The sequence below is a fragment of the Nocardia sp. bgisy118 genome (assembly GCF_057708605.1).
Window position 1 is genome coordinate 56,695 of record NZ_JBYISM010000025.1, and the last position, 55,595, is coordinate 112,289.

56 protein-coding genes (2 of these 56 only partly in view) are annotated in these 55,595 nt (G+C 70.3%); 28 read left to right on the top strand and 28 right to left on the bottom strand.

Annotation, left to right across the window (positions count from 1 at the left end):
* Positions 1 to 985, bottom strand: partial view of a DEAD/DEAH box helicase gene (locus tag AC3EO7_RS26935; protein WP_435592766.1) — the 5' portion only. 689 nt of this gene lie to the left of the window's left edge; the window shows 985 of its 1,674 coding nt (coding positions 1-985); it begins with the start codon at positions 983 to 985; its stop codon lies off the left edge, out of view.
* Between the two features lie 325 nt (positions 986 to 1,310).
* Here AC3EO7_RS26935 and AC3EO7_RS26940 point away from each other — a divergent pair, with 325 nt between their 5' ends.
* The gene (locus tag AC3EO7_RS26940; protein WP_435592728.1) at positions 1,311 to 2,066 is read left to right on the top strand and encodes a TetR/AcrR family transcriptional regulator; all 756 of its coding nucleotides are present in this window, start codon (positions 1,311 to 1,313) and stop codon (positions 2,064 to 2,066) included.
* 130 nt (positions 2,067 to 2,196) lie between these two features.
* Here AC3EO7_RS26940 and AC3EO7_RS26945 read toward each other — a convergent pair whose 3' ends face one another.
* Positions 2,197 to 2,391 (bottom strand): DUF7455 domain-containing protein, encoded by a 195-nt coding sequence (locus tag AC3EO7_RS26945; protein WP_029903635.1) that lies wholly within the window; start codon positions 2,389 to 2,391, stop codon positions 2,197 to 2,199.
* 275 nt (positions 2,392 to 2,666) lie between these two features.
* On the opposite strand from AC3EO7_RS26945, the gene AC3EO7_RS26950 reads away from it, so the two are divergent.
* On the top strand, positions 2,667 to 3,026 hold the full coding sequence (locus AC3EO7_RS26950; protein ID WP_431970881.1) for a DUF952 domain-containing protein: 360 nt from the start codon (positions 2,667 to 2,669) through the stop codon (positions 3,024 to 3,026).
* A gap of 9 nt (positions 3,027 to 3,035) precedes the next feature.
* On the opposite strand, the gene AC3EO7_RS26955 is transcribed toward AC3EO7_RS26950, so the two are convergent.
* Together AC3EO7_RS26955 and AC3EO7_RS26960 are read right to left on the bottom strand one after the other, a co-directional pair.
* Positions 3,036 to 3,683 carry a response regulator gene (locus tag AC3EO7_RS26955; protein WP_431970882.1) on the bottom strand — a complete coding sequence of 216 codons (648 nt, stop codon included), beginning with the start codon at positions 3,681 to 3,683 and terminating at the stop codon, positions 3,036 to 3,038.
* Positions 3,684 to 3,856: 173 nt separating this feature from the next.
* Positions 3,857 to 5,098 (bottom strand): sensor histidine kinase, encoded by a 1,242-nt coding sequence (locus tag AC3EO7_RS26960; protein WP_435592729.1) that lies wholly within the window; start codon positions 5,096 to 5,098, stop codon positions 3,857 to 3,859.
* A 47-nt stretch (positions 5,099 to 5,145) separates the two neighbouring features.
* Between AC3EO7_RS26960 and AC3EO7_RS26965 the strand changes: the two genes are divergently transcribed.
* Genes AC3EO7_RS26965 through AC3EO7_RS26975 form a run of 3 tightly spaced genes read left to right on the top strand, consistent with a single transcriptional unit; the run spans position 5,146 to position 7,090 of the window.
* Positions 5,146 to 5,397: a hypothetical protein gene (locus tag AC3EO7_RS26965; protein WP_435592730.1), complete on the top strand. Its 252-nt coding sequence runs from the start codon at positions 5,146 to 5,148 to the stop codon at positions 5,395 to 5,397.
* Positions 5,398 to 5,422: 25 nt separating this feature from the next.
* Positions 5,423 to 5,905 carry a cation:proton antiporter regulatory subunit gene (locus tag AC3EO7_RS26970; protein ID WP_431970885.1) on the top strand — a complete coding sequence of 161 codons (483 nt, stop codon included), beginning with the start codon at positions 5,423 to 5,425 and terminating at the stop codon, positions 5,903 to 5,905.
* Between the two features lie 3 nt (positions 5,906 to 5,908).
* Entirely contained in the window at positions 5,909 to 7,090 is a 1,182-nt protein-coding gene (locus AC3EO7_RS26975; RefSeq protein WP_431970886.1) for a cation:proton antiporter, read from the top strand.
* Here AC3EO7_RS26975 and AC3EO7_RS26980 read toward each other — a convergent pair.
* The 4 genes from AC3EO7_RS26980 to ppgK all read right to left on the bottom strand — a co-directional run bounded on the left by AC3EO7_RS26980 (position 7,087) and on the right by ppgK (position 11,785).
* The gene (locus AC3EO7_RS26980) at positions 7,087 to 7,836 is read right to left on the bottom strand and encodes a rhomboid-like protein (protein WP_431970887.1); all 750 of its coding nucleotides are present in this window, start codon (positions 7,834 to 7,836) and stop codon (positions 7,087 to 7,089) included. The genes AC3EO7_RS26975 and AC3EO7_RS26980 overlap by 4 nt on opposite strands.
* 206 nt (positions 7,837 to 8,042) lie before the next feature.
* The gene (locus tag AC3EO7_RS26985) at positions 8,043 to 9,170 is read right to left on the bottom strand and encodes an MHYT domain-containing protein (RefSeq protein ID WP_435592731.1); all 1,128 of its coding nucleotides are present in this window, start codon (positions 9,168 to 9,170) and stop codon (positions 8,043 to 8,045) included.
* Positions 9,171 to 9,421: 251 nt separating this feature from the next.
* The gene (locus tag AC3EO7_RS26990; protein WP_431970889.1) at positions 9,422 to 10,804 is read right to left on the bottom strand and encodes an RNA polymerase sigma factor; all 1,383 of its coding nucleotides are present in this window, start codon (positions 10,802 to 10,804) and stop codon (positions 9,422 to 9,424) included.
* 222 nt (positions 10,805 to 11,026) lie between these two features.
* Complete coding sequence (ppgK, locus tag AC3EO7_RS26995) at positions 11,027 to 11,785, bottom strand: polyphosphate--glucose phosphotransferase (RefSeq protein ID WP_435592732.1); 759 nt, start codon at positions 11,783 to 11,785, stop codon at positions 11,027 to 11,029.
* 169 nt (positions 11,786 to 11,954) lie between these two features.
* Between ppgK and AC3EO7_RS27000 the strand changes: the two genes are divergently transcribed.
* Complete coding sequence (locus AC3EO7_RS27000) at positions 11,955 to 12,869, top strand: inositol monophosphatase family protein (protein ID WP_431970891.1); 915 nt, start codon at positions 11,955 to 11,957, stop codon at positions 12,867 to 12,869.
* Between the two features lie 86 nt (positions 12,870 to 12,955).
* Here AC3EO7_RS27000 and cei read toward each other — a convergent pair whose 3' ends face one another.
* Positions 12,956 to 13,639, bottom strand: a complete 684-nt coding sequence (gene cei / locus AC3EO7_RS27005) for an envelope integrity protein Cei (RefSeq protein ID WP_431970892.1) — start codon at positions 13,637 to 13,639, stop codon at positions 12,956 to 12,958.
* Between the two features lie 376 nt (positions 13,640 to 14,015).
* Here cei and AC3EO7_RS27010 point away from each other — a divergent pair, with 376 nt between their 5' ends.
* A complete protein-coding gene (locus AC3EO7_RS27010; protein ID WP_067779587.1) occupies positions 14,016 to 14,318 on the top strand; it encodes a DUF4193 domain-containing protein in 303 nt (100 codons plus the stop codon).
* A gap of 55 nt (positions 14,319 to 14,373) precedes the next feature.
* On the opposite strand, the gene AC3EO7_RS27015 is transcribed toward AC3EO7_RS27010, so the two are convergent.
* On the bottom strand, positions 14,374 to 14,886 hold the full coding sequence (locus AC3EO7_RS27015) for a DUF3093 domain-containing protein (RefSeq protein ID WP_435592733.1): 513 nt from the start codon (positions 14,884 to 14,886) through the stop codon (positions 14,374 to 14,376).
* A 62-nt stretch (positions 14,887 to 14,948) separates the two neighbouring features.
* Here AC3EO7_RS27015 and dut point away from each other — a divergent pair, with 62 nt between their 5' ends.
* The gene (dut, locus tag AC3EO7_RS27020; protein ID WP_431970894.1) at positions 14,949 to 15,449 is read left to right on the top strand and encodes a dUTP diphosphatase; all 501 of its coding nucleotides are present in this window, start codon (positions 14,949 to 14,951) and stop codon (positions 15,447 to 15,449) included.
* Between the two features lie 4 nt (positions 15,450 to 15,453).
* Positions 15,454 to 16,302: a DUF3710 domain-containing protein gene (locus AC3EO7_RS27025; RefSeq protein WP_435592734.1), complete on the top strand. Its 849-nt coding sequence runs from the start codon at positions 15,454 to 15,456 to the stop codon at positions 16,300 to 16,302.
* A gap of 376 nt (positions 16,303 to 16,678) precedes the next feature.
* On the opposite strand, the gene AC3EO7_RS27030 is transcribed toward AC3EO7_RS27025, so the two are convergent.
* Positions 16,679 to 17,443, bottom strand: coding sequence for an alpha/beta fold hydrolase (locus tag AC3EO7_RS27030; RefSeq protein WP_431970896.1), 765 nt, complete (start codon positions 17,441 to 17,443; stop codon positions 16,679 to 16,681).
* 101 nt (positions 17,444 to 17,544) lie between these two features.
* Here AC3EO7_RS27030 and AC3EO7_RS27035 point away from each other — a divergent pair, with 101 nt between their 5' ends.
* From AC3EO7_RS27035 to AC3EO7_RS27045, 3 genes are all read left to right on the top strand, one after another.
* Positions 17,545 to 17,922: an OB-fold nucleic acid binding domain-containing protein gene (locus tag AC3EO7_RS27035; RefSeq protein WP_067849155.1), complete on the top strand. Its 378-nt coding sequence runs from the start codon at positions 17,545 to 17,547 to the stop codon at positions 17,920 to 17,922.
* A 5-nt stretch (positions 17,923 to 17,927) separates the two neighbouring features.
* A complete protein-coding gene (locus AC3EO7_RS27040) occupies positions 17,928 to 18,665 on the top strand; it encodes a DUF3159 domain-containing protein (RefSeq protein WP_435592735.1) in 738 nt (245 codons plus the stop codon).
* Between the two features lie 153 nt (positions 18,666 to 18,818).
* Positions 18,819 to 19,436 (top strand): sigma-70 family RNA polymerase sigma factor, encoded by a 618-nt coding sequence (locus AC3EO7_RS27045; RefSeq protein ID WP_435592767.1) that lies wholly within the window; start codon positions 18,819 to 18,821, stop codon positions 19,434 to 19,436.
* A gap of 33 nt (positions 19,437 to 19,469) precedes the next feature.
* On the opposite strand, the gene AC3EO7_RS27050 is transcribed toward AC3EO7_RS27045, so the two are convergent.
* Both AC3EO7_RS27050 and AC3EO7_RS27055 read right to left on the bottom strand, forming a co-directional pair.
* Positions 19,470 to 20,141, bottom strand: a complete 672-nt coding sequence (locus AC3EO7_RS27050) for a potassium channel family protein (protein ID WP_431970899.1) — start codon at positions 20,139 to 20,141, stop codon at positions 19,470 to 19,472.
* 2 nt (positions 20,142 to 20,143) lie between these two features.
* Positions 20,144 to 20,809, bottom strand: a complete 666-nt coding sequence (locus AC3EO7_RS27055) for a potassium channel family protein (RefSeq protein WP_435592736.1) — start codon at positions 20,807 to 20,809, stop codon at positions 20,144 to 20,146.
* Positions 20,810 to 21,002: 193 nt separating this feature from the next.
* Here AC3EO7_RS27055 and AC3EO7_RS27060 point away from each other — a divergent pair, with 193 nt between their 5' ends.
* From AC3EO7_RS27060 to AC3EO7_RS27075, 4 genes are all read left to right on the top strand, one after another.
* On the top strand, positions 21,003 to 22,994 hold the full coding sequence (locus AC3EO7_RS27060) for an APC family permease (RefSeq protein ID WP_431970901.1): 1,992 nt from the start codon (positions 21,003 to 21,005) through the stop codon (positions 22,992 to 22,994).
* Between the two features lie 37 nt (positions 22,995 to 23,031).
* On the top strand, positions 23,032 to 24,435 hold the full coding sequence (locus AC3EO7_RS27065; RefSeq protein WP_435592737.1) for a class I SAM-dependent RNA methyltransferase: 1,404 nt from the start codon (positions 23,032 to 23,034) through the stop codon (positions 24,433 to 24,435).
* A gap of 126 nt (positions 24,436 to 24,561) precedes the next feature.
* Positions 24,562 to 24,864 (top strand): DUF1330 domain-containing protein, encoded by a 303-nt coding sequence (locus AC3EO7_RS27070; RefSeq protein ID WP_435592738.1) that lies wholly within the window; start codon positions 24,562 to 24,564, stop codon positions 24,862 to 24,864.
* Positions 24,865 to 24,938: 74 nt separating this feature from the next.
* The gene (locus AC3EO7_RS27075) at positions 24,939 to 25,217 is read left to right on the top strand and encodes a VOC family protein (protein ID WP_435592739.1); all 279 of its coding nucleotides are present in this window, start codon (positions 24,939 to 24,941) and stop codon (positions 25,215 to 25,217) included.
* 16 nt (positions 25,218 to 25,233) lie between these two features.
* Here the strand turns inward: AC3EO7_RS27075 and AC3EO7_RS27080 are convergent, their stop codons facing one another.
* From AC3EO7_RS27080 to glsA, 3 genes are all read right to left on the bottom strand, one after another.
* Positions 25,234 to 26,037, bottom strand: a complete 804-nt coding sequence (locus tag AC3EO7_RS27080; protein WP_431970905.1) for an enoyl-CoA hydratase — start codon at positions 26,035 to 26,037, stop codon at positions 25,234 to 25,236.
* Between the two features lie 88 nt (positions 26,038 to 26,125).
* A complete protein-coding gene (locus tag AC3EO7_RS27085) occupies positions 26,126 to 26,809 on the bottom strand; it encodes an SIMPL domain-containing protein (RefSeq protein ID WP_431970906.1) in 684 nt (227 codons plus the stop codon).
* Positions 26,810 to 26,870: 61 nt separating this feature from the next.
* Positions 26,871 to 28,733 (bottom strand): glutaminase A, encoded by a 1,863-nt coding sequence (gene glsA, locus AC3EO7_RS27090; RefSeq protein WP_431970907.1) that lies wholly within the window; start codon positions 28,731 to 28,733, stop codon positions 26,871 to 26,873.
* Positions 28,734 to 28,977: 244 nt separating this feature from the next.
* On the opposite strand from glsA, the gene dxs reads away from it, so the two are divergent.
* Complete coding sequence (gene dxs, locus AC3EO7_RS27095) at positions 28,978 to 30,876, top strand: 1-deoxy-D-xylulose-5-phosphate synthase (RefSeq protein WP_431970908.1); 1,899 nt, start codon at positions 28,978 to 28,980, stop codon at positions 30,874 to 30,876.
* 105 nt (positions 30,877 to 30,981) lie between these two features.
* On the opposite strand, the gene AC3EO7_RS27100 is transcribed toward dxs, so the two are convergent.
* Positions 30,982 to 32,250 carry an HRDC domain-containing protein gene (locus AC3EO7_RS27100; protein WP_431970909.1) on the bottom strand — a complete coding sequence of 423 codons (1,269 nt, stop codon included), beginning with the start codon at positions 32,248 to 32,250 and terminating at the stop codon, positions 30,982 to 30,984.
* 22 nt (positions 32,251 to 32,272) lie between these two features.
* The gene (locus tag AC3EO7_RS27105) at positions 32,273 to 32,824 is read right to left on the bottom strand and encodes a DUF3000 domain-containing protein (protein WP_431970987.1); all 552 of its coding nucleotides are present in this window, start codon (positions 32,822 to 32,824) and stop codon (positions 32,273 to 32,275) included.
* 225 nt (positions 32,825 to 33,049) lie between these two features.
* Here AC3EO7_RS27105 and hemE point away from each other — a divergent pair, with 225 nt between their 5' ends.
* The 3 genes from hemE (at position 33,050) to hemQ (ending at position 36,334) form a co-directional block, all read left to right on the top strand.
* Positions 33,050 to 34,105: a uroporphyrinogen decarboxylase gene (hemE, locus tag AC3EO7_RS27110; protein ID WP_435592740.1), complete on the top strand. Its 1,056-nt coding sequence runs from the start codon at positions 33,050 to 33,052 to the stop codon at positions 34,103 to 34,105.
* Positions 34,106 to 34,226: 121 nt separating this feature from the next.
* Complete coding sequence (locus AC3EO7_RS27115) at positions 34,227 to 35,588, top strand: protoporphyrinogen oxidase (protein ID WP_435592741.1); 1,362 nt, start codon at positions 34,227 to 34,229, stop codon at positions 35,586 to 35,588.
* 50 nt (positions 35,589 to 35,638) lie between these two features.
* Positions 35,639 to 36,334 carry a hydrogen peroxide-dependent heme synthase gene (gene hemQ, locus AC3EO7_RS27120; protein WP_431970912.1) on the top strand — a complete coding sequence of 232 codons (696 nt, stop codon included), beginning with the start codon at positions 35,639 to 35,641 and terminating at the stop codon, positions 36,332 to 36,334.
* A 102-nt stretch (positions 36,335 to 36,436) separates the two neighbouring features.
* Here hemQ and msrB read toward each other — a convergent pair whose 3' ends face one another.
* From msrB to AC3EO7_RS27140, 4 genes are all read right to left on the bottom strand, one after another.
* Complete coding sequence (gene msrB / locus AC3EO7_RS27125) at positions 36,437 to 36,880, bottom strand: peptide-methionine (R)-S-oxide reductase MsrB (RefSeq protein ID WP_357400618.1); 444 nt, start codon at positions 36,878 to 36,880, stop codon at positions 36,437 to 36,439.
* Complete coding sequence (locus AC3EO7_RS27130) at positions 36,877 to 38,211, bottom strand: glycosyltransferase family 87 protein (RefSeq protein WP_435592742.1); 1,335 nt, start codon at positions 38,209 to 38,211, stop codon at positions 36,877 to 36,879. Before AC3EO7_RS27130 ends, msrB begins: the two co-directional genes overlap by 4 nt.
* 95 nt (positions 38,212 to 38,306) lie before the next feature.
* On the bottom strand, positions 38,307 to 39,863 hold the full coding sequence (locus AC3EO7_RS27135) for an alpha/beta hydrolase (RefSeq protein ID WP_435592743.1): 1,557 nt from the start codon (positions 39,861 to 39,863) through the stop codon (positions 38,307 to 38,309).
* Between the two features lie 32 nt (positions 39,864 to 39,895).
* A complete protein-coding gene (locus AC3EO7_RS27140; RefSeq protein WP_431970916.1) occupies positions 39,896 to 40,657 on the bottom strand; it encodes a pyrimidine reductase family protein in 762 nt (253 codons plus the stop codon).
* A 35-nt stretch (positions 40,658 to 40,692) separates the two neighbouring features.
* Between AC3EO7_RS27140 and zapE the strand changes: the two genes are divergently transcribed.
* Entirely contained in the window at positions 40,693 to 41,712 is a 1,020-nt protein-coding gene (zapE, locus tag AC3EO7_RS27145) for a cell division protein ZapE (protein ID WP_431970917.1), read from the top strand.
* Positions 41,713 to 41,771: 59 nt separating this feature from the next.
* Positions 41,772 to 42,569 (top strand): tyrosine-protein phosphatase, encoded by a 798-nt coding sequence (locus tag AC3EO7_RS27150; RefSeq protein ID WP_435592744.1) that lies wholly within the window; start codon positions 41,772 to 41,774, stop codon positions 42,567 to 42,569.
* Between the two features lie 21 nt (positions 42,570 to 42,590).
* Here the strand turns inward: AC3EO7_RS27150 and AC3EO7_RS27155 are convergent, their stop codons facing one another.
* The 3 genes from AC3EO7_RS27155 to AC3EO7_RS27165 form a co-directional block, all read right to left on the bottom strand.
* Positions 42,591 to 43,079, bottom strand: coding sequence for a GbsR/MarR family transcriptional regulator (locus AC3EO7_RS27155; RefSeq protein WP_431970919.1), 489 nt, complete (start codon positions 43,077 to 43,079; stop codon positions 42,591 to 42,593).
* Between the two features lie 75 nt (positions 43,080 to 43,154).
* Positions 43,155 to 43,934, bottom strand: coding sequence for a DUF2705 family protein (locus AC3EO7_RS27160; RefSeq protein WP_435592745.1), 780 nt, complete (start codon positions 43,932 to 43,934; stop codon positions 43,155 to 43,157).
* Between the two features lie 42 nt (positions 43,935 to 43,976).
* Positions 43,977 to 44,861 (bottom strand): ABC transporter ATP-binding protein, encoded by an 885-nt coding sequence (locus AC3EO7_RS27165; RefSeq protein ID WP_431970921.1) that lies wholly within the window; start codon positions 44,859 to 44,861, stop codon positions 43,977 to 43,979.
* 115 nt (positions 44,862 to 44,976) lie between these two features.
* On the opposite strand from AC3EO7_RS27165, the gene AC3EO7_RS27170 reads away from it, so the two are divergent.
* Entirely contained in the window at positions 44,977 to 45,729 is a 753-nt protein-coding gene (locus AC3EO7_RS27170; protein WP_431970922.1) for an alpha/beta fold hydrolase, read from the top strand.
* A gap of 16 nt (positions 45,730 to 45,745) precedes the next feature.
* Here the strand turns inward: AC3EO7_RS27170 and AC3EO7_RS27175 are convergent, their stop codons facing one another.
* Positions 45,746 to 46,285 carry a GNAT family N-acetyltransferase gene (locus tag AC3EO7_RS27175; protein ID WP_431970923.1) on the bottom strand — a complete coding sequence of 180 codons (540 nt, stop codon included), beginning with the start codon at positions 46,283 to 46,285 and terminating at the stop codon, positions 45,746 to 45,748.
* Between the two features lie 231 nt (positions 46,286 to 46,516).
* On the opposite strand from AC3EO7_RS27175, the gene AC3EO7_RS27180 reads away from it, so the two are divergent.
* The 4 genes from AC3EO7_RS27180 to AC3EO7_RS27195 all read left to right on the top strand — a co-directional run bounded on the left by AC3EO7_RS27180 (position 46,517) and on the right by AC3EO7_RS27195 (position 52,041).
* A complete protein-coding gene (locus tag AC3EO7_RS27180) occupies positions 46,517 to 47,743 on the top strand; it encodes a cytochrome P450 family protein (RefSeq protein ID WP_431970924.1) in 1,227 nt (408 codons plus the stop codon).
* Positions 47,744 to 47,884: 141 nt separating this feature from the next.
* Complete coding sequence (locus tag AC3EO7_RS27185) at positions 47,885 to 49,201, top strand: cytochrome P450 (protein ID WP_435592746.1); 1,317 nt, start codon at positions 47,885 to 47,887, stop codon at positions 49,199 to 49,201.
* Between the two features lie 52 nt (positions 49,202 to 49,253).
* Positions 49,254 to 51,056, top strand: coding sequence for a flavin-containing monooxygenase (locus AC3EO7_RS27190; protein ID WP_435592747.1), 1,803 nt, complete (start codon positions 49,254 to 49,256; stop codon positions 51,054 to 51,056).
* Positions 51,057 to 51,126: 70 nt separating this feature from the next.
* On the top strand, positions 51,127 to 52,041 hold the full coding sequence (locus AC3EO7_RS27195; protein WP_431970927.1) for a LysR family transcriptional regulator: 915 nt from the start codon (positions 51,127 to 51,129) through the stop codon (positions 52,039 to 52,041).
* Here the strand turns inward: AC3EO7_RS27195 and AC3EO7_RS27200 are convergent, their stop codons facing one another.
* Entirely contained in the window at positions 52,042 to 53,196 is a 1,155-nt protein-coding gene (locus AC3EO7_RS27200) for a hypothetical protein (protein ID WP_435592748.1), read from the bottom strand.
* A gap of 367 nt (positions 53,197 to 53,563) precedes the next feature.
* Here AC3EO7_RS27200 and AC3EO7_RS27205 point away from each other — a divergent pair, with 367 nt between their 5' ends.
* Entirely contained in the window at positions 53,564 to 54,520 is a 957-nt protein-coding gene (locus AC3EO7_RS27205) for a hypothetical protein (RefSeq protein WP_431970929.1), read from the top strand.
* Between the two features lie 5 nt (positions 54,521 to 54,525).
* On the opposite strand, the gene AC3EO7_RS27210 is transcribed toward AC3EO7_RS27205, so the two are convergent.
* Positions 54,526 to 55,595, bottom strand: the 3' portion of a protein-coding gene (locus AC3EO7_RS27210) for a sigma-70 family RNA polymerase sigma factor (RefSeq protein WP_431970930.1). Its footprint extends 88 nt past the window's final position; the window shows 1,070 of its 1,158 coding nt (coding positions 89-1,158); its start codon lies beyond the right edge, outside the window; it ends in the stop codon at positions 54,526 to 54,528.

A 55,595-nucleotide genomic window follows, 5' to 3' on the forward strand; every position in this document is an offset into this window, starting at 1 on the left:
CCTGTTCGGGCGTCAGGTCACAGAGCAGATCGGTGTGGATCTTGGCGGGCAGCGCCGCCGCGACCTGGAACTTCTTGCGCGCCAGCACGACCGGTTCGATGGTGTCGCGCAGCCGGGCCGCGGCCACGGCCGAACCCTCCTGGATAGGCCGGACGAAGCGGCGGCGGAACTGCCCGCGATGGGCGAACAGGCGCGGCGCGATCAGATGCAGCAGCGCCCACAGTTCTTCGAGGTGGTTCTCCACCGGTGTGCCGGTCAGCGCGACTTTCGCGGGACTGGCGAGCGCACGGGCGGCCTTGGCGAGCTGAGTGCGCGGATTCTTCAACGCCTGCGCCTCGTCGAACACCGTGCTCGCCCAGTCGCGTTCGGCGAGCACGTCTCCGTGCAGCCGCAGGATCGGGTAACCGGCCACGACGACGTCACCGGGGCCCGCGGCCGGCTCGCCGCCGCGCCAGGCGATCGGGCGCAGATCCGGTGCGAAGCGAATGATCTCGTGCGCCCAGTTCCCGACCAGCGACGTCGGGCAGACCACGAGTTGCGCGCCCTCGGTCGCGCGTCCGAGCAGAAAACCGATGGCCTGCACGGTTTTCCCGAGACCCATCTCGTCGGCGAGCACCGCGCCGCCGAAGGCCGCGGTGGTCTCGGTCAACCAGCCGACCCCGCGCGCCTGATAGGGGCGCAGATCGGCGCGCAGCGTGGTCGCCAGGTTCGCGGCCATCGCCTCGGTGTCGAGCAGCGTGCGCAGCGCGCGGGCCTCGGACACGATCGCGGTGCCCGCGGCGTCCGGGACCGCGTGGGCCGCGGCGGGCAGCGTGCTGCCGGGTTCGCCGCCGCGCAGCACGGTGTGCCAAGCCCGCAGCGACGCGCCCGCGTCGGGCAGCCGGGGCGCGGTGAGCGCCTCCGTCGGAATCGCCCCCGAGCGGCCCGGTTCGGTCACGGGCCGCGTCGAGGTCGTCGCGGCGAATGCGACGCCGGATGCGCCCATGGTTCCCGGTGTGATCCCCACGATCGACACCGCACCCAGGTCGAGTGCGGCGAGTTCCGCGGGTGGGATCAGCGCGCAGTCGACCTCGGTGATCTCGATCGCTCCGCGCGCGCCGGTGGGCACCGCCAGCGCGAGCGTCTCGCGATCACCGAGACCGGTGGGCGCGCGACCGGTGCCGTGGCCCGTCCAGATCCACAGCGCGAAGAGATGGCGGTCGGGCAGGTAGGTGGCCTGTGTGCTGGGCAGAGCGAACCCCTAGATCATCGTATGGCGTACGGAGTATCGTGACAACGTACACCGTACCGGGTTTGTTCCGAGGAGTCCCTTGTCCCAGGAGAGCGACGACGATCAGGCGAAACAGCTGCTGCACTTGCTCTGGCGCCAGGCGCTGCCGCCGCGCGCGGGCGGGCGCGGGCCGAAGCAGACGGTGAGCGTCGACGCCGTTGTCGCGGCAGCCGTCGCGCTGGCCGATCGCGACGGGTACGAGAAGGTGTCGATCCGCGCGGTCGCGGCCGAACTGGGCCTGCGGCCGATGAGCCTGTACACCTACGTGCCGAGCAAAGAGGCGCTGACCGTGCTGATGGTCGACGCCGTCGCCGCCGAGGACGCGCCCATCCCCGCCGAGCTGCCGGTGCGGGAGCGGATCGCCGCGATCGCGCGGCAGGTGCGCGCCGAGGTGCTCGCGCATCCGTGGCTGCTGGAGGTGTCGCCCTGGCGCGCCGTGCTCGGGCCCGGACGGATGCGGCGTTACGAACGTCAGCTGGCTGCCCTGGAGGGGGTCGGTCTGACGGATCTGGCGATGGACCGGGCGATCGCGGTGCTGACCGAGTTCGCCACCGGGAACGCGCGGATGGCGGTGGCCGCGGCCCGTGGCGCCGCGGAGCTGAGCGACGCGCAGTGGTGGGAGCGTTACGGTCCGGAGCTGTCGCGGGTCATGCCGGTCGAGGAGTTTCCCCTCGCGGCGCGGGTCGGCGCGGCGGTGGGGGAGCGGTATCAGGCGCCCGCGGATCCGGACGGCGCTTTCGAGTTCGGGGTGGGCCGCCTGCTGGACGGCATTCTCGCCGACCTCGACGCGAAGTGATGTGACCCAGAACACTGTGATGTGCAACACATGTGGGTCGAACATGCCGCAGCAGGCGACGATTCGTCGCCCGCTGCGGGTAGGCCATGTTCTGTTGTTCGATGCTGTTGTGTCGGGAAGCGAAAACCGGTCAGAGGGCGGGAGCCGACTCCGTGTCGATCACGGCCTCGAGCTCACGCAGCCGATCCATGTGTTCGTTCGCGTGATGCTGGCAGAAGAGCAACTCTCCACCTGCGGGCAGAACGGCACGCACTCGGGCAGCCGCCCCGCAACGGTCGCAACGATCGACCGCGGTCAGTGGGGTGCTTGTCAGGGTTCCTGGCATGACTCCTCCGTCCTGGCTCCCGGCACTACAGTCCGTTCACCTGGTGTGGGGCCCGTGGTCACTCACCACGAGCTCGCTACCGCTACTTCCCAGCAGTGGTATGACTACTCTGTCAGACGTTCGGGACGGGGGCATTGTTCCCGCAAGTGATTCTGTGTGTTTTCTCTAACACGACCTGGTATTTCGCTCATGGCGAACATTCCAGGTCGGGGACCGAACCGCACTCGATCACCCCACGAACACGCCTATCCAGTTGGTCTGTTGGGAGATTACCCGTGACCTACGACACTCACACGCTGGTTCACCTGTGTACTTTGCCGGAGTGGCGCAACGCTCGGCAAACCGGCGAGCGCAGGCCACCGTCGTTGGCCGAGGTCGGCTTCGTTCACCTTTCCACTACGCGGCAGGTGCACCTGCCCGCCAACCGGCTCTTCGCCGGTCGGCGCGATCTGGTGCTGTTGCGCATCGACGCGAATCTGCTCGTGGATCCGGTGAAATGGGAGCCCGGCGTGCCGACGGACCCGGAGTCGATGCTGTTCCCGCATCTGTACGGGCCGCTCCCTGTCAGCGTCGTCACATCGGTGGAGGAGTATCTGCCGGGCCCGGACGGAGCCTTCGCACCGCTGGTGGAGTGAGCCCGCCGGTCAGCGCTCGCGCGCCTGCCGCGCGAGGATGGCGGCCTGAACACGGGACCGCACACCGAGTTTGGTGAGCACGCGCGAGACGTGGGTCTTCACGGTGGTCTCCCCGATGAACAGCCGCGCCGCGATCTGCGCGTTCGACAGGCCGTCGCCGAGGCAGTCCAGCACCTCGCGTTCGCGTTCGGTGAGATCGGCGAAGCCGTCCGGTGCGGCGGGTCCGGCGTCGGCGACGGAGGACGCGAACGCGGCGATCACGGCCCGGGTGACCTCCGGCGCCAGCACCCCGTCGCCCGCGTCGACCGCGCGCACCGCGTCGACGAGTGCTTGTCCCGACGTGGATTTCAGCACGAACCCGGACGCGCCCGCGCGCAAGGCGCGAAAGACGTACTCGTCCAAGTCGAACGTGGTGAGGATGAGCACGCGCGCCAACGCGTCGGCGGTGATGCGTTCGGTGGCGGTGATGCCATCCACGCCGGGCATCCGCACATCCATCAGCACCACATCGGGCCGCAGCGCCTTGGCCTGCGCCACCGCGATGTCACCGTCGGCGGCCTCGCCGATCACCTCGATGCCGTCGGCGCCGTTCAGGATCATCCGCAACCCCGCGCGAATCGCGCCGTGATCGTCGGCGATCAGCACGCGAATCGTCATGCCACCTCCGCTGTTCGGGTCATGCCTGCGCCTCGCTGACGCTCGGCTCCGGCATGCCCCGGAGGGGCTGCCACACGATTCGCTCACTGCGTTCGCTCATGCCTGCGCCTCGCTGACGCTCGGCTCCGGCATGCCCCGGAGGGGCTGCCACACGATTCGCTCACTGCGTTCGCTCATGCCTGCGCCTCGCCGACGCTCGGCTCCGGCATGCCCGCACCTTGCTCCGGCATGCCGAGTGGCAGACGGGCGCGTACCGTCCAGTCTGCGGCTTCCGGTCCGGCGGTGAAGCTGCCGCCCAGTGCGGCGGCGCGTTCGCGCATGTTCATCAGGCCGCGATGCGCCGCCGCGGAATTCGCGGGCTCGGACGAAACCACCGCGGCGCGTGCCGCATTGCGCACCGTGACGTCGAGGGCCGCCGGATCGGCGCGCACCGCGATGTCGACCCGCTGCCCCGGCGCGTGCTTCATCGCATTCGTCAAGGCTTCCTGGATGATGCGGTAGGCGGCCTGGTCCACCGCGCTGGGCAGCGGCGTGCCGTCGAGCGAATCGGCAACGCGCACCGATGTTCCCGCCGACCGGGCGGCGTCCACCAGGATCGGCAGCTGGGCCAGCGTGCGCGGGGCGACGGTCTCGTCCTCCGCACCGTCGTCGCGGCGCAGCAGACCGATCATGATGCGCATCTCCTGGAGCGCGTTGACGCTGTTGGCACGGATCGAGCCGAGGATCCCGGCCATCGCGGGGTCGGAATCCCGGCGGGTCAGCTCGCCGAGCGCCGCCTCGGATTGGATCGCGATGGCCGAGAGGTGTCCCGCGATGACATCGTGCAGATCGCGCGCCATCGTCTTGCGCTCGTCGGCGATGGCCGCGCGCCGGTCCAGTTCGGCCACCAACGCCATCGCCTGCACCCGCGCGCGTTCGGCCGCGGCGATCTCCTTGTGTGTCCGCACCGACAGCCCCCACCAGATCGGCGTGCCGACGAAGGCCGCCGCCGCGGCGACCGCGAGCACCAGCGCCCGCCAGTCGCCGGTCGTTACGAACACCGCCACCGTGATCACTGTCGTCAGCGCGGCGCAGCCGATCGCCACCCAGCGCGACACCGCGCGCGTGCCGTACAGGACGGCCGCGTAGATCAGATCCGAGTACAGGAGCCACACCGGCACCGTCGCGCCGAGCGCCAGATCGATCCCGAGCGGGACCAAGCCCGCGAGCAGCGCCGCCAGCGGCGCCCGCCGCCGCAGCAGCGCCACCGCGCACAGCAGCGCGAGCACACCGAATCGGACGCCGAGCGACGTGTCGGTGCCGCCGCCGGCCATCGGGTACAGCCCGGACAGGTACAGGAACGCGCCGAAGGCGAACGCGAAGGCCGCGACCAGCGCGTCCTGCGCGGTCGCCGACAACGCGTGCCACTGCTTCACCGCCTCATCACAGCACACGGGCGAGCGCGCGCGGGTCCGCCGAAGTAATGAGTTCGCCGTCCGGTGACGCGCCGATCGGAGGTTCGGTCGCGCTGCCGGCCGGGTACTGCCTTGTGATGGTGGTACCCGCGCTGGCGCTCATCGCGGGGAGGTCGCTGCTGCACATCAGGATCGAACCGCTGCCGGCTCGGCTGGACGCCTTCCTGTCCCGGCACGCCGACAGCGCGACCGGGTGGGCGCCGGCCATCGCGGGCATCGTTCTGGTCCGCGGCGCCATCGGCGGCCTTGCCGCTGGTTAGCCCCCCAGAGAGTTAGGCTGAACAAGTGAACGTCGACGTCACCGCACTACCCGGGATCGGGGTACGCAAAGACTTCGAGGCCAGGTCGGGCCGCCGGATCGGCGTGGTCGACCACCGCGACGGAGGCATCGATCTGATCGTCTCCAAGCTCGACGACCCGGACGCGTGTGCCGCGCAGGTGCCGCTGACGAGCGACGAGGCGGCGGTGCTCGCCAACCTGCTCGGCGCTCCGCAACTGGTGGCCTCGCTCCGTGAGGACCATCGCGACCTGCCGGGCATCACCACCCGGCAGCTGCCGATCGCCGACGAGTCGCCCTACGAGGGCCGCACCCTCGGCGAGACGGCGATGCGCACTCGAACCAAGGTCTCGATCGTCGCGGTGATGCGCGCCGGTCAGCTGCACCCCTCGCCCGGGCCCGATTTCACCTTCGCCGCAGACGATCTGCTCGTAGTGGTAGGCACCCCCGACGGCTTGGACGCCGCCGCGAAGATCCTCTCGCACGGTTGACCCGTGAGCGCGACCGCACTCGCTTTCCTCGAGCTCGGAGCGGTGTTCTTCGCTCTAGGCATGTTGGGGCGGGTGGCGGGACGATTCGGCATGTCGCCGATCCCGCTCTATCTGCTGGGGGGATTGGCGTTCGGGTCGGGCGGGTTCATCGACCTCGCCGAGGCCAACGAATTCGGTCATGTCGCGGGCGAGATCGGCGTGGTGCTGCTGCTCCTGTTGCTCGGCCTGGAATACACCGCCGCCGAGCTGATGACCGGTCTGCGGCGGTCCTGGCCCGCTGGCTTGGTCGACATCGTCGTCAACGCGATCCCCGGCGTGGTGGTGGCGCTGCTGCTCGGCTGGGGCGCCGTCGGCGCGATCACCATGGGCGGCGTCACCTATATCTCCTCCTCGGGCATCGTCGCCAAGGTTCTCAACGATCTAGGGCGGCTCGGTAACCGCGAAACCCCGGTCGTGCTCTCGATTCTGGTGTTCGAGGACCTGGCCATGGCGGTGTACCTTCCGATCCTCACCACCATCCTCGCGGGGCTGAGCTTCCTGAGCGGACTGCGGTCGCTCGCCCTCGCGATGGTGACGGTCACCCTGGTGCTGCTGGTGGCGCTGCGGTTCGGCCGCCACGTGTCGTCGATCGTGGACAGCTCCGACAACGAGGTGTTCCTGCTCAAATTGCTGGGCGCGACGCTGCTGGTGGCGGGCGCCGCCTCGGCGCTGAACGTCTCGGCAGTGGTCGGCGCGTTCCTGCTCGGCATCGCGATCTCCGGATCGACGGCGCACCAGGCCGCGAAACTGCTGGAGCCGCTGCGGGATCTGTTCGCGGCCATCTTCTTCGTGGCCTTCGGGTTGAGCACCGACCCGCGCGCGATCCCGCCGGTGCTCGGCTGGGCGGTGCTGCTGGCCGTGGTGACCACGGTGACCAAGGTCGCGACCGGGTGGTGGGCCGCGGGCAGGCAAGGCATCAGGCGGATGGGCAGGGCAAGGGCGGGGGCGACGCTGGTGGCGCGCGGTGAATTCTCGATCGTCATCGCGGGATTGGCGGTGAGCGTGGGCGCGGTCGCGAGCGAGCTGGCCCCGCTGGCCTCGGCCTATGTGTTGCTGATGGCGGTGCTCGGCCCGGTCGCGGCGCGGGTGGTGGAGCCGCTGGTGCACTTGGTGCGACCCGAACCCGGCCCCGCGGTCGCCGCCTAGTCGGCCTCGGCGTTCGATGCCGCGGCGCGGCGGCGCTCGACGCGAGTCCAGAACGCGGTGGCGATTCCGCCGACCGCGAGGCCGATCAGGGCCGCGCACAGGTGGCCGTAATCGGTGAAGGTCGGCCCGATCCAGATCGCCGCGACGAGCACACCGACGAGCACCGCCGCCCAGACCAGCCGGACGGGCCCGCGGAACCGGAACGCCATCGCGGCCAGCACCGCCGTGAACCCGTAGCTGGCGCCGACATCAGGGGCGATGGCCACGCGCACCGGAATGAGGCGGCGATCGATGGCGTAGGCGATGCCGGTGACGGTGAGCAGCGTGGCGCCGATGTGCCCGGTGGCGAACAACAGGATCCAGCGGCCGGTGCCGAGCCAGCGCTCGGCGGCCGCCATCACCACGAGGAACTCGAGGATGGTCAGCCACGGGAAATCGCCCTCGGTCCAGAACGCCGACGCCACCAGCACCTGCACCGGATCGCGCCGCATATTGGCGAGATTTGTGGACGCGGACAGGATCAGCCGATGCTCGACCGCCTCGCCGACGCCGCGCAGTGTCCACCAGGTGACGAAGAGGGTGAAGGCGTACGCGGTACTCGCGGGCGCGGCCCCCAGATGCCGCCGGATCGCCGGGATCACGCGGCGCGGCAGGTGCGGGCGACGCAGTCCTTCGATGCCCTTCCGCAGCTCGTCGCCGAGGTCGACGGTCCGGACCCACGGCGCGCTGATCGGAGTGGCTGCCACACAAGCAGTCTGCCGGGTGCCCGGCCGTCGGATGCGCAGGACGCGCGCCGTCGAGCCCGCGTGTGGCCACGGTGGGCGACGGCCGTGCGTGCGTCGGCGACAGCTGTTGTGCTTCCGCCCGTGCCGGTGCGCGTTCTGGCCGCCGGGCCCGATGTGCGCTGCGCGCCTGTCGCGACCGGGGTTGGTATGCGGCTCGACCCTGGCGGTTATTGCCCCCGGCGCGGAACGTCGCGGGTCGTCGGCCAGTACGGTGTCCCGTTGATCGGTGCGACGGAGGCGGGAGCCGATTCCGGTCGCGGTTCCGGGCGGGGCGGCGGCGTCGGCGCGACGTTCTCCGCGGTGACCGTGCCCAGCGGGGGCGACGCCGCGAGGTTCTGGGCGAAGGGGCGCACCGTGGCCGGCGGTATCGAGGCGAGGTTCTCGGTGGCAGGACGCTCGATGGTCGGCGGCGGTGTGGGTGCGAGGTTCTCGGCCGCGGGGCGCACGGCGACCGACGGTGTGGGGGCGAGGTTCTCGGTGACGGCTCGCGTGGGGGCACGGCGCGCGGGCGGCGTCGGCGCGACGTCTTCGGCGGCCGGACGGATGGCGGCCGCGCGTAGCGGCGGCAGGTCGATGTCGTGCTCGATCGAGGTGAGACTCACCGCGATCAGCAGCAGCATCGTCACGATGCTGATGCCGACGATCAACGGCGCGAGCAACTGCATCGCCCCCGTGCCCGCGACCGGCCCGCCGTGGCCTGCGCTGTGCGCGTGCATCGAGGCCATGCCGATGTAATGCATACCGCACACGGCCAGACCCATGATCCCGGCCGCGCCGGTGGTCGCCAGAAAACCGTTGACCCGCAACGTGAACCACAGCGCCACCGTCGCCGCGATCACCGCGATCGCCACCGAGAGCACCACCATCGGCAGGTTGTAGCTGATGGTCGCGCTCGACTTCATCGCGAACATGCCGATGTAGTGCATGGCCGCCACGCCGAGGCCGGTGACGGCGCCGCCCGCGAGCAGCGCGATCAGCGTCGGCCGCGGGGTGACCACGACGAACAGACCGATGCCGACCACGACGATCGCGGTCGCCGCGCTGAGCAAAGTGAGCGGCACGTCGTAGCGGATCTCCGCGCCGCGGATCGAAAAGCCAAGCATCGCAATGAAATGCATGACCCAGATCCCGGTGCCGCCGATGGCGAACGCGGCCAGTACCAGCCAGCCTGCTCTGCCCTCGGCAGCCCGGGCCCGCGCGGCGCACTGCAAGCCGAGCAGCGACCCGGTGAAGGACATGATGTAGGCCAGCAGCGGCGTCAACCACCCGTAACTGAAGTGGTGAATGTCGAGCACGTGAATCCCCATGGCTGGGCCGAGACCGCCCGGCGTTGAAAAACTTGTGCGTCAGACTGTACGGCAGCCGGGCTCGCGAAGCCGTGTTCCTGTCAGTGTTTTGGATCACTTTCAGGTTTGATTCCATTTGGAAAGTGGTAGGAGGCACGGACTCTCGCGAAACGCCCGGAACGACAACGGGCCCGCATCCCCGTTCCGCCGCCGAAAGGCAAGCGGCACAAGGGATGCGGGCCCGAAGGTCCGTGCGGTGATCAGTCCAGGTAGTCGCGCAGCACCTGGGAGCGGCTGGGGTGGCGCAGCTTGCTCATGGTCTTGGACTCGATCTGACGGATGCGCTCACGGGTGACCCCGTACACCTGACCGATCTCGTCGAGGGTGCGCGGCTGGCCGTCGGTGAGGCCGAAGCGCAGCCGGACCACGCCCGCCTCGCGCTCGGACAGCGTCTCCAGCACCGACTGCAGCTGATCCTGTAGCAGGGTGAAGCTCACCGCGTCGACCGCGACGACGGCCTCGGAGTCCTCGATGAAGTCGCCGAGCTGGCTGTCGCCCTCGTCGCCGATGGTCTGGTCCAGCGAGATGGGTTCACGCGCGTACTGCTGGATCTCCAGCACCTTCTCCGGCGTGATGTCCATTTCCTTGGCCAGCTCTTCCGGGGTGGGCTCGCGGCCCAGATCCTGGAGCAGCTCGCGCTGGATGCGGCCGAGCTTGTTGATGACCTCGACCATGTGCACCGGGATGCGGATGGTACGGGCCTGGTCGGCCATGGCGCGGGTGATGGCCTGCCGGATCCACCAGGTGGCGTACGTCGAGAACTTGTAGCCCTTGGTGTAGTCGAACTTCTCCACCGCGCGGATCAGACCGAGGTTGCCCTCCTGGATCAGGTCCAGGAACGCCATGCCGCGACCGGTGTAGCGCTTGGCCAGCGACACGACCAGTCGCAGGTTGGCCTCGAGCAGATGGTTCTTGGCCCGGTTGCCGTCGCGCACGATCCAGTTGAAATCGCGGCGCATCGCGACGGGCAGCTTCTCGCCCGCCTCGGCGAACTCGCGCACCTTCTCCGCCGCGTAGAGACCGGCCTCGATCCGCTTGGCGAGCTCGACCTCCTCCTCGGCGTTGAGCAGCGCGACCTTGCCGATCTGCTTGAGGTAGGCGCGCACCGAGTCGGCGGAGGCGGTGAGCTCGGCGTCCTTGCGCGCCTGGCGCAGCGCCTCGGACTCCTCCTCGTCCCAGACGAAGTCGCCGGAGGCCTTGTCCTTCGCCGTCGGCTCCTCGGTGCCTTCGGCTTCGGACTCTTCCTCGTCGTCCTCGGCGGCGTCCTCGGCCGTGTCGTCCGCCAGGTCCGCGTCGTCGGCGAGATCACTCTCGTCGACCTCCAGATCGTCCAGATCCTCGAGATCGACCTCGTCCTCCGGCGCCTCCTCGGCGCCGGGCTCGCCGTCGGGGCCTACCTTCTTGGTGGCGGCCTTCTTCGCGGGGGCCTTCTTGGCCGCGGCCTTCTTCGCGGGCGCCTTCTTGGCCGCAGCCTTCTTGGCCGGTGCCTTCTTGGCGGCAGCCTTGCGGACCGGCCGTGCTGCGGTTACATCTGTGGAGTCGGCGTCGGCCGATTCGGCGGTCTGACGGGTCGTGGCTACCACGTACGCCCTTTCGTGACGGTCTCGTGCGGCGTCACGCCAGAGTTGTGTTCCGGCGGAGCGGTCTGTCGGGTTTCACCGGCGGAGGGCCGGTCGGGTTTCTCCGGCTCACCGCCGGGCATGTTCCATTGTAACGATCCAACCAGGGTACTCACGGCACGATGCCACTTGTCGCACGCCCGCCTCGCGCGTTTTCCGCGTCGCCGCGCACCACCGCCACGCCGGTCACGGGAGGATGCCCGCGTCGATCGCCATCGCGGCGCCGACGATGCCCGCGGTGTTCCGGAGATGGGCGGGAACCACCGGAGTCCGGTTGGTCAGCAACGGAATCCACTGGTCGGCGTCGCGGCTGATGCCGCCGCCCGCGACGAACACTTTCGGCCAGAACAGGTTCTCCAGACCGATCAGCACGGTGCTGACCTCCGTGGCCCACTGTTCGTAGCTGAGGCCGTCGCGATCCTTGATCGAGGCCGCGGCGCGGTGCTCGGTCTCGATGCCGCCGACCTCGAGGTGGCCGAGTTCGCTGTTGGGCACCAGCGTGCCGTTGTACAGCAGCGCCGAGCCGATGCCGGTGCCGAAGGTCAGCAGCAGCACCAGCCCGTCGTATCGCTGCGCCGCGCCGTAGCGGTCCTCGGCGAGTCCGGCCGCGTCCGCGTCGTTGAGCACCGTCACCGGCCTGCCGCCGAGCGCCGCCGAGAAAAGGGCGCGCGCGTCGGTGCCGATCCAGCTCTTGTCGATGTTGGCGGCGGTGCGTGCCACGCCGTCGAGCACCACGGCGGGCAGCGTGATGCCCACCGGGCCGGGCCAGTCCGCCTCGGCGACCAGCTTGGCCACCGCGTCGGCGACGGCCTGCGGGGTCGAGGGGTGCGGGGTGGCGATCTTTATCCGCTCGTGCGTCAGCTCGCCGGTCGCTAGATCGACCGCGGCCCCCTTGACGCCGCTGCCGCCGATGTCGATACCGAATGCGTGCCCCCGAGCGGACATGGCTAACCCCTCGTTCCCTTAGCTGGCCGGTGAGATGACAGCGCCCACCGCACCGGGCCCACGACGCCGCCGGAGCGGATGCGGTGGGGTGCCCGACGACGGCGCTGTGTCGTGCACGACAAGAGTAATGCGCGATCGGTGCTGTGCGCCTCGGAGGATCTGTGATGCGATGGGCGGCGTGCCGCAATCCACCACTCCCGTAGCCGAAGACTCCGCCGCCGACCCCCGCGAGACCGCGTCCGAACTGCGCCGCATCGCGGTCGAGCTCGCCGAGCGGGCCGCCGCGCACGTGCGCGCCCGCCGCCCCGAAGTGTTCGGCCCGGCCGGTGTCGCGGCCGAGGGGGCCGTGCAGACCAAAGGTCACGCCACCGACCCGGTGACCGTGGTCGACACCGAGAGCGAGGAGCTGATCCGCGGGCTGCTCGCCGAACTCCGCCCCGGCGACCCGATCGTCGGCGAGGAAGGCGGCGGCAGCCTGGCCGCCGATGACGACGCGGTGCACTGGGTGGTCGATCCGATCGACGGGACCGTCAACTTTCTCTACGGCATCCCCGGATACGCCGTCTCGGTGGCCGCGATGCGCAACGGACAGTCCGTGGCGGGCGCGGTGGTCGACGTCGCGCGGGCGGTGACCTACAGCGCCGCGCGCGGCCTCGGCGCGACGGCCACGGCCGCCGACGGCACGGTCGAGCAGCTGCGATGCAATCCGATCGAGGACGTCTCGATGTCGTTGGTGGCCACCGGATTCGGTTACGGCACGCACCGGCGCGCTCGGCAGGCCGAACTGGTCGCGCAGGTGCTGCCCCGGGTACGCGACATCCGTCGCTTCGGCGCGGCCGCGCTCGACCTGTGCCATGTGGCCGCCGGGCGGGTCGACGCGTACTACGAGCACGGACTCCATGCCTGGGACTGGGGTGCGGGCGCGTTGATCGCCGCGGAAGCGGGCGCGCGCCTGACGCTTCCGCCCGCGACCGCGACCGGAACGGCGGGCGATCTCGTCGTCGCCGCGGCGCCGGGAATCGCACGGGAACTCGGCTCGCTGCTGGCGGAAATCGGCGCGACCGAGCCGCTTCCGGATCGTTGATTCCGAGCCGCGCCCGTGAGTGGCGCGGCTCGCCGTCGGTCAGCCCCCGGTGACGTGCCGGGGGTCGGTGGTCGAGCTGTTCGGCGTCAGCAGTGCGCGGTGCGCGCGGCGTCGAGCAGGTCGGTGTCGATCGCGGGGCTGGAACCCGGCGCCGGGTTCTTCAGCGAACGCAGCACCTCTTCGGCGTCGTTGCTCGGGCGCAGGTCACGGAACAGCGAGCCGAGCACCAAGTCCACGGTGTCGTCCTCGCGCTGATCCTCGATCAGCTCGGCGCAGGGCGCGACCAGTTGCACCGACGCCGCGGCGGGCCTGCCGTTCACGCCGAAGCGGATCTGGCCGGTGCATTCCAGGTCGCCGTTGACGTATATGGAATCGTTGCCGTACTGGGTTCCGGACGCGCTCGCGAAGCCGAGGTCACCGAGCTGCGCGGCGACGTGCGCGGCCTGGCCACGCTGGTTGTTCGCGTTGAGCACGCGCACCTTGCTCACTGCGAGCGGCGCGGGTTCCACGTCCTCCAGGCGCGACGGGCCGACCCGCTGGCCCAGTTTGGGCGCGGGAGCCTGGGACGCGCCCGTATCGCTGGCTGGGCTCGGCGAGCTGCAGGCCATCGCGGTGGTGTCGGTGTCCTGCGTCGTCAGCGCCTTGATCCACACGATCGCGCAGATCAGCGCCATGACGCCGAGCATGATGAGCCAGGGCTGGGGGTGGCGACGCGCGTAGGGTCGTCCCTGCGAATCCGACGCGCTGCCTTCGGTGATCAGTGAAACCACGAGCCACACTCTACGAAAATGTCGCGGTGGGGGTACGGAAGGTCTCGGCGAGTTCGACCGTTGGTGTCGATTCCCCGACAGTTTCGACTCGGCTGTGTTTTGATTGCGACTTTTGTCGCGCGGTCCGCTATTGTCTGGCGGCCCAGATCGAATCACCAGCGGCGAAATCGGTGGTCGGTCGCGGGAACAAGTAGGGCATGTCCTGCGTTTACCGAGCGCTACCGGGTATGGGTCCTAGTGATCCTCCCTGATAGGTGACCGGTGCACGTGTGATGTGCACCACCGGCGGGGCGGTGTGGACGCCCGATTCCGGCGAGGAATCGGTGTGTCGGCAGCCGGTCCGGGATATACGGAGTAAGGACGAGGGGAAGACGACATGGCAACCGACTATGACGCACCGCGGCGCACCGAATCCGACGATGTGTCGGAAGATTCGCTGGAGGAGCTGAAGGCTCGTCGCAACGAGGCGCAGTCCGCCGTCGTGGATATCGACGAATCCGATACCGCGGAGTCGTTCGAGCTTCCCGGCGCGGATCTGTCCGAGGAGGTGCTCTCGGTCCGGGTGATCCCGAAGCAGGCCGACGAGTTCACCTGTTCCAGCTGCTTCCTTGTTCACCACCGCAGCAGGCTGGCCAGCGAGGCCGGCGGTCAGATGATCTGCATGGATTGCGCGGCCTGATCGTCCGCGGAGTTCGGAACGCGGCCGGGCCACCGGGTTCGGCCGGGGATAACTGTCAGCCCGCGCTCGGCAGCCCGAGCGCGGCAAGGACCTTTTCCGGCCGGCGGGTACTGATCAACCAGTACGGCGTCGGATCGTCCGGATCGTCGAGGACCAGCAACACCATCGGGCCGATCCACGGCCGGTGTTGCACGTAGGCTGCGGGATCGAGCTGGCGGCCCAGAGCCGCACTCTTGGCGGTGGGAGCGACCACCGCGGCGCGAGACACGAAATTCACCGGCAGATGGGCGCGATCGGCGCGCAGCTCCGGTGTCCCTTCGGCGTCCTCGGCCACCGCCACCCGATGGCGGCTCAACCACAACAGCACCCACGCGGGGATCGGGAACAGCAGAACGTAGGGCAGCCAGGCCCGGATTCCCGGTGCGCCCATGTGGATTTCGGCGGCGAGCAGCCCGGCGATGCCGAACGCGACGGGCCACCACCACAGCGGCACCCAGAGGCGCTCACTGTAAGGCTCGCGAGTCCGCTTCTCGTTGTCCGTCACCGAAGGGTTGGGCCTGTCCGACACGACTCAACAGTAGGCCACCGTCCCGCCAGGCGAACGCCGAGGTACGCGTAGGCTCGACCAACGTGAGCGCACTTTCACCGATACCCCTGCTGCGGCTGGATCCGGGCATTCCCGTGCCGACGCGCGCCCATGAGGGCGACGCGGGCGTGGACCTGTGCACCACCGAGGACGTCATCCTGGAGCCGGGCGAGCGGGTGCTGGTCGGCACCGGTGTCGCCGTGGCGCTTCCGGTCGGCACGGTCGGGCTGATCCATCCCCGGTCCGGACTGGCCGCCAAGGCAGGGCTGTCGGTGGTGAACACGCCGGGGACCGTCGACGCGGGCTACCGGGGCGAGATCAAGGTGTGCCTGATCAATCACGATCCGCGCACGCGCATCGAACTGCGTCGTGGCGACCGGATCGCGCAGCTGCTGGTGCAGCGGGTGGAGTTGGTGGACTTCGTCGAGGTCGACCGGCTCGACGAGACGACGCGGGGTGCGGGCGGCTACGGGTCCAGCGGCGGTCACGCCAGCCTGGGCGCGGAGCCCGACGGGGTAGGCCGGGCGACCGGCCGGGAGGCGTGAGGCGATGTTCGGAAAGAGAAAGAAGCAGTCGGACCGGTTCGCCGAGGACCAGTACGACGAGTACGGCGAGTACGACGACGCGGAGTACGACACCGACGAGCTGCCCTACGTCGAATCGGCTGAGGACGCAGCCGGTTTCGACGACCGCCCGGCGGGTGAGCAGACCGGCCCCTACGACTACGACGATGTGTCCGAGCTGCTGGACGCGGTGGTCGAGCAGCGTCTCGACCTGGGTTCGGTCATCCTACCGGTGCCGCCCGGCGGCCAGCTACAGGTGGAGATGAGCCCCGACGGCACCCCGCAGGCGGTGCACCTGGCCACCGAGCACGGCCGCATCACCGTCGCCGCCTACGCGGCGCCCAAATCGCCGGGCCAGTGGCGCGCGGTGGCGGCCGACCTGGCCGACTCGCTGCGCAAGGAGGGCGCGCGCGTCGCGGTCGAGACCGGTCCGTGGGGCCGCGAGATCCTGGCCATCACCGAGGGTGCGGACCTGCGCTTCATCGGCGTCGACGGTTACCGCTGGATGGTGCGCCTGGTCGCGGCGGGCCCCTCGGGCGCGGCCGACGACGGGACGCCGCTGGTGGCCGCGGCCCGCGCGATCCTCAGCGAGACCATCATCCGGCGTGGCTCCGATCCGCTGCCCGTGCGCGACCCGCTGCCGGTCGTGCTGCCGCAGCAATTGGCCGAACAGCTGGCCGCCGCCCACCACGCGCAGGTCGAGGCGCAGCAACAGCAGATGGCTGCCCAGGTCGCCGCGGCCCAGACCCCGGTGCGCGCGCAGCCGCAGTCGCTGCCACCGCAACCGCGTCGCGGCGCTGACGGCTCCGCGATGCAACAGCTCGGTCTGAACTGAACTGAACTGACCCCGGCCGTACGCGCGGCCGCCACTGTCATCGGTGGTGGCTGCTGTGTGGGCGTTTCGCTTGCCTCGCGGGGGCTGCTGTGTGGACGCTTCACCTGCCTCCCGGCGTCGCTGCGCGGACGCTTCACCGGCGTCTCGGAGCGTCGTCCCCCGAGCAAGGCCGCTGCGCGGATCGTGAGGCCGGTGATCGTGAGGCCGGTGATCGTGAGGCCGGTGATCGTGAGGCCGGTGATCGTGAGGCCGGTGATCGTGAGGCCGGTGATCGTGAGGCCGGTGATCGTGAGGCCGGTGATCGCGAGGCCGGTGATCGCGAGGCCGGTGATCGCGAGGCCGGTGACCGCGAGCGGTCCGCGAGGTCGGGCGTCGGTCAGAAGGTCGGGTCGGGTCGGTCGAAGGCGGTGAACCCGATGTGTCCCAGGATCGCCGGGGCCGCGCCGAGTTCGGCGAGGGTGGTGCGGAACAGTCGCGCGTGCGGGATCAGCCGCGCCCACTCTTCGGCCACCGCGAGCGGATGGACCGGGTCGTCCTCCGCAGTGACGACCGCGACCGGCACGTCCACGGTGGCGAGCCGGTCGGTGCTCGGCCACTTGTAGTCGGCGGCCTCCTCCAGCGCCTGCGGCAGGTGCGGCCACTGGGAGCGCCAGGACTGGGTCAGCGCGTCGGCCAGCCAGCGCGGGCTGCTCGCCCGCATCCGCGCGATGACGGTCTCCAAGCCGTCGGCGCGCAGCTGTTCCGCGGTCACGGCGGCGCTGAGCGCGGCCGGGCAGCGGGCGGTGTCCGAACCCGTCCACGCGGGCAGTGCGGCGACCACGCCGGCGGTGGATTCCGGGTGCGCGCCCGCCCATTCGAGTGCGATCGCCGCGCCGAGCGAGATGCCCGCCGCCAGCACCGGTCCGCGCGCGGCGGCCGCGTCCAGCGCGGCGTGGCAGCTCGACACGACCGCCCGCGGATCGGGATCGACCGCGATCAGCTCGAACCCGCGGGCCGCGCTCGCGGGACCGAAGGCGCGCCTGGCGAAATCGGCGTCGGAGCCGGTGCCTGGAAGCGCGACGACGAGGGGAACCGCAGGTCGTGTGGCCCTCGTGACATGTGGGGTGTCGAACACCGGGTCGAGCGTAGCGGGGGTGGCCATGGGCATCTACAGTGGCGGGTGTACGGCCAACAGCCGGTCGTCACAGAACAACCACGATGGCGTGTGACCCGCGCCATCTGTGCTAGCAGGAGAAGCGTGCAATGCCATCCGCAGCCTCAGGGTATTTTCGACGTCTGGGCCGAAGGCTGACCGAGGACATCGACCAACTCGATGCCGAGGAGCTGGCCGAGACCGCCGAGGCGTCGGGCGCGTGTCGGGCGTCCGAGTGTCGTCGTGGAGACGAAGCGACGATGCTGGGTCGACTACGGAGTGTCGAGGCCTGCCCCAAATCGTCGGGCGCCAGTGTTCAGGCAGAATTCTTCGACGGCACCGATGCCATCACCTTGGTCTGGATCGGCCGCCGGCGCATCCCCGGCATCGAACCGGGGCGGCGCATCCTGGTCCGTGGCCGGGTCGGCGACCGCGATGGCCGTAAGGTGATCTTCAACCCCTACTACGAATTGCGCGGGAACAGCTGACACGTATGCCATCGAGCAACGACCACGGCGCCGACCTCGGCACGCCGACCGATATCGAGCGACCGATCGACGCCGCGGTTCCCGGGCGCGGATACGCCGAGCCCGACCGGGCGGCGTCCGAGCGCGCGGAACCCGCCGGACCGTCGCTGCTCGAGCAGCTGGGCGGCTTCAGCGGCCTGATCTACTCCACGCTGCCGGTGCTCGTCTTCGTTCCCGTGAACACCCTCGCCGGGCTCACCGCCGCGATCTGGACGGCGCTCGGCGTCGCGGCCGCCGTGCTGGTGTGGCGGCTGGTGCGGCGCAGCCCGGTGCAGCCGGCGATCTCCGGCTTCCTCGGCGTCGGCGTCTGCGCGCTGATCGCCTACCGGGTCGGTGAGGCCAAGGGCTTCTTCCTGTTCGGCATCTACACCAGCCTCATCTACGCGGGAGTCTTCCTCGCCTCGATCCTGGTGCGCCGTCCGCTGGTCGGCGTGATCTGGAGCGTGCTCAACGGCCACGGCTCCGACTGGCGCTCCGATCGCCGGGCCGTGCGCCTCTACGACCTGGCGACCGCCACCTTCGTGGTGGTCTTCGCGGCCAGGTATCTGGTCCAGTCCCAGCTCTACGACACCGACCGCACCGGGTGGCTCGCCGTCGCCAGGATCGGGATGGGCTGGCCGCTGACCGCCGTCGCCTTCGCGGTCACCATCTGGGCGGTGCGCCGGGCGGGTCATCTGCCGCGCAGTTCCGCCGAAACCGCCTGACGCAGAACAGGGTGGCGTCGGTCCCACCGCAGAGGTGGGCCACTCTCCACCCTGGGGTGCCTGGTCGGTGAGCCGAGTTCATCAGACGATCGTTTGCAACACGGAAAACGCAACGATCGGCTAGAAAGGACTCGGACATTGGCTACCGAGCACATGGTTTCGACCACCAAGACCCACGCCCACACCAGCCCCGCGCTGTCGGAAAGCCGCCGGGTGGCGGGGGAGCTGGACAAGCTGATCGGCCCCGCCGCCGCGGGCGACAAGAACGCGGTGTCGGAGATCGTGCGGGTGGTGCATCCGCTGGTCCGCCGCTATTGCGGTGCGCGCCTCGGCAATACGGCCCACCTCCATGTCACCGCCGACGACGTGGTGCAGGAGATCTTGCTGGCCACCGTCAACGCCATCCCGCGCTACAAGGATCAGGGCAAGTCCTTCCTGGCCTTCGTCTACGGCATCGCGGCCAACAAGATCGCCGACGCGTACCGGCGCTCGCAGATGCACCCGACCTACCCGGTGGCCGAGGTGCCGGACGCCCCGTCGTCGGCGGCAGGCCCCGAGGAATGGGCGCTGGCGCTCGAACGCCGCACGGCCACCAGGGAATTGATGAAGGTGCTCGCCCCCGCGCACCGCGAGGTGCTGGTCATGCGGATCGTGCTCGGCTGGTCGGCCGCGCAGACCGCCGAGGCCATCGGCACCAGCCCCGGCGTGGTCAGGGTGATGCAGCATCGCGCCCTCAACAAGCTGCGGGCGCAGCTCCAGACGGCCGCCTGAAACCCGATCCGCGGCACAAACCGTATCGGGGAGTTATGGCTTGATGCCGTGGTGGGACAGCTCCACCCGCAGATCTTCCTCGGCCTCCACCGAGGTCACGAACAGCAGTTCGTCCTCGCCCTCGAAAGGATCGTCGCCCTGCGGCACGATCACCCGCCCGCCGCGCAGGATCGTCACCAGCGCGGCGTCGCGCGGCAGGGTCAGGGTGCGCACCGGCTTGCCCGCCAGCGCGGTGTCGGCGGGCAGGGTGATCTCGACCAGGTTCGCCTGTCCCTGGCGCAGCGTCATCAGCCGGACCAGGTCGCCGACCGAGACCGCCTCCTCGACGAGGGAGGCGAGCAGGCGCGGGGTCGAGACCGCCACGTCGACGCCCCACGACCCGTCGAAGAGCCACTCGTTGCGCGGGTCGTTGACCCTGGCGACCACCCGGCGCACGCCGAACTCGGTCTTGGCGAGCAGGCTGTGCACCAGGTTCGCCTTGTCGTCACCGGTGGCGGCGATGACCACCTCGTAGGTCTCCAGTCCGGCGTTCTCCAGCAGCGCCAGTTCACATGCGTCGGCGTGCACCCAGATGGCGTCCGGAATGGCGTCCGGGTCGATGTGGTCGAGCTGACGCTCGAGCAGCATCACCGTGTGTCCGCTGCGTAGCAGTTCGCGGGCAATCGATCGGCCGACGGCGCCTGCCCCGGCGATGGCCACCTTCATGATCAGTCCTCGCTAGCGGGGGGCTTGCCGGCCAGTGCGACGGCCTCGCCGACGTTGCCGGAGGTCGCGGCGACGTAGACGACGTCGTCGGCCTGGACGATGGTCTTGTTGTCGGGGAGCAGGCCCTGCCCGAACCGGATGATGAACGCCACCCGGACGGCGATCGCGCGTTCCAGGTCGCGCACCGTGCGCCCGTACCACTCCTCGTGCAGCGTCAGCTGGGTCACCGCGACCGTTCCGGTGGGGTCGCGCCAGGTGGTGGTGCTGGAATCGCCGACGAGGGTGCGCATGAAGCGGTCGGTGGTCCACGGCACGGTGGCGATGGTCGGGATGCCGAGCCGCTCGTAGACGGCGGCGCGCTTGGCGTCGTAGATCCGGGCCACCACGCGCTCGACGCCGAAGGTCTCGCGGGCCACCCTGGCCGAGATGATGTTGGAGTTGTCGCCGGAGGAGACCGCGGCGAACGCGTCGGCCCGCGCGATTCCGGCGCGCGTCAGCACATCCCGGTCGAAGCCGACGCCGACCAAGCGCTCGCCGGGGAAGTCTTCACCGAGCCGCAGGAACGCGCTCGGATCCCGGTCGATCACGGTGACTTGGTGGCCAACCCGGACCAGGGCGCGGGCCAGCGACGAACCGACGCGTCCGCATCCCATGATCACTACGTACACCGTGCAACCTCGCTCCTGGACCAATGACGTTCGGTCTGTTTGCCCGTCCGCAGAACCGTACCCGCCGGATGTGTCCATGGCCCACTTTCCCCCTCTGGAGGGTGGGCAAACCTGTTTGTGACACGTGGGCCTGCACAGACGCGCAGGTACACCCCGCGGGCGATCACCGGCCGGGGGATCTATGCTCGCTCCAGTGTCCAAGTTGACGACGGCAGCCAAGCGGATGCTGCTGGGCAGGCCCTTCCGTAGCGATTCGCTGGGGCACACACTGCTGCCGAAGCGAATCGCGCTGCCGGTGTTCGCCTCCGACGCGATGTCGTCGGTTGCCTACGCGCCCGAGGAAATCTTCCTCGTGCTCTCGGTGGCGGGCGTCTCGGCGTACATGTACGCGCCGTGGGTGGGTCTCGCGGTCGCCTTCGTCATGGCCGTCGTGGTGGCCAGTTACCGCCAGAACGTGCACGCCTACCCGTCCGGCGGTGGCGACTACGAGGTCGCGACCACGAATCTGGGGCCGACCGCCGGGCTCACGGTCGGCAGCGCCCTGCTGGTGGACTATGTGCTGACCGTCGCGGTCTCGATGTCCTCGGCCGCGTCGAACATCGGCTCGGCCATCCCGTTCGTGGCCACCCACAAGGTGCTGTTCGCGGTCGTCGCGATCGCGCTGCTCACCGCGATGAACCTGCGCGGCGTGCGGGAATCGGGCAAGGCGTTCGCGGTCCCGACCTACGCCTTCATCTTCGGCATGGCCATCATGCTGGGGTGGGGCCTGTTCCGCATCGTGGTGCTCGGCGAGGACCTGCAGGCCGAGTCGGCCGGGTTCCAGCTCGAAGCGGAGGACGAGCACCTGTACGGCCTCGCTTTCGCCTTCCTGATCGCGCGCGCGTTCTCCTCGGGCTGCGCCGCGCTGACCGGTGTCGAGGCGATCAGCAACGGCGTGCCCGCGTTCCGCAAGCCCAAGTCGCGAAACGCCGCGACCACGCTGCTGATGCTGGGCAGCATCGCGATCGCGCTGCTGATGGGCATCATCATCCTGGCGCAGAAGATCGGCATCGTGTACGCCCACGACACCGACCACCTGATCGGTGCGCCCGACGACTACCAGCAGAAGACGCTGATCGCCCAGATCGCCGAGACGGTCTTCCAGGGCTTCCCGATCGGCTTCTTCTTCATCACCACCGTCACCGCGCTGATCCTGGTGCTGGCCGCCAACACCGCGTTCAACGGCTTCCCGGTGCTGGGTTCGATTCTGGCCCAGGACCGTTACCTGCCGCGCCAGCTGCACACCCGCGGCGACCGGCTGGCCTTCAGCAACGGCATCCTGTTCCTGTCCGGCGCCGCGATCGCCTTCGTCGTGGTCTTCGGCGCCGAGGTCACCAAGCTCATCCAGCTCTACATCGTCGGCGTGTTCGTCTCGTTCGTGCTCAGCCAGACCGGCATGCTGCGGCACTGGACGCGGTTGCTGCGCACCGAGACCGACCCGGCGCAGCGGGCCAGGATGCACCGCTCCCGGGTGATCAACGCGGTCGGCCTCAGCGCCACCGGCGCGGTGCTGATCATCGTGCTCATCACCAAGTTCTTCGCGGGCGCGTGGATCGCGATCCTGACCATGGTGTCGATCTTCGTCGTGATGAAGATGATCCGGCGCCACTACGACTCGGTCGCCAGGGAGCTCGACGAGCACGAGTGGGACGGCGTGCTGCCGAGCCGCTCGCATTCGATCGTGCTGGTCTCGCGGCTGCACCTGCCCACCAGGCGCGCCCTGGCCTACGCCCGCGCCACCCGGCCGGACACGCTCGAGGCGATCACGGTGAACGTCGACGAGGCCGACACCAGAGCGCTGGTGCGGGAATGGGAGAACAGCGATATCACCGTGCCGCTGAAGGTGATCGAATCGCCGTACCGCGAGATCACCAAGCCGGTGCTCGACTACGTCAAGCGGGTGCGTCGCGACGCGCCGCGCGACGTGGTGACGGTGTTCATCCCCGAGTACGTGGTCGGCCACTGGTGGGAGACCGTGCTGCACAACCAGAGCGCGCTGCGGCTCAAGGGCAGGCTGCTGTTCGAGCCCGGCGTCATGGTGACTTCGGTGCCGTGGCAGTTGAGCTCGTCGACGACGCGGGCCAAGCAGGTGGGCGAGATCAACGCGCCCGGCGCGGTGCGGCGCGGCTACGAGGACCGGGTATGAGCGCGCGGCATCGGCGCGCCGCAGGCAGGTCTCCGCGATGACCGACTGGTTCGGCCTGACCTTCGACCTGCGGCTCGGCCCGCCCGGGCACGGCGGGTTCTGCGTCGGCAGGCACGAGGGCCGGGTCGTCTTCGTGCGGCACGGGCTGCCGGGTGAGCTGGTGCGCGCGACGGTCACCGAGGATCGCGGCGGTTCGTTCTGCCGCGCCGACGCCGTGCGGATCCTCGAGCCTTCACCGGATCGAGTGCCCGCCAGCTGCCCGGTCTCCGGGCCGGGCGGCGCGGGCTGCTGCGATTTCTCGCACGCCACTCCCGCCGCCCAGCGTGGACTGAAGGCCGCGGTGGTGGCCGAGCAGTTGCGCAGGCTGGCGGGCATCGAGCGCGAGGTGGTCGTCGAGCCGATCGCCGGATACCCGGACGACAAGTCCGGCGGCTGGCGCACCAGGATCCGGCTGCCGGTCGATGCCGAGGGTCGGGCAGGCGTGCACCGTTATCGCAGCACCGAGGTGATCGCGGATCTGCGCTGCCCGCAACCGGTTTCGGGGGCGATGGACGGTATCGCGGACCGCGTGTGGACGCCCGGCGCCGATCTGGTCGTCACGGTGGACGGTGACGGGGTGCGGCATCTCGTGGAACTGCCGCCCGCCGAGCACGCGACGCCGCGGCGGGGCAGGCGGCACGGCGGCGGACCACGGGGACGGCGCGGCGGTGACGCCGGGGATCGCCGGAGCCGAGGGCCGGAGGGTGGCGGGCCTTCGGTCGAAGGTGCGGCGGGACGGCACGGGGCCGAGGATCCCGCGGAAGCCCGCCGCGCGGCGGCGGCGCGCCGGGCGGCGACGCACGCCGCACGCGACGAATGGGTGATCGACGGCAGCGGGCGGGCCGTGGAATACGTGGCCGGGCGACGCTGGGAGGTCGCCGCGACCGGGTTCTGGCAAGCGCATCGTCTTGCGGCACAGTGTTATTCGGACGTCGTGTCGGAATGGTCCGATCTCGCCGCAGGCGACCTCGCCTGGGACCTGTACAGCGGCGCGGGAGTCTTCGCGGCGCGGCTCGCCGATCGGGTCGGAGCGGAGGGCGCGGTGCTCGCGGTGGAATCGGCGCGTTCCGCCGTGGCCGACGGACAGGCCGCGCTGCGCGACCTGCCATGGGTGGAGCTGCGCGCCGAACGCGTCGAGCGCTGGTTGGCCGAACACGCCGGCGGCGCCGCGCCGCGGGCGGTGGTGCTGGATCCGCCGCGCGCGGGCGCGGGAAAGGAGGTCGTCGCGGCGGTAGCGACGGCGAATCCGTCCCGGGTCGTCCACGTCGGCTGCGACCCGGCCGCTTTCGCCCGCGATCTCGGCCTCTACCAATCGCACGGCTATCGCCTCACCGACCTGCGCGCTTTCGACGCCTTCCCGGCGACCCACCACGTGGAGTGCCTGGCGCTGCTCGAGCGGTGAGAGTCCGCCGCGGCCGTCGGAGGATTCGGCCGTGGTCGGCGTCTTGCGCCGAGTCGGGCCTGCCGCCCACCGGGGTGCGGCCCGATCCTCATAAACCTGTGGCACGGCCGGTTTAGAGTCCTGATCATGACCGTGTACGTGATCGCCCAGCTGAAGTTCACCGACCGCGCCGCCTACGACCGCTACCAGGCGCGCTTCATGTCGGTGTTCACCAAGTACGAGGGCACCCTTCTCGCCGCCGACGAAACCCCGACCACCCTCGAGGGGACGACCGACCGCGAGAAGGTCGTCCTGATGTCCTTCCCCAACGAGGCCGCCGTCGCCGCGTGGTCGGAATCCCCTGAGTACCAGGAGATCTCGAAGGACCGGCGAGCAGGCGCCGACGGCGTGATCCTGCTGGCGAAGGGTCTCGACCACCGCCCGAGCTGATGCGCGAGCGCCGCGAGCCGGACAGCCGCCGACCGGCGCAAGGTCGGCGGCGGACCCGAGAGTCCTTGTGCCGGTTGCCGAAGCCTCCGCTGCTCGCGGAGCGCGGCGGTTGCTGGTTCCGGGTGCCGGGCTGCGGCGGGCCCGACGGCGAGCTGCACGTGGGGGTGGAGGCGGACTTCCGGCCCGCCCTCGAGGCGCATCCGGCTTTCGTGGTCGACGTCGACGCGACGGCCGAGGCGGTCGCGGCCGGGGGCCATCCGGTGCGGAGGGCCGATCCCGCCGAGATCCCGGGCCGCCGCCGCTTCTTCACCGTCGACGGCGTCGGCAACCGGCTGGAGTTCCTGGCGCGCTGAGGTCCGGCGGGCGGGATCAGTGTTCGTAGTGGGGCGGGCGGCGGTCGCGGCGGGCGCGGATGGCTTCGTCGAAGTTGTCGGTGGTGAGGCGGACGTAGAGCTGGGCGAGGCCCTCCTGCTGCATGTGCGATTCGAAGCTGCTCGCCTCCAGCCCGCTCCACAGCATCCGCTTGGTGAGCTCGGTGCCGACCCTGCTGAAGCCGATGATGCGCTCGGCCAGGTCATAGCAGGTGTCGAGGAGCTTCGCGGTGGGCACGGTGCGGGAGACCAGGCCGATCCGCTCGGCCTCGACGGCGTCGACGTCGCGGCCGGAGAGCATGATCTCGAAGGCGCGCGCGGAGCCGATGGCGCGCGGCAGCAGGAAACTCATGCCCAGTTCGGTCGAGGTGAGCCCGTTGTTGATGCCCGCGGCGCGGAAGTAGGCGTCCTCGCCCGCGATGCGGATGTCGGCGCCGACGCTCAGGCAGAACCCGCCGCCGATGGCCGCGCCGTTGACCGCGGCGATCACGGGTTGGTGCATGCGGCGCAGCGTGATCATCACGTCGTTGAGCAGGTCCATCGAACGCCGCGCCACCGTGGTGGTGGTGAGCCCCGTCGTGTTCGGCACCCGACCGGCGCCCTGGAGGTCGGCGCCGGAACAGAATCCGTGCCCGGCCCCGGTCAGCACCACCACGCGGACGTCGTTGTCGGCGCTCACCTGCTCGAACGCCTCGCGCAGCGGGATCATCACGTCGAAGGCCATGGCGTTCATCCGCTCCGGCCGGTTCAGCGTCACCAGCGCGATCTGCGGCCGCGGCCGATCGATCAGCACGAAGGACATGGCGACTCCTGACCCGCGGCGCCGGGTCCGCCGCGCGCCTTCACTATAGGGTTGCCCGCGCGTCGATCGCGGCGAAATCCGCGCCCCTTCAGTCCAATGCCCAGGTGGCGCGCACGTTCGCCGAGATCTCCGATTCGCCGAGCTCCACCGGGACCGCGGCGGCGAACGCCACCTCGCCCACCGGCGCCGACATCGCGCGCATCGCCGGCGCGAAAGGCGGTGCGGACGCGGCGTTCTCGGTGATCTCCAGCACCGTGCCCAGCGAGCGGCCCGCGCGTGCGGCGTACTGCTCGGCCTTGGCCAGCGCGTTGTCCCACGCCGCGTCGCGGGCACGCGCGAGCAAGCCGGCCTGGTCGGCGAAGGTCAGGACGAGCCCGCCCAAGCGGACGTCGTCGCCGCCCGCCTCGACCGCGTCGGCGATGATCGTGGCGGGGCCGGGGAACGCTCCTTTCTCCGCGTCGATATCGCGCAGCGCGACGGTGAGATCGGCGGTCGCGAGATATCCCGTGATGCGGTTGCCCTGCCCCTCGGTCCACACGGTCTCGGTGCGCACCGACAGCCCGCTGGTGGCGATGTCGGCGTCGGCGACGCCGTTGCCGCGCAGCGCCGAGGTGACCGCCGAGACGCGCTCGCCCGCCTGCCCGTAGGCCAGCGCGACCTTGCTCGCCCTGGTCTCGACGGAGAGGGTGACCCGCATCAGATCCGGGGTGGCGCGCACGCTGCCCTGACCGAAGGTGGTGACCGTGCCGGTGTCGGACTTCTTCTTGCTCACGTCGCTGTGCTCCTCGCTCGGTTGTCTCGTCGCCGGATCGTCGGACGCCATGGCTGGCTCGCTAGTCCCCGCCGCGGACCACGATGGTCCGCACGGCGGAGTCCACCTGCGCGTACGCGCTGGCCGCGAGCCGTTTCAGCAGCGCCATCTTCAGCTGTGGCGCGCGTTCGGCGAGCACGTCGAAGCGGGCCGGGTCGAGCACCGCGACCCTGACCTCGGTCTCGGCGCGCACCTCGTTCACGAACGGCGCGTCGACCAGCATCGGCAGTTCCCCGAACGACATCCCCGCCGACAGCGTGACCAACCGGTGGGCGCGTCCGTCGGCGCCGAAGAAAGTGAGCCGCACCCGCCCTTCCAAGATCAGATACAGCCCGGAACGGCTGCTGCCGTGGCGGGCGATCACCTCGCCGCGGGCGATGGTGCGTCCCTCGAACTCCTTCGCCAGCCGGTCTCTGTCCTCGGGGGTGAGCGCGGCGAGCACGGGGTGCTCCTCGATCGAAATCGACGTGCACGCCGGTTCGTCGGCGGGCCGGTGCCTGGCCAGCACGATGTCCTCGCACCACTCGGTGGCGGTGTCGCGGTCGATGAAGATCCGCCCGCGCGGGTCGGCCGGGTCCAGGCTCGACACCGAGCGCCCCAGCTTGGCGTCCGGGTCCACCAGCGCGACCAGGCAGTCGGTCGCGGCGAGCTCGCGGTGCAGGTCGTCGAGCATGGTGACCGCGATCGCGCTGACCTCACCGACTCGGCGCAGGTCGATCAGCAGCGCGTCCAGCTCTCCGGCCCTCGCCTCGATCGCCCGCACCGCGCTCTCCGCGCCCGCGAACAACAGGTCGCCGTGTAGTTCGTAGACCCTGGCCCGGTGTCCGTGCTCGTCGAGCACCGCGATCTCCTCGGTGCTGCGCCGCATCCGGGACGGAGCCTCCGCCATCGTGTACTCGGCGCGGATCGCTGTGCGCGCCGACCGCGTGACGTGCAGGAAGTGCAGTTCCAGCCGCCGCGAGAGCTCCCGGCACGCCGCGACCCCGCGCACGCTGTTGCCCTGCCGATCCAGGCGCGGCGAGTACACCGCGATCCCGATCTGTCCGGGCAGCACCGCGAGAATGCCGCCGCCGACGCCGCTCTTGGCGGGCAGGCCGACGGTGCTCACCCAGTCGCCCGCCGCGTTGTACATCCCGCAGGTCGTCATCACGCTCAGCACCTGCTCGGTGAGCGCGCTGGACAGGGCCCGCTCCCTGGTCAGCGGGTTGACGCCGTTGTTGGCCATGGTCGCGGCCATCACCGCGAGGTCGTGGCAGGTGACGTCGATCGAGCACTGCCGGAAGTAGCGGTCCACCGCCTCGTCCGGATCGGAGTCGATGATGCCGAACGAGCGCAGCATGTAGCCGATGGCGCGGTTGCGATAACCGGTGCGCGCCTCGGAGGCGTACACGGCGTCGTTCAGGCGCAGCTCGCGCCCGGCGAAACGGGAGTAGCAGCGGCGCACCCGGTCGAACTTGTCGGCGGCGTCACGGCCTGCGATCAACGAGGCGGCGGTGATGGCGCCCGCGTTGATCATCGGGTTGCGCGGACGTTCGGTCACCGGGTCGAGGCTGATCTCGTTGAACGGTTCGCCGGAGGGTTCCACATCGATGCGCTCGGCCACCGCGGCGGGCCCGCGATCGGCCAGCGCGAGCGCGTAGGTGAACGGCTTGGAGATCGACTGGATCGTGAAGGCCGCGTGCACGTCACCGGCGCCGTAGACCCGCCCGTCCGCGGTGGCCAGGCACAGGCCGAACGAATCGGGTTGCACCGCAGCGAGTTCGGGAATGTAGTCGGCCAGCTCGCCGGATCGATCGGTCACGCACCCGGCGTATACGTCGGCGACGATGCGCGCCACCACGCCGGCATCGGCTGGTCGGGGAACCTCGTGCTGGGGCTCGGCCACACGACCACTCTATGGGCGTTCGCCGCGCCCGGGGCGCGAAGTTTGCCCGGACACTGTCGGGCCACGTTCGCGCGACAGGTACGGTAGGGACCGACGGCCGGATGTTTTCGTCCGGCCGCGCGCGTGCCCAGTCTCACATTTCGCGACGAAGTCGGTTGGTGACAGGCACTTGTCGGAAAGCGGCACTGTCACCGCTCAGTAGACTGATCGGATCAGAAGCGCTATCCGGAGGGAGCGAGTTCAGGTGGGAGTGCTTTCCCGGGTCGACACGCCCGAAGACTTGCGCCGGCTGAACGTGGCCGAGTTGCGGGAGCTGGCGGAGGAGATCCGTGAGTTCCTGGTGCGGAAGGTCGCCGCCACCGGCGGCCACCTCGGACCGAACCTCGGCGTGGTGGAGCTGACCATCGCGCTGCATCGGGTCTTCGATTCGCCTGCCGATCCATTGATCTTCGACACCGGCCACCAGGCCTACGTGCACAAGATCCTCACCGGCCGCAAGGACCAGTTCGACGGCCTGCGCAAGCAGGGCGGACTGTCGGGCTACCCGAGCCGCGCGGAGAGCGCCCACGACTGGGTCGAGTCCTCGCACGCCTCCGCGGCGCTGTCCTACGCCGACGGCCTGGCCAAGGCCTTCCAGCTCACCGGGCAGGGCAGGCACGTCGTCGCGATCGTCGGCGACGGCGCGCTCACCGGCGGCATGTGCTGGGAGGCGCTGAACAACATCGCCGCCGCGCCGGACCGCTCGGTGGTGATCGTCGTCAACGACAACGGCCGCTCCTACGCGCCGACCATCGGCGGACTGGCCGACCGGCTCACCGCGCTGCGCACCCAGCCCTTCTACGAGCACGCGCTGGACGCGGGCAAGCGGATCCTGAAGAGCATTCCGCGGGTGGGCGAATCGGCCTACTCGATGGTGCACGCGGTGAAGGCGGGCATCAAGGACGCGGTGAACCCGCAGGAGCTGTTCAGCGATCTCGGGCTCAAGTACGTCGGCCCGGTGGACGGCCACGACGTCGCCGCCATGGAGGCGGCGCTGCGCCGCGCCAAGGACTTCGGTGGTCCGGTGGTGGTGCACGCGGTCACCCAGAAGGGCCGCGGCTACGCGCCCGCGGAGAACCACGTCGCCGACCAGATGCACGCCTGCGACCCCATCGACCCGCTGACCGGCCGCCCCGTCGGCGGTCCGAAGGCGATCGGCTGGACCTCGGTGTTCTCCGAGGAACTGATCGCGCACGCCCACCAGCGCGACGACATCGTCGCCATCACCGCCGCGATGCCGGGCCCGACCGGTCTCGCCGCGTTCGGCGAGCGGTTCCCCGACCGGATGTTCGACGTCGGCATCGCCGAGCAGCACGCCATGGCGTCGGCGGCCGGTCTCGCGCTCGGCGGTCTGCACCCCGTGGTCGCGATCTACTCGACCTTCCTCAACCGCGCCTTCGATCAGCTGTTGATGGACGTGGCTCTGCTGAAGCAGCCCGTCACCGTGGTGCTGGACCGCGCGGGCATCACCGGGTCCGACGGCGCCAGCCACAACGGCATGTGGGACCTGTCGGTGCTCGGCATCGTCCCCGGCATCCGGGTGGCGGCTCCGCGCGACGCGGCCACCCTGCGCGAGGAACTGGGAGAGGCGCTGGCCGTGAACGACGGGCCCACCGCGCTGCGGTTCCCGAAGGGCAGTGTGATCGAGGACATTCCGGCCGTCGAACGACTCGACGGTGTGGACGTGCTGCGCTTTCCGGACGCCGAGGGCGGTTCGGCGCGGGCGCAGCGCGGTGATGTGCTGATCGTCGCCGTCGGTTCGTTCGCCGAGACGGCGCTGGGTGTCGCGGATCTGCTGACGCCGGAAGGCGTCGCGGTCACCGTCATCGACCCGCGCTGGGTGCTGCCGGTCTCGGACACCGTGGTCAAGCTCGCGGAGAACTACCGCCTGGTGGTCACCCTCGAGGACGGCGGCCTGCACGGCGGCATCGGCTCCACCGTCTCGGCCCGCCTGCGCTCCGCGGGCCTCGACGTCCCCACCCGCGACCTCGGCGTGCCGCAGCAGTTCCTCGACCACGCCTCCCGCAACCAGGTCCACGAGGAACTCGGCCTCACCGCCGAAGATATCGCCCGGCGCATCACCGGCTGGCTCAGCGCGAGCTGAGACGACCCCACTCGACCACACGCCCCGGCAGGCTCGGATCCTCCGAGCGCCGGGGCGCGTGTCGTTCTCAGGCCGGCGTCGGGTCCCCCGGGCGCGGACGTCGGGTCAGGCGGGTGTGGGCGCCAGCGCGACGGTGAGCCGGGGCACGGCCAGTTCCCGCTGCCAAGGACGGGCACCGCCGGACTTCAGGAAACCGTCGATCGCGGCCGCGAGCTCGGCGGTGTCGGTGCGGTCGTATTCCGGCAGCCCGTCCCAGCACAGTCTGCGGACCAGGTCGGGGGAGAGCAGGTTCTCGACCGGGACCGAGTGCTCGAGCGAGAGTTCGCCCATCGCGGCGCGGGCGCGGGCGAGGCGGGCGGCGGCGATCGGGTCGCGGCGCTCCCAGCGGTTCGGCGGGGGCGGGCCGTCGAACGGCTGGGTGAGCGGGGGCAGTTCGCTGTCCGGCAGCGCCCGGGCGCGGTCGACGGCGCCGAGCCACTCGCGCGAATACCGGCGCTGGCGCGGCCCGCCGAAGACCGGGAGGGTGCGCAGCTGGGCGATGGTGCGCGGGTCGGCGGTCGCGGCGGAGACGATGGCGGCGTCCGGCAGGATGCGCGCGGGCGCCACGTCGCGGGCGCGGGCCAGCCCGTCTCGCGTCGTCCAGAGCTCGCGCACGACGGCCAGCTGCCGCGCGCGGCGCAGCGTATGGATGCCGGAGGTGCGCCGCCACCGGTCGGCCTTGGGTGCGGGCGGTTCCGTGGTCCTGATGTGCTCGAATTCCTGTGCCGCCCAATCGGTCTTGCCTTGCGCCTCGAGATCGGCGGCGACCGTGGCGCGCAGCTCGAGCAGGAGCTCCACGTCCAGTGCGGCGTAGTTGAGCCAGTCGGCGGGCAGCGGCCGGGTCGACCAGTCGGCGGCGCCGTGGCCCTTGCGCAGCGCCCGGCCGAGCAGCCGCTCGACCATCGCGGCCAGCCCGACCCGCTCGTATCCGGCTAGCCTGCCGCCGAGCTCGGTGTCGAACAGTCGCGCGGGACGCAGCCCCAGTTCCGCCAGACCCGGCAGATCCTGATCGGCCGAATGCAGCACCCACTCCAGATCGTTGATCGCCTCGGCCAGCGGCGCGAGCCCGTCGGTCACCGGGATCGGGTCGATCAGGAACGTGCCGGCACCCGCGCGGCGCAGCTGGATCAGGTAGGCGCGCGCGGAGTAGCGGAATCCCGAGGCGCGCTCGGCGTCGACCGCGAGCGGCCCGCTGCCGCCCGCCAGCGTCGCGGCCGCCGCGGCGACCTCCTCCGCGGTGGCGAGGACCGGCGGCACTCCATCGACGGGGGCGAGCAGAGGTTCCGCTGTGCTGTCTCCCGCGCGCCCGTCCTCGGGCTGGTCTCCTACCGGCATAGACCTGAACTTTACGTTGTGGTCAGTTGTGGTCGTTGCTGGTATACGACTGTGGACGCAGATGGGTGATCCCGGCGGGCGGCAGACCCGCCGAATAGGCCAGTACCTCGCAGAACGCCTCGACGTGCGGACGCATCTCCGTGGTGAGCGCGGTCCACGACGCGCGCAGCTCCAATTGGTGGGCGCGGGGCGGGCCCGCGATGTCGCCGTAGCGCACCGAACTGGTCGACGTGACGGTGCCGCCGAGCGCGGTGAACGGCTCGGTCCGCGACTCGAGCGCGTCCACCAGCCAGCTCCAGGCCACCTCGGGAAGCAGCGGGTCGGTGGCCAGCGTGGCGTCGATGTCGGCCTGGATGTAGGCGACCAGACGGAATATCCCGTGCCAGGCGTCGTCGCCGTCCGGGTCGTGCAGCAGGATCAGCCTGCCGAACGCGTCACCCTCGGAATCGACCGGAACGACCGGGGTTTCGGGATGTTTGACTTCGGCGCCGAGGGCGTAGGAGAAGGGTGCCAGGCGTTGCGGCGGCCGGATGGGCGCGAGCTCGATCCGAGGATGCACGGTTGCGGTGCCCATCGCCTCGACCGCGGCGCGAAACGGAGCTGGTTCGCCTTGGGGGTCTTCGGTCGGTGCGGCGCCGTCGCGGAAGTCGAGCGGTGTCACAAAAGCGACGGTAGACCTTGTGCCCCCGGCGCGGGCGGAGGCGCGCCGCTACGGCCGCACGACGGCCTGTTTCGTCCGGTCCGCCGCTGCCGCACTCCGGCTCCGGAGCCACCGCCGGGCGCGCATACGATAGCGGTGATGAGCACCTACACTCGCCGCCGCTTGACCGACGCCCCGTTCCTGGCCGCCGCTACCAGCGCCGCCCCGAGCAGGCGCCCGGTGTGGTTCATGCGCCAGGCCGGACGTTCGCTGCCCGAGTACCGCGAACTGCGCGCGGGCATCGGCATGCTGGAGTCCTGCTTCGACCCGGAACTGGTGTGCGAGATCACCATGCAGCCGATCCGCAGGCACGGCGTGGACGCGGCGATCCTGTTCTCCGACATCGTCGTTCCGCTCAAAGCGGCCGGGATCGACCTCGACATCGTGCCCGGCGTCGGCCCGGTGGTGGCCGCTCCGGTGCGCACCACGGACGACGTGCGCGCGTTGCCCCGGCTGCGGCCGGAGGAAGTCGGCGCGGTCACCGAGGGCGTGCGCCTGCTCACCGACGCGCTGGGCCAGACGCCGCTGATCGGTTTCGCGGGCGCCCCGTTCACCCTCGCCTCGTACCTGGTCGAGGGCGGGCCGAGCAAGAATCACGAGCGCACCAAGGCGATGATGCACGCCGACCCCAAGACCTGGCACGAACTGCTCGGCGTGCTCACCGACATCACGATCGTGTTCCTCCAGGCGCAGCTGGCGGCAGGTGTGGACGCGGTGCAGCTGTTCGACTCCTGGGCGGGTGCGCTCTCGCTCGCCGACTACCGCACCTTCGTGCTGCCGCATTCCGAGCGGGTGTTCGCCGAGATCGCCGACGCGGGCGTGCCGCGCATCCACTTCGGCGTCGGCACCGGCGAACTGCTCGGCGCGATGGGCGAGGCGGGCGCCGACGTGGTGGGCGTCGACTGGCGCGTCCCGCTGACCGAGGCGGTGCGCCGCGTCGGTGCCGGAAAAGCCTTGCAGGGCAACCTGGATCCGGCCATCCTCTTCGCGGGCCCCGAGGCCGTCGAGGCCGAGGCACGCCGCATCGCGGCGGAGGCCGACGAGGCCGTCACGATGGGCGCTGCGGGTCATATCTTCAACCTCGGACACGGCGTTCTCCCGGACACCGACCCTGGCGTCCTCACCGCCTTGGTCGAACTCGTTCACGAACTCTGAGACCGCCGCCGAGATTCCGCGGGCTCTGTCGGAGCCCGCGGATCGGGGGAGCGAGGTGCTGTTCCGCACAACGGGCGGGGCGCGGGCAGTCGTGATCGGCGGGCGGGATACCGTCGCAGACATGAGGATCGCGATTGTCGGCGGTGGAATCAGTGGTCTCGTCGCGGCCTACCGGCTGCGCACGCGGTTGGGCGCCGACGCCGACATCGTGGTGCTCGACCGCGCCGAACGGCTGGGCGGCATTCTCTACACCGGCGACGTCGGCGGGGAACCGCTGGATCTGGGGGCGGAGGCGTTCGTCGGGCGCAGGCCCGAGGTGCCCGCCCTGCTGGGCGAACTCGGCCTGACGGATCAGCTCGTGACGCCCGCAGGCCGACGTCCGCTGGTGTGGGCAGGCGGCGAGGCGCATCCGCTGCCGTCGGGCACCCTCATGGGCATTCCCTCCGACGCCGAATCGATGCGCGGCCTGGTCGACGTCGACACGCTGGCCCGCATCGCCGCCGAACCCGACCGCGCTCTCACCTGGTACCCGGACGCCGACCTGGACGTGTACAGCCTGGTCGCCGACCGTTTCGGCGCCCAGGTCGCCGAGCGCAGCGTGGACCCGCTGCTGGGCGGTGTGTACGCGGGCAGCTCGCGCTCCATCGGCGTGCGCGCCGCACTGCCCGGTGTCGCCGCCGCCCTCGACGCGGGCGCGCCGAGTCTCACCCACGCCGTCGCGGCCGCGCTGCCGCCGCCGTCCGACGCCCCGGTGTTCGGCGGCATCCGCGACGGGTACCGGGTGCTGCTCGACGCGCTGGCCGACGCGGCGGCCGCACGGTTCGTCACCGCGACGCCGGCCACCCGGCTCGCGCGCGCCTCCCGCGGCTGGGTGCTCGACCCCCTCGGGCTCGTCGACGCCGTCGTGCTGGCCACCCCGGCGCCGGTCACCGCCCGGCTGCTCCGCTACGTCGCGCCCGAGGCGGCGGACGCGGCCGCCGGGATCGAACTGTCCTCCTCCGTCGTCGTCGCGCTGTCGCTGCCGAGGGACACCGCGCTACCGGACAACTCCGGCATCCTGGTCGCCACCGGAGAGTCCTTGCGCGCCAAGGCCTTCACTCTCTCCAGTCGCAAATGGCCGCATCTCGCCGAGCGTGAGACGGCGCTGGTGCGCGCCTCGTTCGGCAAGTTCGGCGACGCCGCGCCGCTGTCCTGGTCCGACGCCGACCTGATCGCCGCCGCGACCGAGGACCTGGCCACGGTCACGGGCGCCGTCATCGACCCGGTCGAAGCGATCGTGCAGCGCTGGCCGGGCGGCCTGGCCCAGTACGCCGTCGGCCACGTCGACCGCATCGCCGAGATCGAGTCCGCCACAGCCGAACTCGACGGGATCGCGCTGGCGGGCGCGTACCTGCACGGCGTCGGCGTCCCGGCCTGCGTCGCTTCCGGGGAAACCGCCGCACGCCGCATCGCCGAGTCCCTGTCCGCGCCCGCGCCGTCCTAGGCGTGCCCCACGCGGCGGAGCGTCCCGGTCGCAGTGGCACGATAGGAATCATGGCGCGACTCGACTATCAAGCTCTCAACTCCACGATCCGTTACCTGATGTTCTCGGTGTTCCAGGTGGAGCCGGGTGTGCTTGGCGAGGACCGCGAGGCGGCCGTCAAGGAGGCGCGCGCGTTCTTCGACGGACTGGCCGAGCGCGACGTGGTGGTGCGCGGCATCTACGACGTGGCGGGCATGCGCGCCGACGCCGACTTCATGATCTGGACGCACGCCGAGCGCGTGGAGGACCTGCAGGCCGCGTACGCGGACTTCCGCAGGACCACCGAGCTGGGCCGGGCCAGCGCCCCGGTGTGGAGCAACGTCGCGCTGCATCGCCCCGCGGAGTTCAACAAGAGCCACATCCCGGCCTTCCTGGCCGGCGAGGACCCGGGCAACTACATCTGCGTCTACCCGTTCGTGCGGTCCTACGAGTGGTACCTGCTGCCCGACGAGGATCGCCGCAAGATGCTGGCCGACCACGGCAAGGCCGCCCGCGGCTACCCCGACGTGCGCGCCAACACCGTGAGCTCGTTCGCGCTCGGCGACTACGAGTGGATTCTCGCTTTCGAGGCGCCGGAACTGCACCGGATCGTGGATCTCATGCGCGATCTGCGCGCCACCGAAGCGCGGCTGCACGTCCGCGAAGAGGTGCCGTTCTTCACCGGCCCGCGGGTGGAGGTCGACAAGCTCATCGCGGCGCTGCCTTGATCGAAAAGCTGCCCTGATCGAAAAACACCCTGCATGCCCCGGGTTTTCGGGGCATGCTGGGCGTGTCGACGGGCCCGTATTCTGCGCTGAGCGTTCGGTCGGCTATCCGGCTGCGCTGTCCGAGGGGTGCAGCCGCAGTGAGATGGAGTTGATGCAATAGCGCTGGTCGGTGGGTGTGGGATACCCCTCGCCCTCGAACACGTGGCCGAGGTGGCTGTGGCAATTCGCGCACAGCACTTCGACCCGGTGCATACCCAGCGAATCGTCGGGAAGCAGGATCACCGCGTCCGACTTGGCCGGATCGAAGAACGACGGCCAGCCGCAGTGCGACTCGAATTTCTCTGTGCTGCGGAATAATTCGGCGTCGCAGGCGCGGCAGCTGTACACGCCCTCGGTCTTGGTGTCGGTGTACTCCCCGGTGAAGGGACGTTCGGTCGCGGCCTCGCGCAGCACCGCGTACTCCTCGGGGTTCAGCTTGGCCCGCCACTGCTGCGGCGTCAGCTGGAGTCGTGGCGCGGGTAAAGACGTTTCGGCGTCGGAACTCATTGCTCCACGCTAATACGTTTCTCCTCCACGGGCTCCGAACCATTGCGTGACGTGGGCGAATCCGGAAGCGGACCGGTCGCGGGCGTGACGGGCTCGGCGCTGTCGCGGCTGTCCGGCGCGTTCTTCATCCAGACGGGGTCGATGCCGAACGGCAGGCGGCCTTCGCGCCGGGCGGCCAGGTACCGGTCGCCGAGCACGCAGAACGCCACGATGAGCAGCAGGCTCCAGCCGAACGTGATACGCAGGTATTCGAGGTTGCGTCCCAGGCTCTGAAAGCGGTCCGACAGCCACTTGTCGTAGGACATGAATCCGAAGATCGCCAGCCAGGCGGGCCAGTTGCGCAGAACGGAATTGCGCAGCACCACCGTCATCAGGAATGGGAACAGCATCATCGAGTAGTACATCTGGCCCAGACCGGACAGCAGGAACTCCGCGGTGAGCAGTACGCCGGACGCCGTGGTGACGAAGAACAGCTCGTCGTCGCGGTAGTACCGGTAGAGCAGCCACAGCGAGATCGCGACCAGGGCGGCCATCGTCAGGCGGATACCCCAGGTCAGCGCGTCCGGCAGGCCGTAGTAGGCGGCGTTGCCCGCGATCGCGCTGTTGAAGTAGTCCCTGGTCTCCAGGATGTAGGGGAGCGTTCTGCTGAAGAACTGCTCGGGGTCCTTCAGCAGCGGCCAGGCGGCCGCGGTGAACGCCACCGGCACGCCGATGGCGGTGAGGAAAACCTTCCACTGTCCGCGCGCCGCCGCGATCAGCACCAGCGGCGCCAGCGTGGGTTTCACCGTGATGCTCACTCCGAGTACGGCGCCCGCCCACAGATCGCGCCGCGCTAGCAACAAGTGCAGGAACAGCAGCTCGGCCAGCAGGATGCAGCCGTTCACGTTGGTGAAGACCAGCGTGTTGATGACCGTCTCGGACATGAACATGGCCAGCAGCAGCGCGGGCGCGGCCACGGACTTCACCGAGTACTTGAACAGCCGCAGCAGCAGGTACCAGGCCAGCAGAATGGCGGCGGCGTTGATCAGGATGAACAGCCAGCGCGATTTCTCGGGATCGATCAGCGCGATGGGTGCAATGAGCAGCGTGCCGCCCGGCGGGTAGAGGTAGTGCGGGTCGACGGAGTCGAAGTTGGCGGTGTATACCGGGCGGCCGTTGAGGAAGGCCAGCGAAGCGTTGTAAACCGGCTTGTAGTCGTCGGTGATGAACCCGTTGACAGCCTTGATGAATACCCTATTCAGCACCGTCATGACCGCGAGGGGCCAGAGTGCGAACTTGATCACCTCGGCGGTGGTGCGAGCGGTGCGGGGCTCGAGCTGTCGAAGTAACACTGGGGCACGGTACACCGGATCGGCGGCGCGCAGGTTGCCGGGATATGTCTCGGCGTGCCTGGCTCGCCCATGTGAAACGGCTATGAAGCCCCCGGTCAGGCGGGGCAGGCGCTGCCGTCCTGCGGCAGCCGCGCCTCTTTCAGATAGTCCAGCAGCAGACGCTGCGCGCATCCCGAATGGGTGAACACCGGATGCCCCCAGCCCTGCCAGTTCACCGACGCGTGCCGCGCGCCCGCCGCGCCGAGCGCGCCCGTCACCGATGCCTGACCGCCGTTGCCCACCACCGGGTCGGCGATGCCGCCGAGCACCAGCACCGGAAGGGTGAACTTCTCCGGCAGCGGCGGGGCGCCCGCGACCGGCCACGCCGAGCAGTCCATCAGCGCGATCGCCGCGTTCCTGCCGAACACCGGATACTTCTGCCCCCACGTGTCCATCAGCTCGGCGGCCTTGGTCGGGGTCGGCGGCTGCTGGATGTCGGTGCAGCGGTTGACGAACTGGCCGTCGCTCGCGGTGGCGGCCGATTCCCGCAGCACCAGGTTGCCCAGCGCGGTGCGGTCGCCGCGACCGGCCGCCGAGAGCGCGTCGGCCAGTTCGGCGATCCGATTAGCCTGGTCCGCGCGCGGACCGCCGAGGAAACCGCTGATCGTGGTGAGCAGCGCGTTGGCGGAGATGTCGCCGAGCCCGCCCTGGCCCGCCCGGCGCACCAGGTCGGTGATCGCCGCGCGTGGATCGGGACCGAGCGAGCAGCCGAGCCCGACGCAGCGTTGGGCGAACGCCGTGAGCGCCGCCTCCGCGCCCTGCAGGCGCTGATCCTCGGCGGTCACGGCGTCGGCGCCCGCGGCTTCGGGGGAGTCGAGCACCAACCGGGCCAGGTGATCGCCGAACTTGCGCGCGTAGCTGAGCGCGACCCGCGCGCCGTTGCCCGTGCCGAGCAGGTCGATGTGCTCGACCTGCCATTGCTTGCGTAGCTGTTCGATGTCGTCGGCCGCGTGCGGCGCGTCGAAGGTGCCCTCGTACGGCTGCAGGAAATCGCGGCAGGAGATGGTCGCCTCGCGGCTCAGCGCGGCCACCGCCTGCACCGGATCCGCCGCGCCGGGGCCGAACTGGGCGTTGTCGGCCAGACCACGCCGGATGTCGGGCGGCAGACAATCGATCGGCTGCGAGGTGCCGAGGCCGCGCCGGTCCACCGCGACGATCGGACGCGCGCTGAGCAGCGAGCTCGCCGGTCCGACGGCCAGGCCGGCCAGTGTCGCGGTGGAGGAGCGGTCCGTGCCCGAGGTGAGGACCAGCGGCGCGACATCGGCCGGTGTCTGCGCGAGCCGGGCCCGCATCGCACCGGTGCGGAAACTGCCGAGCACGTTGCCGCCCGCATCGATCGGCGTGGAGTACTCCGCGCAGTCCAGCACCAGACCGTCGGGCGCCGGTCCGAGGCCGAGCAGATCGAGGGTCGGTTTGGTGCAATCGCGCCAGCTCAGGTCGGTCTTGGGCAGCTCGGCCACGGGCGGAGGGGGCGGCGTCGACACCGACGGCTCGCCGCCGCCGACGGCCGGGTGCTCGACCGCGACGACGGGACGATCGGACGGGCCCGCACCGCATCCGGCGATCATCATCGACAATGCCGAGGCCAGCACGGCGGCTCGAGTCCAGCGCATGCGCTACAGCCTGCCAGGTTCGGACGCGCGTTTCATCGACGGGCCCACCGGGTCAGGATCGTGCCGTCCTTGTCGAGCAGGATGTGCCTGCGCTCCATCGGCATTCGGAACTCGTGCGCGGACAGCGAGATTCGCCGCGCCGTGCCGCCGACCAGCACCGGCGCGGTGGTCAGGCACAGCTCGTCGATCGCGTCCGCCTCCAGCAGTTCGCCGAACAGGTGCGGGCCGCCCTCGCACAGCACACGCGTGAGCCCGCGTTCCGCCAGCGCGGCCAGCAGACCCTTCGGCGTCACCGCGACGCCACCCGCCTCGATCACCACGCCGCCCGCCTCGGCCAGCGCTTGCTTGCGATCTGCGGGCGCGGTGCTGGTGGTGATGATCAGCGGCGGCACCGCGGTGTCGGTGAACAGACGGCAGCCCGGTTCGAGCGCGGCGCTCGCGGTGACCACCGCGATCGGCGGCGGCGCGCCGTCCCGGTGCCCGCCGAGCCCGCGGTCGTAGAGCGCCCTGCGGCGGGTGGCGCTGGTGCGCGCGCCGCCGTAGTTCTCGGTGCGGACGGTGCCCGCGCCGACCAGCACCACGTCGGCGAGTTCGCGCAGGAGCATGAAGACTGTCTTGTCGGCCGGGGTGCCGAGGCCTGCCGTCACGTCGTCGCTGGTCGCGGCGCCGTCGATGCTGGCGACGAAATTCGCCCGCACCCAGGGCGCGTCGAGTTCGAGGGGGTAGGCGTAGAGCTCGGCCAGTTCGTCCCGGCTCAGCTCTGTGAGCTGGATCGCATTGTGGATACGCTGCATGAAGTCAGATCACACCACGTCATTAGGCTTCGTCCATGCAAGAACGCCTTGTCGATCGCCATCCGGAGGTTCCGGCGGACCAGCTCGTCGCTCAAATGGTGCCGCCGCCCATGTTCGACGAGGTCAGTTTCGCTTCCTACATCCCGGATCCCAAGGAGCCCAGCCAGGCCGCGGCCGTGCGCAAGGCCGAGGAGTTCTCGGGGCAGGTGGCCAAGATCCACAAGGCCGCGAGCAAGAAGGGGCTGTTCGGCAAGAAGAAGCCGGTCAGCGGCGCGGGCCTGTACCTCGACGGCGGCTTCGGCGTCGGCAAGACGCACCTGCTGGCCTCGATCTTCCACAGCGCGCCCACGCCGAAATCCTTCGGCACCTTCGGCGAGCTGACCAACCTGGTCGGCGCGCTCGGCTTCAACAACGCCGTGGAGCGGCTCGCGGGCAACAGCGTGCTCTGCATCGACGAGTTCGAGCTCGACGATCCGGGCGACACCATGCTGGTCTCGCGCCTGCTGACCGAGCTGTCCGCCCGCGGCGTCTCGATCGCCGCCACCTCCAACACGCTGCCCGGCCAGCTGGGCGAGGGGCGTTTCGCCGCACAGGATTTCATGCGCGAGATCAAGAAGCTCGGCGCGATCTTCGAGGCCGTGCGCGTCGACGGCCCCGACTACCGGCACCGCGACCTGCCGCCTGCGCCGGAGCCGACCTCGGCCGAGGAGCTCTACGAACGGGCCTCCGCCACACCAGGTTCCACGCTCGACGACTTCGACGACCTGCTGAAGCACCTGAGCACGCTGCACCCCTCCAAGTACGGCGCGCTGATCTCCGGACTCTCGGCGGTGTTCATCTCCGGCGTGCACCCTGTGACCGACCAGGCCGTCGCGCTGCGCGTCGTGGTGCTGGCCGACCGCCTCTACGACGCCAGCGTCCCGGTCACCGTCTCGGGCGCCAAACTGGACGAGATCTTCTCCCAGGAGATGCTCGACGGTGGCTACCGGAAGAAGTACCTGCGCGCCATCTCGCGCCTGCTCGCGCTGTCCCGCTTCGAGGCCGCTCCGGCCTAGGCAGTCCGCACGAATCGCCCGCCGGACCTCGGCGGGCGCCAGGAAGGGAGCCCGACGACGTGACCCCGGATCGCGCGCTGCGCGCTTCGATCACCGCTGCCACCGGCTTGGCCCTCGTGTTCGGCCCGGTGGCGGGCGTCGCCATGGCCGACCCGGCCGTCGCCGTCGACACCGCGTTCGACCGTTCCGTCGGCCTCCAGACTGTCCAGAACGCCAGGGACGTGGGCGGTTACCGCACCGTCGACGGTCGCCTCGTACGCACCGGACTGGTGTACCGCACCGGCCAGCTCGACAAGGCGACCCCTGCCGGCTTAGCCGTGCTCGGCGAGCGCGGCGTCCGGGTCGTCGACGATCTGCGCACCGGCTACGAGCGGGCGGTCGCCCCCGACCGCGTCCCCGCGGGCGCCGTCGAGAACTGGGACGACGTCATCGGCCATGCTCCGCCGCAGGCGCTGATCACCACCCTCACCGGCGGCGACGACCTCTATCGCGCCTTCGTCACCGCCCCGGGCGCGAGCGCGGCCTTCGCCGCGGTGTTGCGCGACGTCATCGAGACCCGCGACGGCGCCGTGCTCTACCACTGCACCGCGGGCAAGGACCGCACCGGATGGGCCACGGCCGTGCTGCTGACCCTGCTCGGCGTCGACCGCGCCACGGTCACCGAGGACTACCTGCTGTCCAACCGGTACCGCAACGCCGGTCCGGACGACCCGCTCAACGGCGTGCGAGCCGAGTGGCTGGACGCCGCGTTCGATCAGGTGAACCGGACCTACGGCGGCTTCGACGCCTATGCGCGCGAGGGCCTCGGCCTCACCGACGCCGACCTCGCGGCCCTGAAGACCAAGATGCTGGCCTGAGCGTTCGCCTGCCGCGCCGGTTCACGACCTGTGCTCGGCGTACCACCGGTCGACCAGGGCGGGCAGCTCCTTGCCCAGCCAGACGAAGAACTCGTGAATGTCGAGGACCCGCGCGGCCTGTTCGCTGCGCGGGTCGTCGAACAGGGCGAGCCCGCGCGCGGTCATCGCGGTCAGGTCGGTGTACTGGCTGCTCTGCGCGCGGATGAGCTCCGGCATGATGCCGGGCCGGATCGAGTAGTAGTCCTTGCGGTCGCCGGGTTTGGAGCTCTTGTCGACCCAGCGCATGGTGGTCAACTGCTTGAGCGAGTTGGAGATCGAGCCCTTGGACGCCTGCAGCGCCTCGGCGATCTGGGCGAAGGTCTGCTCGGGCGGATCGCAGATCAGCAGCCAGCCCGCCGCGCGACCGGTCATCCGGACCAGACCCATGCGTTCGAGCACGAGCGCGAAATCCTCGACGAAGGCCAACTGTTCGGGAGTGGGCGCCGCCTGGTCGTGTTCCGTGCTGGTCATCGGTCGAGTATCCCTTTCGTGCGGAAGAAACGGGAAAACGGGGCGGGCCGTGTCGGCCCGCCCCGTGCGGTGCGGTTACACCGCCAGGTCGCGGCGCTCGAAGAGGGCCAGCGCTGCGGCGACCGCCACGGCCGCCAGCGCCACCAGCACCGCGAGGTGGCCGAGGTCGGCCCCGTTCACCAGCGGCGAGTGGCCGTTCGCGTAGTAGAACGGCGAGAGCCTGCGCAGCCATTCGCCCCCGTCGAACATCCCGCCGAGGTTGTTGGCCAGGTAGCCCGCGACCGCGACCAGCGCCGCGAAACCCAGTGTCAGCGACCGCTTTCCGGTCGCCGCACCGAACAGCAGGGTGATCGCCCCGATCAGCAGAGACAGCAGACCCAGGCCCGCGCTCGCGGCCACGATGTGCCCGGCGGCGATGTCCAAGCCGCCGCTGTTCGCGCCCGCCAGAACGCTCAACGTGAGCACCGAGGTGACCACCGCGATCTGCACCGCCAGCGCCGCGAACCGCTGCGCCAGCAGGCTCTTCCGGTCGACCGGCTGGGCGAGCAGCAGATCGAGCATGCCGTTCTCCTCCTGCGTCACCGACCGGGTGGCGAAGGTGACCGCGAAGATCACCATGAGCAGCAGTCCCATCAGCGAGAACACCGTGGCGTTGAGATAGCCGGTGGCGCTGGCGAAATCGCTGAGCCCCATGGCCTCGTACATCGTGTTCTGCGCGATGTCGAGCGAGCCCTGGTCGCGCAGCGACTGGTAGGACGGCAGATACATCATCGGGACGACGGCGAGGCCGATCGACCAGCCGATCAGACCGCGACGCTGTTCCTTCAGCGTCTGGGTGAAGACCGAGCGTGACATGTTCGAGTTCTCCTGTGCGAGTGATTGTTTCGTCTGGTCGGCTCAGCGGCCGTAGAGGCTGAAGAAGATCTGCTCCAGGTCCGGTTCGGTGGACAGCACGCTCACCAGCCGGTATTTGGCCGCCTTTTTGAACAGCTCGTCGACCTCGCCCTCGGTGGTGCAGCGCACCGTCCTGTCGGTCACCGACAGGTCGCGCACGCCGGGCAGGCCGGCGAAGTCGTCGGCGAACACGTCCTCGTCGAAGACCAGTTCCACCGCGCGTGGGGAGCGGCGGCGCAGATCCTCGACGTTCTCGGTGCCGAGCAGCTTGCCCGCCCGCATGATCACGGCGCGGTCGGCGGTCTGCTGCACCTCGCTCAGGATGTGCGAGGACATGAAGACCGTCTGGCCGTTCGCCTTCGCCTCGCTCACCAAGCCCAGAAAGCGTTGTTGCAGCAACGGATCCAGGCCGGAGGTGGGTTCGTCCAGGATCAGCAGGTGCGGCCGGTGCATGAACGCGGCGATGATGCCGACCTTCTGCTTGTTGCCTTTGGACATCGCGCCGACCTTCCTGGACAGGTCGAGGTCGAGCAGGTCGGCCAGTTCGGTGATCCGGCCCGGCTCGACGGCGCCGCGCTGGTCGGCGAGGAAGCCGAGCAGATCACCGGCGGTGTTGCGGCCCTCGATCTCCAGTTCGCCGGGCAGGTAGCCGATGTGCGCGCGCAGTTCGGCTCCGCCGACGCGGGGATCCATGCCGAGCACCTCGACGCGGCCCGCGGTGGGGCGGATCAGGTCGAGCAGGATCCGGATGGTGGTGGACTTGCCCGCGCCGTTGGGGCCGAGGAAACCGAACACCTCGCCCTGGGCGACCTCCAGGTCGAGGTCGGTGAGTGCGACGTGCTTGCCATAGCGCTTGGTGAGGCCTTCGGCCAGGATCGCGGCGGACATGATGCTCCTTCGAGGTTTCCATCTCGTCGAGTTCTGTAAGAACTGATGAGTTCAGTAAAGACTGAACATATAGAACATGTCAACCCTAGGGGCGACGCTGGCTACGATCCGGGCTATGTCGAAGTTCAAGACCTGGGACGGGCTGGAGCTCAGCTACCGCGTGTGGGAGGGCGACGGCCGCACGGTGGTGCTGCAGCACGGTGTCGTCGCCGACACCAACGCCAACTGGATGAGCATGGGTGTGGTGGCCGCGCTGCAAGCCGCAGGACACCGGGTCGTCTCGCTCGACGCGCGCGGCCACGGGCGCTCGGAGAAGCCGCACGACGCGGCGCGGTATTCGTGGGACGCCATGGCCCGTGACGTGCGCGCGCTCTACGACGAACTCGGCCTGGAAGACGTCGCGCAGGTGGGCTATTCGATGGGCGGGGTGATCTCGCTGCTGGTCGCCGCGGCCGACGAGCGGGTCGCGAAACTCGCTGTGGGCGGCATCGGTTCGGGCGTGATCGACTGCGGCGGCGTCGACAGGAGGGTGGTGGAGCCGGAGGCGATTCTGCTGGCGATGAACGGCGACGGTGCCGGCGCGCCCCCGGTGGCCAGGATGTTCCGCGTTCTCGCCGACGCCGTTCGTGCCGACCTGGCTGCAATCCGGGCCGTCGTCGTGGGTTTGGACGACCGCCCGATCGCCGGCCTGGACGACATCACCGTTCCCGCGCTGGTGCTGGCAGGCTCCGGGGATCCGTTCGCCGCCGAACCCGACCGTCTCGCCGCCGCGTTGCCGGACGGTCGCTCCGTCGTCGTGCCCGGCGACCACATGCTGGCCGTGATGCATGCCGAGTTCAAGGCCGCCCTGGTCGAATTCGTGCGGTGACCGGCCCTTCGCGCGATCAGAAGACCAGGCGCATCACGTAATCGTCGTGGAGCTGATGGCCGACGGGGAAGGTCTTGGTGCCGACGACCTCGAAGCCGTGTTTGGCATAGAAGCGCTGCGCGCGAGTGTTCGCCTGATTGACGCCGAGCCACACGCCCGCGTAGCCGCCCTCGCGCGCGTGCTCGAGCGCGGCGAGCATGAGCGCCGTCGACACCCCGGTGCCGTGGTGGCCGGGTAGCACGTACATCTTGCTGATCTCGACCACGGGGCGCAGGTCGACCGCCCTCGCCACCTCCGGGTCGGCGGGCTCGCCCGCGTGCAGCATCGCGTACCCGACGATGTCGCCACCCGCCACCGCCTTGAGCACGATCCGTTCGGGATCGGTCAGGTATTCGCCGAATCGTTCGCCGGACAGTGCCTCGGTCAGGTAGATCTCGATGTCGTCCGCGGTGGCGCCGGGCGGGCAGGCGAGCGGAAAGGTCACGGCCGCAACGTCACTGAGGGCTTCGGCGTCCCACAAACCGGCCCGGTCCACGATGACTGGGATGTTGCTCATACGTCCAGTAGAGCACGGTCACGCCGCCGCGGTACCGGCGATCCGTACTCACGCCGTCCGGTGTGGTGCGTCGGCCACCGGTCTTCGGGGGCGTTTCTCGCGCCTGTCGGCCGAAGGGAGGGGCGCGGCCGACGGCCCTGGTGATCAGGAGCGACAGTGGCCGAACCTCGTGGCCCGTGCCACTATCGAAGGGGCGCAACATAACTCGCGACTGGGGAAGGCCATTCGATCATGAGACAGCTGCCACCGGACTTCTTTCGTACGCCGTATGCCTTCTACGAGCAGCTCCGGGCCGAGGGCCCGGTGCATCAGATCCAACTGCGCACGGGGGTGCGCGCCTGGGTGATCGTCGACTACGACGCGGCGCGCGAGGCGCTGCGCAATCCGACGATCCGCAAGGACCCGCACACCGACACCGGCGCAGAGGCCCGCCGCGAGAGTGCGGGCGAGAGCGGCGTCCGGGCCGTGAACGCCCGCCTCAGCCACCACCTGCTCAACATGGATCCGCCGCAGCACGCCCGCCTGCGCAAGCTGGTGGTGCCCGCGTTCGCCCCCGCCCGTATCGAGGCGCTCACCTCGCGCATCACCGCCATCACCGACGAGCTGCTCGACGGTCTCGCGCGGGCGGAGGGGCCGGTGGATCTGATGGCGGAGTTCGCGTTCCCGCTGCCCATCACCGTGATCTGCGAAATGCTCGGCGTGCCGACCGGCGACCGCGCCCAGTTCAAGGAATGGTCGGCGGTGGTCTCCGACATCACGCTGGCCGACCCGGTGCGGATGCGCTCGGCCACCGAAGCCGTCGTGGCGTACTTCGAGGACCTGCTCGCCCGTCGCCGCGCGGAGGGCCCTGGGGCCGATCTGTTCTCGGACCTCGTCACCGCGGGCGGTGCGGAAGACCGGCTCACCGACGACGAGATCATCTCCATGGCTTTCCTCATCCTCATCGCGGGCCACGAGACCACGGTCAACCTGATCGGCAACACGATGCTCACCCTGCTGTCCGATCCGTCGAGGTACGCGGCGCTGCGGGAGGATCTGGACAGGGTGCCCGCGTTGGTCGAGGAGATGCTGCGCTTCGAGGGCCCGGTCAACATGGCGACGCTGCGCTACACGACGGTGCCCACCGTCATCGGCGAGACCGAGGTCCCGGCCGGGGAACTCGTCCTGGTGGCGCTGGGTTCGGCCAACCACGACGAGAAACACTTCGTCGCGCCGGAGAACTTCGACGCCGAACGAAACCCCAACGGCCACCTCGCTTTCGGACACGGCATCCACTTCTGCCTCGGCGCGGGGCTGGCCAGGCTGGAGGCGCGCATCGCGATCTCGCGGATGCTGGACCGCTATCCGGACCTGCGGCTCGCGGTGGACGCCGACGAGATCCTGTGGCGGGAGAGCGTCCTGTTCCGCGGTGTGCAGGATCTGCCGGTCGAGGTGACCAAAGCGCCCGCGCTGCGCTGATTTCCGTCCCGCGGTTCGCCGGGCCGGATCATCCACAGGCCGCCGTTTCTCCACAGCGCCGCCGACGAGGGTTCCGGGGACCGCGCGGGTGTGCCAGGCTGAGCTCGGCGCACCCGCACGGACACCCCGGGAGGAGGACCGATGAGTCGAGGGCACGCATCGACGGAGTACCCGCCGGGCCCGGCGCTGCCTGCGTTCGCGCAGACCTATCTCTACCTCCGGCACCGCGCCGACCTGCTGCCTGTACTGCGCCGCCGCTACGGCGAGGTCTTCTCGCTGCGCATTCCGCCGTTCGCCGACCGGCTGGTGGTGTTCTCCCGTCCCGAGCATCTGAAGGAGATCTTCGCGGGCGACCCGCGCGATATGCACGCGGGAGAGGCCAACAACATCCTCCGCCCGGTGATGGGCCCGCATTCGGTGTTGCTGACCGACGAGGCCGAGCACGCCAGGGCGCGCAAACTGCTGATGCCCGCGTTCAACGGCGCCCCGCTGCGCGGCTATCGGGAACTGGTGTCCGAGATCGCCGCGGCGGAGACCGGACGCTGGCGGCCGGGGTCGACCGTGGTCACGCTGGACCGGATGAACGCGCTGACCCTCGAGGTGATCATGCGGGTGGTCTTCGGTGTCACCGACGAACGCACCCGCGCGGAGCTGGCGCCGCGACTGCACCGCATCGTGACCGTCGGTCCGCTGCAATACGCGGGGCTGCGCATGCCACGGTTGCAGCGATTCTGGCCGTGGCGGTCCTTCCGCGAAACCCTCCGCGCCATCGACGACCTGCTCTACCGCGAGATCGCCGAGCGCCGCGCGGCGCCCGATCTGGCCGACCGCGCCGACGTGCTCTCCCGTCTGCTCCAGGTCGGCGGCGAAGCGCCGTCGACGGACGCGGAACTGCGCGATCAGCTGGTCACCCTGCTGCTGGCCGGACACGAGACCACGGCGGCCGCGCTGTCCTGGGCGCTCTACGAGCTCGCCGCCGACCCCGCTCTCCAGCAGGGGACGTACGAAGCCGCGCGCGCCGACGACGACAAGGCCGTGGAGGCCGTGCTGAAGGAGGCCATGCGCCTGCACACGGTGATCCCCGGCGCAGTGCGCAAACTCACGAAGGAGACCACCATCGGCGAATGGCGGCTGCCCGTCGGCACCACCGTCAGCTGCTCGATCGTCCTCGCGCACCGTCGCGCGGAGAACTTTCCCGACGTCGCGACGTTCCGCCCGGCCCGGTTCCTGGACGGTGAGGTCGAGCCGAACACGTGGCTGCCGTTCGGCGGCGGCGTGCGCCGCTGCCTAGGCGCCGGGTTCGCGCTCATGGAAGGGACGGCGGTGCTGCGCGAGATTCTCACCCGGCACACGCTGGCCCCGGCCGACCCGCGACCCGAGCGCGGGCGGGTGCGCAACATCACCACCGTGCCGCGCGGAAAGGCCAGAATCATGGTCACTCCGCGCGAGATCCGATGAATCTGTGCCCGCGAGCTTTACCGCGCGCCGCGGGCGGGTAATCTCGGTGGCCATGACGAGCGGGAACCGCATCGCGATCGTAGGCGCGGGCATTGCAGGCCTGTCCTCCGCGAAGGTGTTGAGCCGAGAAGGTTTTCCGGTCGAGGTGTTCGACCGTGCGCCCGATGTCGGTGGTGTCTGGAGTGCGACCAGGCGTTATCCCGGGTTGCGCACGCTGAACAGTAAGTACACCTACCGCTTCTCGGACTACGCCATGCCCGAGGACTACCCGCGGGTGCCCGACGGCGCGCAGATGCAGGCCTACCTGGAGGGATACGTGCACCAGTTCGGGCTGCGCGAGAACCTCCGGCTCGGCACCGAGGTGGTGGCCGCCGATCCGGTGGACAGCGGCTGGCTGCTGGAGATCCGCGACGAGACGGGCGTGCATCGCACCTCCTGCGATCACCTGGTCGTGGCCAACGGTGTGTTCAGCGAACCCGAGATGCCCGACTATCGCGGCGCTGAGACCTATCTCGCGCGCGGCGGACAGCTCTATCACTCCTCGGAGTTCCTCGACATCGAGCAGGCGCGCGGGAAGTCCGTGCTGGTGGTCGGGTACGGCCAGTCCGCCTGCGACATCGCCGAGGCTGTCAGCCACGTCGCGGCCGCGACCACGGTGGTGGCTCGTCGTTTGCTGTGGAAGATGCCCCGCAAACTCAGCACCGGTCTGGACTTCGAGCGGCTGTTCCTCACCCGGCTCGGTGAAGCGCACTTCCGCTATCACAGCCCGCGCGGCTTCGAACGCTTCCTGCACGGCGCCGGGCACAGCTTCCGCGACACCGATTTCGACGTGCTCCAGGAACTCGCCACCAAGAAGCTGGGCCTGCGCGACCTGGATCTGGTCCCGGAGGGCCGCTTCGAGGAGATCGCCCAGAGCACCGCGAGCATCGCCACCGAGGGATTCTTCGAGCAGGTCCGCGACGGGCGGATCACCGTGCTGCGCGACACCACCGTCACCGAGCTGTCCGGCACACCCGCCGGTTGTGCCGTGTGGCTGTCCGACGGTCAGGTCGTCCCCGCCGACATCGTGGTGTGCGCCACCGGCTTCCAGCAGCGGGTGCCGTTCCTGACCCCGTACATCCAGCGCAGGCTCACCGACGACGACGGCAATTTCCGCCTCTACCGGCACATTCTGCCGACCGAGGTGCCGAACCTGACCTTCGCGGGCTACAACTCCTCGCTGCTCGGCGCGCTGAGCGCCGAGGTCGGCGCGCACTGGACCGCCGCGCTGCTGCGCGGCCGTCTCGCGCTGCCGTCGCCGGAGGAGCGCAGCGAGCAGATCGACACGCGCCTGCAATGGATGTCGGCGGGCACCGGCGGTCACCACGCGCACGGCACGACCATCACGCCGTTCGCCCTGCACAACATCGACGAGATGCTGGCCGACCTGAAGCTCCGACTACCGCTGGGCACCCGGCTCGCCCAGTGGTTCCGGCCCGTGAAACCGGCCGCGTACCGCGGGCTCTGGGAGCGCGGACAGCGCCCGGCGGAGCCGACTCCACCCGAACCGCCCGCCGAGGTGGCCCCGGCTCCGGCGGAGACACGCCCGGCCACCGCCGAGATGTATCCGCCGACGGCCGAAATGCACCCGGCGACAGCCGAAGTTCGCCCGGCGACAGCCGAAGTTCGCCCGGGGTCGGCCGAAGTTCATCTGGGGTCGGCCGAAGTTCATCTGGGGTCGGCCGAGGTTCACCCGGGGTCGGCCGAGGTTCACCCGGGGCCGGCCGGGGTTCGCCCGGGGTCGGCTGAAACGCACCCGGCACCAGCTGGAAGGTACCCAGCGGGGTGGCGCGACCGATACCCGTCGCAGAGGTGACGCCGAGGGCTCGCGGATTGTCACCGGCGCAACGCCAACGCCCTGATCTTGCGTCTGTGATAATCCGCGAGTGGATGCCCTCGACCTGAATCTGCTGGTTGCCCTGGATGCGCTGCTCGACACGAACAGCGTCACCAAGGCTGCCGAACGCCTGGGCACCTCGACCCCCGCCATGAGCCGGACGCTCGCCCGGTTGCGCCGGACGCTGGACGACCCGCTGCTGGTCCGGGCCGGGCGAAACCTGGTTCCGACACCGCGCGCCCTCGAATTGCGTTACGAGGTCTCCGCGTTGGTCGAACGCGGGCGCGCGCTGCTCGACATTCGCACGGAGGCCGACCCCGCCGGTCTGCGGCGCGGCTTCACCGTGCAGGCCGACGACACGGTCCGTGCCCATCTCGCCGCCCCGCTGCTGGCCGCCGTGCGGCGCCGGGCTCCCGGCGTCACCGTGCATTTCCTGCCCGACGGTCCCGAGGCCACGGCGGGGTTGCGTGAGGGGCGCGCCGACATCGCCGTCGGCGTCCTGGAACGCGGCGATCCCGAGATCACCGTGCAGCGTGTGCTCGGGGATCGTCTCGTCGGCGTCGCCGCGCCGGACCATCCGCTGATCACCGACCGGGTCACCGTGGCCGCCTACGCCGCCGCGGCCCACCTCGCGATCTCCCGGCAGGGTCGCCCCCGCGGCCCGATAGACGACCGGCTGGCCCTGCACGGCCGCACCCGCCGGGTGGTGGCGATCGTCCCCGATCTCAGTACCGCGCTGTTGGCGGTGCGCTCCGGCGAACTCGTCTGTCCCGCGCCCGCTCGGTTGACCCGCGACGCGTTGCAGGCCATGGGACTGCGCGCCTTCGACATTCCGCTGCCGCTGCCGGAGGTGACGGTCGGCATGGCGTGGCATCCGCGCAACACCGCCGACAGCGGGCATCGCTGGTTGCGCGAAACGATCCGCGCGCTGCTCGCCCCGCCGGATCGGAGCGACACCGAGTGACTACTGCGCGGAGGGGTCGCCCGGCGGACTGCTGAGGGGCCTGCCGAAAGGGCCCGCCGGGTTGCGCTTGAGTTCGTCGAGCATGGCCTGGAGCTTGTCGACGTGCGAATTGTCGTCGATGGTCGCGTGGTGCTGGGTGGGCGTGGCGGCCTGCTCGTCGCGCGGCGTGGTCAGGGTGGTGTCGGCGCGGCTGGTGAGCGTCGGCGCCTCCAGGCGGCCGTTCAGCCGCGGCGCGGTGTCGACGACAGGCGTGCCGACGGTGCCGAAGCCCAGTCGCTCCTGCGGTGTTTCGGTCCGCGGCGCGATCTCCACGGGCTCGGCGTGCGCGTTCGAGACCGGTTCGGGCGCGGCGTCGTAGGGTGCGCCACGCGAGACGTTGGGCTCGACCCAATCGTGCAGCGCGGGCGGGACGGCGCCGGGGTCCCTGCGCGGCAACGAGTTCGGCGCAGGCGTCTGCTGCTCGACGCGCGCCACGATGGCGGCCGCTTCGAGACTGTCGGTGCGCGGTGACTCGGGGGCGGCCTCCGGGCGCGGCGACGCGGGCGGTCGAAGGCGCTCGGCGCGAGGAGCTTCGGGGCGCGGAGTCTCGGCGTGAGAGGTCTCGGCTCGCAGGTTTTCGGAGCGCGGGGCTTCGGCGCGAGGAGCGTCGGTGCGCAGGTTTTCGGGGCGGGAGCTCTCGGTGCGCGGGGTTTCGAGGCGGGAGTTCTCGGTGCGCGGGGTTTCGAGGCGGGAGTTCTCGGCGCGCGGGGTTTCGAGGCGGGAGTTCTCGGTGCGGGGGGCCTCGAGGCGAGAAGTCTCGGCGCGCGGGGTTTCGGTGCGTAGGGTTTCGGCGCGTAAGGATTCCGGCCGCGGCTCTTCGAGACGCGTCGTCGGCGCGGCCGGTGCGCGGCGTGCGGCGCGGGGCAGTGGCGCGGCCTCGGTGCGTCCGACGGACGCGCCGGACGTCACGCCGTCCAGCCGCGTCTCCAGCGTCGAGACATTCTGCTCGGTTCGAAAGGCCCAGGCCTCCAGCTTCTTCAGGCGCGCCTCGACGCCGTTGTCCTCGCCGACCCGGGCGGCGACACTGTCGAGTTTGTCGCTCACCTCGCGCAGGAGCTCCGCGATGCCCGACAAGATCGCGCCGACCGACTCGGCGCCCTGCTGGCCGTGCTCCATACGTACCCTCTTCCCCGTCGATGCCCGAACTGCGCGTGGCCTGGCGATTCTATCCACAGCCTTTCCGAGGTGCGGGGCGAGCACCGCCCGCGCGGCTCCGGCGGCGGGCGGACGATCCGGCGCGCCCGGCCGCGTCGCCGAATTGGCGGCAAAAATCAATCACCCGAAACTTCTGTGTCGTTTCTCGCGCATGTCGCTGCGAAATCCCTTGTGACGCAGCGCACATCGCCTGATGGGAGGTGTCGCGCCGACGGCGGCGCACCCGAGCGCGGGGTAAAGGGGGCTGGCGGGCGGCCGAAGATAGGCGCACTCTTGATCTATGGAGTAGGTCGAGAGACCGTGCGGTGTTGGGCAGGGGAGTGATCGCGTGAGAACGACGCAGCGCGTGGAGCAGGCTTGCGGACGTCGGGCGATGCTCGCCGAATTGGGCATCGCCGAGGTGCCGGACGAGGTCCGCACCGCGGTGGGCGATCGATCCCGGTACAGCTGCCGTTGCCCGGGATGCGCAGACGCCCAATGGGATATCCAGCGACTCAAGTACTGGCTGTGCGGCAGGCTGGTGGCGTTCGGCGCCGACGAGGCCGATGTGGATCGGCGCGTCGGCGGCATCCGCGTCGACATTCTGTGGCGGATCGGCGAGCGGACCTACGCCATCGAGGTGCGCGGTGGCCCGCTGGACCGGACGCTCGCCCACGAACACACGGCCCGGCTGCGCGCGGCGGGATGCGACGGCGTGCTGTGGCTGTGCCAGCCCGGCTACTGGGTGGCCCACCTGCCTGCGCTCGGCATGGCCGACTTCGCCCCTCCCGCCTGCGATTACCTGATCGACGTGGGCATGCTGGACGCCGAGCACAGCGCGGTCGCGGTGCCGCGGCGCGAGCGGTTCGAGTTGCGCGAGTTCCTGCGCGGCTGGGTGTCCGGCGAGATCGCCTGGGGTTTTCGCGACGAGATGACGGGAGGATGGGCCACCGTGACCGACTGGGAGCATCACACGAGAACGCAGGCCGCGGTGATCGCCCGGCAGCGGCAGGAACTCGTCAACCAGCGCACCTCCCTTGCGCTGTCCCGGAAGTCGGTCAGGGACAAGCAGAAACAGGTGATGAAGCTGACCGCGCGGCTGGAACGCGCCGAACACGACGCGCAGGCGCAGGCGGACGCGCTGGCCGAGGTGAATCGCAAGCTGGCCGACCACCACCGGGTGGACAACAGCCTGCGCGCCACCATCGCCGGGCTCCAGCAGACCGTGAGCCACTGGCAGTTGATCACCTACTGCGCGATGTTGCTGATCGTGACATTCCTCGCGGCGGCCATGGTGGTGCGCTGAGCGAGTCAGCTGCGCGTCAGGCGGAAGGGGCCGCGGTCCCAGCGCCATTCGTTGCGCAGCACCAGCGCGGCGAAGTCGAGCAGTTCGAGGCCGGACTCCTCGCGGAGCCGCCGCACCTCGCGCCACGTCACCGACCCGCGCTCGACGAGTTCGCCCAGACCGTCTTCGCAGCGGGCGTCCACCTCGCGGCGGGCGAGCTCCGGTAGGCCGAGGCGGCTTCCCGTCCACACCAGCCAGCCCCAGCCCGCGGCATGCGCCCGGCTGCGCGCCGCCGCGGACCTGACGCGGTTGACGTGGAAGGCGACATGGCCGAGTGGTTGCACGTCGATCAGCGCCACCCTGCCGTCGGTGAAACGCGCTGCGACGCTCGGATAGTGGACGCGCTCCGAGCCGTCGATGTCGTAGCGCACCGCGATCGGATGTTCCTGAAACGTCTCGACGGTGTCCGCCGCGTTGAGCGTGCGCAGCAGCCGGGCCTGCAGCGCGGAATCGAAGCCGACGTCGCGACCGACCTTGTCCAGGTAGAACCGGCCGCGTCCCTCGTCGTCGCCGTCGACCGTGCGGGCGGAGCTCGTCGGCAGCGCGGCGGGCGAGCCCGCGGGCCATTCGACCCGCGCGGCCCATTCGCCGATCTCGGTCGCGGCCGCGGGCTCGGCGTCGCGCAGCTTCGCCAACTGCCGGTTCGTCTTCTTCTGCCACGCCATGATCCGCTGCATGACGTAGCCCGCGATCCGCTTCGCGTCCTCGGGAGCGTGCCCCGCGAGCCGCAGCTTCAGATACGACAACTCGTTGGCCGCCAAATCCGTATCGGTCGCGTACGTCTCCACGAGCAGCGCTCGCACCAGCGCCGAATCCCGCCCGTCCACCGGATAGCGCCCCGCGAACACCTCCGCCTCCCGGCCTCCGATCAGCGCCGCCTCCCGCAGCATCTGCCCGACCGCCCGAGTGTGCAACTGCCGCACCCGATCCCGCGCCAGATCGAATCGCGCCCCGATTCGCGCCAACGTCTCCGGTCCCTCCCCGCCGATCCCCAGCCGATACCCCACGATCTCGGCATCCCGCTTCCGCCGCTCCG

Bases quoted from the DNA above. Each gene is read 5' to 3' on its own strand.
- AC3EO7_RS27175 (WP_431970923.1), bottom strand. From the start codon at position 46,285: ATGAGCAACATCCCAGTCATCGTGGACCGGGCCGGTTTGTGGGACGCC.
- AC3EO7_RS27100 (WP_431970909.1), bottom strand. From the start codon at position 32,250: ATGCCGGTAGGAGACCAGCCCGAGGACGGGCGCGCGGGAGACAGCACA.
- AC3EO7_RS26965 (WP_435592730.1), top strand. From the start codon at position 5,146: ATGAGTTCGCCGTCCGGTGACGCGCCGATCGGAGGTTCGGTCGCGCTG.
- AC3EO7_RS27030 (WP_431970896.1), bottom strand. From the start codon at position 17,443: ATGGCCACCCCCGCTACGCTCGACCCGGTGTTCGACACCCCACATGTC.
- AC3EO7_RS27070 (WP_435592738.1), top strand. From the start codon at position 24,562: ATGACCGTGTACGTGATCGCCCAGCTGAAGTTCACCGACCGCGCCGCC.
- hemQ (WP_431970912.1), top strand. From the start codon at position 35,639: ATGGCGCGACTCGACTATCAAGCTCTCAACTCCACGATCCGTTACCTG.
- AC3EO7_RS27115 (WP_435592741.1), top strand. From the start codon at position 34,227: ATGAGGATCGCGATTGTCGGCGGTGGAATCAGTGGTCTCGTCGCGGCC.
- AC3EO7_RS27045 (WP_435592767.1), top strand. From the start codon at position 18,819: ATGGTTTCGACCACCAAGACCCACGCCCACACCAGCCCCGCGCTGTCG.
- AC3EO7_RS27170 (WP_431970922.1), top strand. From the start codon at position 44,977: ATGTCGAAGTTCAAGACCTGGGACGGGCTGGAGCTCAGCTACCGCGTG.
- AC3EO7_RS26955 (WP_431970882.1), bottom strand. From the start codon at position 3,683: ATGACGATTCGCGTGCTGATCGCCGACGATCACGGCGCGATTCGCGCG.
- AC3EO7_RS27065 (WP_435592737.1), top strand. From the start codon at position 23,032: ATGACCGACTGGTTCGGCCTGACCTTCGACCTGCGGCTCGGCCCGCCC.
- AC3EO7_RS27165 (WP_431970921.1), bottom strand. From the start codon at position 44,861: ATGTCCGCCGCGATCCTGGCCGAAGGCCTCACCAAGCGCTATGGCAAG.
- AC3EO7_RS27185 (WP_435592746.1), top strand. From the start codon at position 47,885: ATGAGTCGAGGGCACGCATCGACGGAGTACCCGCCGGGCCCGGCGCTG.
- AC3EO7_RS27200 (WP_435592748.1), bottom strand. From the start codon at position 53,196: ATGGAGCACGGCCAGCAGGGCGCCGAGTCGGTCGGCGCGATCTTGTCG.
- AC3EO7_RS27025 (WP_435592734.1), top strand. From the start codon at position 15,454: ATGTTCGGAAAGAGAAAGAAGCAGTCGGACCGGTTCGCCGAGGACCAG.
- AC3EO7_RS27140 (WP_431970916.1), bottom strand. From the start codon at position 40,657: ATGCAGCGTATCCACAATGCGATCCAGCTCACAGAGCTGAGCCGGGAC.
- hemE (WP_435592740.1), top strand. From the start codon at position 33,050: ATGAGCACCTACACTCGCCGCCGCTTGACCGACGCCCCGTTCCTGGCC.
- msrB (WP_357400618.1), bottom strand. From the start codon at position 36,880: ATGAGTTCCGACGCCGAAACGTCTTTACCCGCGCCACGACTCCAGCTG.
- AC3EO7_RS27050 (WP_431970899.1), bottom strand. From the start codon at position 20,141: ATGAAGGTGGCCATCGCCGGGGCAGGCGCCGTCGGCCGATCGATTGCC.
- AC3EO7_RS27040 (WP_435592735.1), top strand. From the start codon at position 17,928: ATGCCATCGAGCAACGACCACGGCGCCGACCTCGGCACGCCGACCGAT.
- AC3EO7_RS27180 (WP_431970924.1), top strand. From the start codon at position 46,517: ATGAGACAGCTGCCACCGGACTTCTTTCGTACGCCGTATGCCTTCTAC.
- AC3EO7_RS27160 (WP_435592745.1), bottom strand. From the start codon at position 43,934: ATGTCACGCTCGGTCTTCACCCAGACGCTGAAGGAACAGCGTCGCGGT.
- AC3EO7_RS27080 (WP_431970905.1), bottom strand. From the start codon at position 26,037: ATGTCCTTCGTGCTGATCGATCGGCCGCGGCCGCAGATCGCGCTGGTG.
- AC3EO7_RS27190 (WP_435592747.1), top strand. From the start codon at position 49,254: ATGACGAGCGGGAACCGCATCGCGATCGTAGGCGCGGGCATTGCAGGC.
- AC3EO7_RS26945 (WP_029903635.1), bottom strand. From the start codon at position 2,391: ATGCCAGGAACCCTGACAAGCACCCCACTGACCGCGGTCGATCGTTGC.
- AC3EO7_RS27105 (WP_431970987.1), bottom strand. From the start codon at position 32,824: ATGGGCACCGCAACCGTGCATCCTCGGATCGAGCTCGCGCCCATCCGG.
- AC3EO7_RS27155 (WP_431970919.1), bottom strand. From the start codon at position 43,079: ATGACCAGCACGGAACACGACCAGGCGGCGCCCACTCCCGAACAGTTG.
- AC3EO7_RS27035 (WP_067849155.1), top strand. From the start codon at position 17,545: ATGCCATCCGCAGCCTCAGGGTATTTTCGACGTCTGGGCCGAAGGCTG.
- zapE (WP_431970917.1), top strand. From the start codon at position 40,693: ATGCAAGAACGCCTTGTCGATCGCCATCCGGAGGTTCCGGCGGACCAG.
- ppgK (WP_435592732.1), bottom strand. From the start codon at position 11,785: ATGTCCGCTCGGGGGCACGCATTCGGTATCGACATCGGCGGCAGCGGC.
- AC3EO7_RS27135 (WP_435592743.1), bottom strand. From the start codon at position 39,863: ATGCGCTGGACTCGAGCCGCCGTGCTGGCCTCGGCATTGTCGATGATG.
- AC3EO7_RS27000 (WP_431970891.1), top strand. From the start codon at position 11,955: ATGGGCGGCGTGCCGCAATCCACCACTCCCGTAGCCGAAGACTCCGCC.
- AC3EO7_RS27010 (WP_067779587.1), top strand. From the start codon at position 14,016: ATGGCAACCGACTATGACGCACCGCGGCGCACCGAATCCGACGATGTG.